Source organism: Liquorilactobacillus mali KCTC 3596 = DSM 20444 (assembly GCF_000260415.1).
GTDB lineage: Bacteria > Bacillota > Bacilli > Lactobacillales > Lactobacillaceae > Liquorilactobacillus > Liquorilactobacillus mali.
The window spans coordinates 57,672-110,985 of the sequence record NZ_BACP01000062.1 but is presented as its reverse complement, the minus strand read 5'-3'; the positions used below and the strand labels follow the sequence as shown (position 1 = coordinate 110,985).

Here is a 53,314-nt window from a genome sequence, read left to right as displayed (position 1 = left end):
GCATTTGATTGATTTTAAGACATCAAGTAAGACAACATTTACACCTAAAAATTTACCAAAGAAATCAATGCAGCTATTACTTTATGCAATAGCAGAACATCAGAGAACGGGCATACCTTACGACAAGATTAAGTGTAAGTTCGATATGCAAAAGTATTGTACCGTTCATTATCAATTGGAAAGTGGTAAATGGAAGACATCAGCACAAGAGCGTTCACAGTGGGTAACTAAGATGGCTAACAAACTCAAAACGAAGTTGCCAAAGGTTGACATTGATCCAATCACCGCAGAAGAAATGATTAAGACGGCCAGTGATTTCAACAACATGGATAATCTGCCAGAGTCAATTCAAAAGCAGTTCTTTATCACAAACTACTACATTGAAGTAAAAATCAGTGAAGAGACTTGTGATAAATTGGAAAAGAAGATTACTGGCTACTGCAACGATATCTATGACTTAGAAAGCAAGGAAGATATCAAGACTTATTTGGAGATAAATTATCCTTACGATCCCGATAATTTCTATTGCAAAAAGTTGTGTGCATATCATTCAAGCAGAGAATTTAAGGAAGAAAATGGCATGATTGAGCCAGAAGTAACGGAAAGTTTGGAAGTTAATGATATCTTTGGTGGCGAAGATGAAAGCAGCACAAATGATGATGATCTTTTAAATTTATTGTTGAACTAGTAGTAATATTAACATTTTAGGAGGAGTAAGTTATGAAGGTTTCTGTTAATACAATTCTAGCTAAGCATTTAGCTAATGACAAAATTTACATGTGGTATATTCCAAAAGGCGTTGGTCGGAGCAATGCGAAGATTGGTAAATTAGCAAGCGTAGCAACGGTACGTGGTGCTAAGACAGTCAAGATTATTGGGTTGGCTAGTGTCAAACATGCCAGTAAAAAGTTTAAGAATGTATTAGAGATACTAGATTAGGAGGGTGTTATGAAGAAATGGGTAAGTTTACATCAACATACCGATGAATCTAATGCTGGTGGATATTTTGAAGTGGTCACTCAATATGCAGATTACGTTAAATATGCCAAGGAACATGAACTACCAGCGGTATGTATTACAAATCACGGTAATGTTGCACGTTGGATGAAACACAAAATGGCTATAAATGATAGTGGTATGAAGTATATTCACGGAATTGAAGCATACGTGACCATGGATTTAGAAGAAAAAAATCGTGGTTATCATACAATCTTGATTGCTAAGAATTATGAAGGTGTAAAGGAAATAAACAAATTGTCTTCTGCATCTTTCAACAGAAAAGACGGGCATTTCTATTATAAACCACGAGTTCTGTTCAGTGATTTAGTCAAGACTAGTGACAATATCTTTGTTACAACAGCTTGTCTGGCTGGGGCATTGTGGCAAAACAGTCCTCATTATAACCACCAAAGCGACAAGAAGGTCGAGGGTAACAAAGAGTATTTCAATCAATGGATGGACTTTATCATAAATAATAAGGAACGTGTATATCTTGAAATACAACCTCACCTTGACGAAGATCAGAAAGAATACAACAAGTTGTTATTGAAACTTGCCGAAAAATATGACTTAAAGCTCATAGCATCTAATGATATTCATGCACTTAACCCAAGACATAATGACATTAGGTTAATGATTAAGAATGGTAAAGGGTCTTCATACGAGGGCGATGACAAGTTTGAGTTGTGGTGTAAAGACTATGACGAAATGAAGGAATCTTTCAGACAGCAAGGAATTGTTGACGAAGATATTGTTGAGCAAGCATTGGACGCAACAATGGAAATTGAGAGTCAAGTTGAAGATTTCGAGTTGGATAGAAGTCATAAATATCCACATCTTTTCAAAGACGAAGAGGGAAAGTTCAAAGAGTTAATTATTAAAGGTATGAAAGATAGGGGAATCTTGAAGTTCCCTAAAGAAAAACTAGAGAAATACATGAAACGTGTAAACCATGAATACAAGGTATATAAGCATAACGGAGCAATCAGTTATATGCTTGCAGATTGGTTAATGATTCAAGAGGCTAAGAAACAAGGAAGAAATGTCGGGTATAGCCGTGGTTCGGTAAGTGGCAGTCTTATAGCTTATCTACTGCATTCAACAGAAATGGATTCAATTAAACATGGACTCAACTTTGAGAGATTCATGAACCCTGAGCGAATCAGTCTCGCAGATATTGATCATGATTGGTCAGGAAAAGACAAAGTCGAAGTACAAAAGTGGCTATTAACTAACCCTAACTTGTATTGTGCCTCTATCATGACGGCTAACACTTATGGTCTAAAAGGAGCAATCAAGGTTATTGCAAAAGGAATGGACGGTTACAAAGATAAATCTCCATTTGAAATTCAGGGGATATGTAATCAGATAGATATTAAAGACAACTATCCAGATTCAATATATCAAGCTCATAAAGAATTGTTTGATACAGCCAAGGAGATAGTTGGTGTCATTGATTCATTTGGTAGACATGCTTGTGGAATTGTCGTTAGCACAGAACCTATTGATGATGTAATGGGAACTCAAACCGTTAGTGGTTGGGACTATCCAGTAACACAGGTGTACATGAAAGAAATTGATTATTGTAACTTTACGAAATTTGATGTTTTAGGTTTGGATAACTTAGGTCTGATTACAAAAACTTGTGAATTGGCTGGTTTACCATTCTTAACGCCTGATAGTTCAGAAGTTATTGATTTTCAAGATGAAAAAGTTTGGAAGTCAATGACAGAATCGAACATTGGTATCTTTCAATTTGAAGGAGAGCGTGCGGGTAGCATATTAAGACATTTGTTCTCTGATGAAACGATTGACAGAATTAAAGAAAAAGTACCCGATATCAAATTCATTGATCTGTTGAGTCTTGCTAATGCAGCGCAAAGACCTAGTGGGGCAAGTTACCTCGAATCTGTAACAGAAGGTCGATTTACAGATAATGGTCATAAAGCATTAAATGATTTCTTAGCTCCAACCCTAGGTAACTTAGTATATCAAGAACAATTAATTGAATTTCTGGTTAAGTTTTGTGGTTGGAATTATGGACAAGCAGATTTGATTAGACGTGGGATCGGTAAGAAACTCCAGTCGATTATGGACGAGGAAGTACCAAAGATTAAGCCTTCTTTTGTCAAAACAATGATTAAAGAATACGGCGATACTGAAGAACATGCAAATGAAGTTGCGGATAGATTTATACAGGTGTTTATGGATGCTGTTAATTATGGTTTTTCAGTTAATCATTCAATGGCATATTCATACATTGGATATATCGCAACGTGGTTAAGATATTATTATCCCCTTGAATTTTGTACCGCCGCTTTTGAAATATGGGGTGGCAATCAAGACAAGATCAATAAGGTTACAAGATATGCGGATGCACATGGTATTGATTTAAAACAAACTAAGTTTGGTAAATCTAAAGGTTTGTATTTCATGAATAGGGACGACAATTCTATATATAGTGGAACTGAGCCGATTAAGGGGAACAATGCTCAGGTTGGAGACGATTTATATGAGATATCTCAATTACAAGACTACAGTAGCTTTGTTGAATTGTTGTTGAAGATTAATGATAACTCATATATTACCTTAGAAAATGGTGACAACGTTGATATTGAGACAATTTACAGAACGAAGTCAGAAGAAGAATTAAAGGCAATGGACAAGCAATTAAAAGCCGAGGAGATATCGTTACATCAGAGCAAGTATGCAATTAATCGTACCAAGATAGAAAGTCTTATCAGATTAGATTATTTCGTTGATTTTGGGAAGTCTGAAAAGCTACAAAAGATATACGACTATTTCATGAAGAACTATAAGCCAAAGAATAAGACATTGTCTGGCAAGGCTAAGAAGTACCTCATGTGTGTTGAATACGAAGACAACTTAGAAGATAGCGATTATCCATTTATTACCAAGTTGGAATATGAATTGTTCTATACAGGTAAATGTAATTTAGTAAACGCAAGTCTACCAGCTAAGTATGCGTTTGTTGTTGATGCAGATGTGAGAAGGACTAGAACTAGAGCAATATTCTATTCTATTAAGACTGGTAGCGAAGTACAAGTGTTAATAGGTAGCAGAGCTTATAAGGAAGTACCGTTTAAGGCTGGAGATCTTATCGAGATACAACAGTATGAAGAGAAACCTAAATCAGTGTTGATTGACGGAGTGTGGACTAAACACCCAACAGACAAGGATATATGGTTGCAAAAGATTAAATTTATTAGAAAAGGTGAGGTTAAATGACAGTTTTAGATGATTTGACATTGAAGCCAATTAAATATTTGGATTTTAAGAAAAGCACAAACGAGAAACTGGTTGAAGTCATGAAAGGTATTAAGACAACACGTTTACTTTTATGCAAGAAACAGATTGCGTACAGCTCTTACAAGCAGACTTACAGTAACTTTGAGAGTGTCGCACAAGAAATCTGCAAAACCAATAAAATGGTTCTTTTCGGACTAGGCAAACAAGCAAGAAAAGACGCAGTCCTCTTCTTTGTTCTGGACTATAACTTTGATGGCGAACCTCTAGAACTAATGTACGGTGAATTGCAGAAACAAATTGTTTATGCGCAAACAATTAATGATTATGTAGAAAGCAAGAGGAAAGCCAAAGATGAGTAATAAATATGCCTTACAAAAGGGTGATTGTCTTGAAGTAATGCAGAAGATACCTAATGGAAGTATTGACATGATTCTATGTGATCTACCGTATGGTAAGGTTACTCATAATAAATGGGATAGCATTATTCCTTTTGATGAATTATGGAAAGAGTATAAAAGAGTCATTAAGGAAAATGGTGCTATCGTACTGTTTGGTCAGAACGCTTTCTCTGCTAAGTTAATCTTATCAAATGAGAGAATGTATAGATACACGTTGGTTTGGGACAAAGTTAGGACAACAGGTTTTCTTAATGCAAATCGAATGCCTTTGCGCAAACATGAGGATATTCTTGTGTTCTACAAAAAATTGCCAATCTATAATCCTCAAATGACAGAAGGTGGAGAGCCAAGTCATTCACGAGGTAAGAAATGGGAAAACAAAGGCAATAGTATGGACAATAGCAAAGTGTACGGAAGTTATGATCACAAGAATTATACAAAAGCTCAGGATAGCAATATGAAATATCCCACAAGTATAGTTACTGTATCTAACATTGTAAACAAGGATAGGCTGCATCCGACCCAAAAGCCCGTTGAATTACTTGAATATCTCATAAAAACTTATACAAATGAAAATGACCTAGTGTTAGATAACTGTATGGGTTCAGGTTCAACTGGTGTCGCCTGTTTAAATACTAGTCGTAGATTTTTGGGTATTGAAAAGGAAGATGATTATTTTTACATTGCTAAAGAGCGTATCAATAGTAGTAATATTGACATAAAGGCGAAGGGGGAGTTGGTTCATGAGTAAATATGCCTTGCAAAATGGCGATTGTCTTGTGGCAATGAAAAAGATACCCAATGAAAGCATTGACTTAGTTCTAACAGACCCTCCATATAATATTGCCAAAGATAACAACTTTGACACTATGGGTAGAAGTAGCATTGATTTTGGTACATGGGATCATGATGCAGACATTCTCACATGGATAAGTGATGCTGCTCGTACCCTTAAACGTGGTGGTACGTTGATCGTGTTTAATGATTGGAAAAATTTAGGGGATATCGCAAAAGAATTAGAAAAATCAGGATTGATAGTAAAAGACCTTATTAGATGGGAAAAGACCAATCCAATGCCAAGAAATAGAGATAGAAGATATATTGTTGATTATGAATTTGCAATAGTAGCTATTAAGAAGGGCAAATGGACTTTCAATAGACAATCAGATAAGTATGACCGTTCTGAATTAAGATATCCTATTGTATCTGGTAAGAATAAGTTTCATCCAACACAAAAGCCTGTAGAACTAATGGAAGAATTGATATTACGACACAGTAATGAGAATGACATAGTATTGGACTGTTTCATGGGTAGTGGGTCAACAGGCATAGCAGCCTTAAACCTAAAACGTAGATTTATTGGCATAGAGCTAAACGAAGAGTATTTTGACGTAGCTAAGACAAGAATTGAAAATAAATTTGACATAAAAAAGGAGAAATCACAATGCAAAACATTATCGAAATAGCAACTATCTTCCAGCGTATCTCTGAAACATCTTCAAAAAATGAAAAGGTATCTATCATTAAAGAAAATGAGGATAACATATTATTCAAAGAAGTCTTGAAATTTGTGTTTGACGATTTTATCCGTACAGGTATCAGTACAAAGAAAATGTCGGTAACTGATTTGGTTGAACCAGATCAAGATTTTAACAACATTCTTGAATTAATGGAATATGTTGAAGAAAACAATACTGGTAAATTACAAGTAGTATCGAACATTAAAAATTTCGCTAAGAAGTATTCAGAAAGCGTTGAACAATTTATCCTTAACATTTTTGCTAAGAATATCAAAGTTGGGATCACAGCTAAGTCGATTAACAAAGCATTGTGTAAAGGCTTTATCAAGGAGTTCAGTTGCCAGTTGGCTTATCCTATGAACAAATATCCAGACAGAGTTGAAAGTGGAAGAGATTTTAGTATCACACAAAAACTAGATGGACACCGTTGTGTTGCTATCTGTGATGGTGTCGAGGTCGCATTCTTCACACGACAAGGAATTAGATATGTTGGACTTGACCTATTGGGAAAACAAGTTGAGGTATTGGCAAATATTATCAATCAAGGTAAGCCAGTAGTATTAGATGGTGAACTAGTTCTGGATAATAAGGATAATCTCGAAACTAAAGACCTATTCAGAGCAACAGCAAAAGTATTGAAAAATGACAAAGCTGATAAAACTGGTATTTTATTTAATGTATTTGACTGGTTACCACTTGATGAATTTTTTGAGGGCGAATCTAAACTAGCTTATCTTGACAGAAAATCTAAGTTGGCTGAATCATATGTAACATTCACATCAAGTTATGATATGGTTGCCACAGATTTCAAATTAAAAATCGTTCCTACATTGTATTCTGGAAATGATACTAGCATTATTGCAAAACTGCAAGATGAGAAAGTTAAGAAGTTAGGTTGGGAAGGACTCATGCTCAACTTTAATGACAGCTTTTATAAGACAAAACGTACACCAGACCTATTGAAGATTAAGCAATTCTTTAATGCAGACGTACTCGTAAAAGACGTTTATGAGGGAACGGGAGCAAATAAGAATAAGCTAGGTGGAGTTATTATTCAATTCAAAGATTTTGAGGTTCAAGTTGGATCTGGTTTTACTGAAGATGATAGAGTTAAATACTGGAATAACCCTGAAGATATTATCGGTAAAATCATTGATGTTCAGTATTTTGAAGAGAGTGAAAATCAAAATGGTGGTAAGTCACTGAGATTCCCAACGTTCAAGAGTGTACGTTCGGATAAAAATATTGACGATATTAGCTATGAGTCTTGATTTTTAATAGTAGTAATATTATAATATAGTATATAAAATAAAGTTAGGGGTTTAGAAATGGAAGTCAAACATTCAGAACTGAAAGCTGTCAAGAAACTTGCAGCGAAGAACAACATTAAACACATTCACGACATACTGCCAGATGGTGAAGATAAGGAATTTACTTTTATGGATAGTAGGGACGCTTTGTATTTTGCTGATCTCAATAGCAAGACAATCGAACCAATTTAATAGTAGTAATATTGACATTTAGGAGGAAAGACATGATTATTGCAGTAGATTTTGATGGAACATTGTGTGAAGAAGCATACCCAGAAATAGGTGTTGCTAACAAGCCTTTGATTAAGGCACTTATCAAATTAAAGAATAAGGGTAATGAATTAATATTGTGGACTTGTCGCAATGGTTCTTTACTGAAAGATGCCGTTAAGTGGTGTAAACAACAAGGACTAAAGTTCGATAAAGTTAATGAAAATCTAACTAGAGTATTGAAGTTTTATAAAGGTGTAGATTCTCGTAAATTATCATATGACATTCTCATTGATGATAAGAATATCAATCCAGCAGAATTAGATTTTGTTCCTTCAAATGAAATTATTGAAAGAATCACAGGTGAGAATAATGAGCCTAGAATTATGATTCCACTATTAGGTTTGGTTAGTGACAATGGACAACAATATTTGACATTGGGTGTGGACAACAAATTTTTTGCTTGTTCATATCGTCCCGAAAACACAAGGTTGAAACAATCTTTTACTGCTAAAGAATTAGAAAATGTACCAAGTGTTTTCAAACAATTTATTCCAGCGCCAGTTTTCGAGGTGGAACGAATATGACAGTTAAGGAATTGAGGGACAAGCTAAGTGAACTAGTTAAAGATGGACTCGGAGACGAAAACGTTACCTATTTTGATTCTGGTGACGATGTCTATTTAAAAGTTAATCAAGTCCATGTTGACGTATACAAAGATGTAACACTTGAAAATTAGGAGGGAAATAAATGAAACAAAGTACAGAACAAGCAATCTCAATATTGGTTCATGAACTTGAACCAAAGACATTAAACGATATGGGTATCTTACTTTTATTCAATAAGCCAGCAGAATTAAAGTTTGCTAACAGCTTAATCGAAATAGGTGATGAATATTTGGAAAGCGCTCGTGACGGTTTCAAGAAACAATTGGAAAAACGTGACATGAGTGATGAATCTAGAGCAATTATTGAAGAGATGTTAGCAAGAGTTGAATCGAGATTGGAGAGTAATAAAAATGAGTAAAGGTAAATTATTTTGTTTAATTGGGACTTCTGGATCTGGTAAGACAACTATTGGTAGTAGTGTTTTCGGGAAAGAAAAGGAATTGGTTAGCACAACTACAAGAGACAAAAGAACGCATGAAAAAGATGGCGTTGATTATCATTTTGTTTCAAAACTGGTATTTCTTAATATGGCAAGAGCAGAGAAATTTGCTGAAGAAGATCGTTATGGAGATCATTACTATGGGTTAGAATTAAGTGAAATTGAAGAAAAAACAAAGGACAATAACGCCTATGCGGTTGTAACTTATCATGGGTATGAACAAATCAAAGAATTATATCCTGATACAGTTTCGGTATTTATCTATTCCCCATATAACGACAATAAAGACATGTTAATTAATCGTGGCGATTCAAGTTGGAATATCAATAAACGTTTAGGTCTTTATTATTCTGACATGAAAAATAAAGACAAGTGTGATTATGTCATTGAAAATGTCAAAGGACTATTGGACGAAAGCATTGAAATGTTAAATCAAATTGTAGAGAAAGAAGGAGAAGTATAAATGGTAAAGGTAAGCACAAAATATACTCGTGTCAAAGAGATTGTGAAAGAACCTTTTGAGGAAATTGATTCAAAGGGAATAAAAGTGGGTGTTCGTGAATTTGTAGTGCCTGTACCTCAAAAGACTTATTACCATGGAGCTGGCTGGTTCACTCTTAAGCAAGAAAAGGCATATGATGAATTTTCTAAAGCATTAGAAGATAATGCAACTTTGGATTCAGAAAATTCATATGTTCCTTTGAAACACCAGTACAAAGGTATTCGTGTAGATGAACATCCTGAATATCTTCATGATAAAGAATGGGCGATGGCAACATTCAACGGAGATCTTGTGGGAATTAAAACATCAGATATAGCTATGTTCTGTTACCTACCAACAGAAGAAGATATTGGATGTGGAATGGAAATTGGATATGCTAAGGCGCTTGGTAAATATGTTGTCTTAGTAATTCCAGATGAAGAATATGGAGAACCGATTAATTTAATGTCATTTGGTGGAGCAGACTTAGTTTTGAAAATGAGCGAACTAGCTAATTTCGATTTTAATAAACCAGAGTTTAACTTCTACAATGGCGCTATTTATTAAAATTGAAGAGGTGACTTATGGTATTAAATAAAAGCATGTTTACATCAGATAAGCAATATTGGGAAACGCCTAGGGACTTCTTTAACAAGATTAATAAGGTGTTTCACTTTAATTGGGACTTAGCATCAACAGATGATAATGCCCTGTGTACCAATCATTTAACAGAGAAAGATGACTCTTTATCAATTGATTGGGGGGGTCTTTCTGGAAATTTATTCCTCAATCCTCCATACGGCAGAGAGCTTAAATTATGGGTTAAAAAGGCGGCAGAGACAAAACTAAAGCATAATCAATATTTAGTATTGTTAATTCCATCAAGGACAGATACTAGTTATTGGCACGACTATATTTTTGGCAAAGCAGAGATCAAGTTTATACGTGGTAGGTTAAAATTTGCAATTGATGGAGAACAAAAAGATGCTGCACCTTTTCCATCAGCGTTAATTATATATAAAGGAGAATGAGTATGGAGATAAAAGACAATATTAGTGCCACTAATATTGAAACTAATAATATAGATTTCATTGTTGAGACACCCAAACTGTTTATAGCAGAGAATAGTGCCATACACATTAAGGCCGGCACGCAAATCACGTTGGGTGGTAAATCATATGTTTTTAGTGATGATGTCAAAATAGTAAGAGAATAGATAATGATTTTTTAAAAAGAGGTGACTGAATGACTGAAGCTGTGATTATTTTGCTTGCATTATTATTGCTATATGATATTGTACAGCACAAAAAACAAGCAAAAAATGAATTAAAAGATATATATAGTAGTTTGCGTGAGGTTTATAGAGTATCATATACTGATTATTCATTAATGATTGGTGATACAGATAAGAGAATTGTACATTGGTATTTATATGATACTAAAAATAAGAAAATTATTGAGACACATACTTTTGTATGGCATAAAAATGTTGCTGATTCTCAGATAGCGTTAGAATTGGTGGGGGAATTAATAACAGATCGTAGAAGAAAATTACAATTAATGTATAGGAAAAAGTAGAGGTGCTGTATGACAGAACAAGAAAATAGGTATCAGGCAACAGTTATATGGAAAGACAATTGCATAAAGTGCAAAATTACCATGGAACGTTTAAAACTACCATTTAAGCCAGTCAAACTTAGCAGTGATATCATTGATTGGCTTAAAAATGAAAAAGAAGTAAGAACTATGCCTTTTGTGCAAGTCTATGATCTTAAAAAAGATGAAATCGTAGATGAATGGAGTAATTTAAGACCAGACAAGATTACAGAGTGGAATAGAAAAGCTAAAGAATAATTTAATAGTAGTAATATTACAATAACCGTTGACATTTTGATGTTTAACGGTTATATTTATATATGTTGATAGTAGTAATATTACAATATTTAAAGAGATAAGGAGAAATTATGGCTGAATGTTATGTAAATATGAAGAAGTACCTTATTAAAGAGCTGGTATTAAGACATAGGTGGAGAGACTTAATCAAAGTCAAGACACATGAAATACATGGTCATGGACGTAACAAAGCTGGTGATATGGCCGTCTTTTATTTCGGAGACAAAATTAAGATAAATCTCGAACTACTTGATAGCAATAAATATCTGACTCCGCATGTATATAAGTTATTCTTTGATTATGGTGAACAAATTGATCTAAGCAAGAATGTAATCAATTGTACCTATCGTCATTACGTCAATATGGATGCAGACGTAGAAGTATATGACGTAGAGCAAGGCAGCCCCTTCAGATATAAAAAGAAATCAGACAAGGTAATAATAAATTACCTATCTGAACATTTCGGATATTACAACAGCAGCACTAGAGAAGTCAAATTTGAAACACTTGAACAGTTATACACTGACGTTGTCGAAAAAGAAAAGTACCCAATAATCAAGGTTCTTGAAGATACTGATAGAGAAAAATTGTACAAGCAGATGTTGACGGATATTGATTCAAAAACTAGTAAATTGGAGAGCAGAAAAACTGAAATCATGTCTATGTGGGAAGAGGGAGATTTCTTAAATGGATAGCAGCGAACGTTCTACAGTAATGAATGAGTACGCCAAGATACTGTGGAATAGTAAGAATGGCACTCGTAAAGAATGTGGCGTAAATGGAAAACTGTATCAATATATTATAGCAATAACCATTGATATATTGTTGGTCTTTATTTTGTTGATATTATTCGTTAGTTTTGTTGGCTGGTTAATTATAGCTTGTATAAACATTGACAACATTATTGATGCAAATCGTAATATGTGGTTTAAAAGAGGTATTTACTTAACAAAGTTTGATGGAATATACGCACAGCTCATAAAATTTAAACATGATCATTATGATCTGTCGTTTGTAACTGAAAATAAATACTTTATTCCATTGAATCTGCCAGAGTCACAATTGATAAGAATAGCACGTATCAAAAACAATTATTATGACTTAATTAATGATTTAAGTTTAACAAAGACACAACTTGAAGATTTAGAAAATTGGTTGAAGAATAATGAGATTCAAGATGACGTGCAATTGTTAAATACGATTCATGTAGACGAAGTTACAAATAGCACATTTTTTGAAAATGGACTGTCATTCACGATTAAAGATATTAATGATGATTTCTTTGAAACAGAATATGGTAGAAAACTAAAAGAGAAATACAACGTTAGCGTCTTTCTTGGATGGGGATTTAGAGAAGATAAGAAAACAACACTTGAACGATTGCGATGCGGAGAGATTATTAATTATGGTCGCAGAACATTGCGTACACGATTGAATTGGAGTGGTAATAATGCCTAAGATTAATTTAAAAAATTTATTTGATAATTATGGAGTAAAAGCAACAGATCAAGAAATTGAAGAGACCTTTAAGCGCTTAGGTTTTACTTTTATAAAGAAGGATGATGAAATGATAGAAGAAAATAAGTGTATGACATTTGATGAAATTTGTGATTTCTTACCAACACAAACTAGTGTTACAAAAGAATCATTGGAAGAAGTGTCTCGTTTAATATCCTCAGCTAAAGAGAGTAATAGTATTGCTTTAGGAATAATTGCTGAAGAGAATCCACATCTTAATAAGTTGAATGATAAGTCACTTAATACGATAGTAAAAGCATTAAAACATAATGGGTATCGTGCAAGTTTGATAAGACTCAATGTGTTGGGAGCAAAAAATATAATCATGGGTAAAACTGTTAGATCATTACACATTAATCTTGTAGGGAGTGAAGAAGATGAATAAGGTTCAAAATATTGTATTGAAATGGCTTAAAGGGTACAAAAATTACGTAGACCGAGACAAATCCTTAGAGCTAAGTCCAATAGGTGTTATAGGAACACTTCATAGGAGACATGTTGTAGGTAATTTAAATGTGGTTGTTGAAAACTCTTTTAAAAAATTAACATCGAAGCAAGAGCTTGAAGTATTGGCAGAGTTTGCAAAATGGGGGTTAGAAAATGAGACAAATTAACTTCAGAGCATGGCATGAAGATTTAGGGGAATATAAATACATGTCTATTGAAAGTTTTAACTTTGGTAGTTTTAGAGGACTAGTTGATGATTTAGTCGGAAATGATACCGCTACTTGGGAACAATATATAGGTCACAGAGATAAGAATGACAAAGAAATCTATGAAGGCGACATTATCAAATATGTTAATAGTACAGGTGATGTTGAATATCTAGTTGTCAAATGGTCGCAAGAAGATGCTAGTTTCGTAACAGGCTGGGTACGTGTTGATTATGCAGTTCGTAAGGGAGAAGTAGTGGGAAACATCCACCAGAACCCAGAACTCTTGGAGGTATCATGATGAACGAAAGAATGATTTTTAGAGCATTTAATAAAAGGTTGAATGTTAGATCGGACTATGTGACAGCAATCCAAAATAGGGACACAGATGGAACTCCTAGTTCGGTCTACGTGATTGTTAAAGGCAAAAATGAAACTTGGAATGTAAAAAATGATGATGTAATTCTTGAACAATATTCAGGACGAAAAGATATTGAAAGTGGCAAAAAGATTTATGAAGGAGATAATGTTGAATTTTGGTCTAACTTAACTCCTAAACTAATGGATCATAGAATCGGTAAAATTTGGTCAACAAAAACGTCTCTTATGCTTGGGAATTTACCTCTTAGTGAATATGGATGTTATGATTTAAAGATTGTCGAATAATTGGAGGAAAAAATGAATAAAACTCATGGGGCTTTTGGAAGATACACTGGAATCAAAGACAAAAATGGGAAGAAAATTTACGAAGGCGATCGTGTACAACCGTATAGAATAAATAACTTTGTCAATGTTCCAGATGTGAAAGTGGAAGAGAGTTTTCTTGTCAAAAATGATAATTATGTGTACGGAAAATGGATTGCAAGAGAGGTTGGCAAAGATAACTTTTCTGTTAATGGTTATCACTTTGGTAGAGAATTAGAAATTTTGTCAGTTTAATAAGAAAAGAGGAAGTATAAATGCGCAAGAGAGCTAGGAATCATGCTTTATTAATACAAGACAAGAAGATATTAAAATCAAGGTTTAATATTACGGGCAATAAATGGTATCTTAACTGTCCAGAAAATAATTATCACGGTTACAAGGGATATAAAGATTATAGTCCCCAAGGCAAACGTGAAGGAGGAAAATAGATGGCACAATTGTTTTTTAGATATGGAACTATGAACAGTGGTAAGAGTGTAGAGTTGCTGAAGGTTGCTCATAATTATCGTGAGAGTGGTAAGAAAGTTATTCTATTGACGAGTTCATTAGATACTAGGTCGGGTGTAGGTTGCATTAGCAGCCGCATTGGTATCTCTCATGAGGCAATACCCGTAAGCAATGAAACAAGCATTATGGGAGATATCATAGATGAAGATATGCTGAAAATTGATCCATCATGTATCTTGATTGACGAATCTCAATTCTTGACAAGTAAACAGGTTGAGGAACTAGCCAGCATTGTGGATTTGTTTGGTATACCAGTTATCTGTTATGGTCTGAAAAATGACTTTAGTAATAATCTATTTGAGGGTAGCAAAGCACTCTTGACACTTGCTGATAAGCTCGAAGAAATCAAAACTGTATGCAGATATTGTAATAAGAAAGCAACAATGAATTTACGAATGGTTAATGGTAAGCCAGTTTATGAAGGTGAACAAGTACAAATCGGAGATGAAGAGTATATCTCTGTTTGTCGTAGACATTGGCATTGTCCCACTAATGCTGGGGCACATAAATAGGAGGGGTAACATGAAAGTATCAGTACCGCAAAAGATTGTGAACGACATTAGAGAGAAGATACCTAATTTAGCTTTATTATATTTGACGGGGTCAAGATTAACTGGAACTAACAATCTTAATTCAGATTATGATTTTTATGCTTTCACTATTTCTAATAAGAAAGACTTTGTGCTGAGTGATAGGAATAAGGGTAAGACATATAGAGGTGAAAATTATGAAATTAAGTGTTTCGATATCACTCATTTATTTTCTTTATTGAAGAAGACTAACCCTAATTTTATTGAGATATTTTTCAATCGTCCAGTATTTATTGGCACATATTTCAGTACATTGGCTGAAATGCTCTATCAATATAGAGAACTACTATCTTCTATGGATTCAAAACATTTTGTTGGGTCATGTGTCGGAATGATTAAATCTAACCTGTCTAGGATGTCACCAGATAAGGTGTACCATGGCAGCGGTTCTTTTGGTAAAGAATTATTTAATCTAATTAAAGCGTATAGATATGGAATTTCTGTTTATAACAATACCTTCTTAGAAAACGAGGTTTACGTTTGTGAGAATACATTCTTAGAAGTCGAAATCTCTGGCATAGCTAGATATATGTATGTTAAAAACACTGATAGCTATGATAAAGATTTGTTACATTTTATAGACCCAGAGGGACTGTATAAAGCTCTAAAAGAAAAGTACGAGAGTATGGAGACCAAGACTGATTTCGAGTTAATGGACAAACTTATCTACAATACACCATTATTTATCGAACCTAGGTAGTATACATCTTACAATAAGGAAGTGTTATAGAATATGTGGTTGAGTTACAATAAAAAGTCTGAAAACTACGTGCTTAACATTAAGCATGAATATGATCTTTTGGACAATGTAGTAAAGGGAAAGAAATTCAACTTTGACAAATATCGAGAAGATTTAGAAAGTGGCAAAATTGAATTAGAAACCGTTTGGACTGATATGATCAAATACAATCTAGGTTTCACATATTCAGTTGAGCGATTTGAACGATTAAGTGAGGGTATTCATACTTTGACTTCAGAAGATATCCTTGCAGCTAAATTGATTGAGGAAGACTTCATGATAAGAGGAACTATCAGATTATAGAATTAAACAACATTTAAAGGAGGATAAATTATGAATTTAGAAGTAGGCGACAAAGTATTAATTTTAGAAGGTGTATTTAATGGTGATCAAGGAATCATTAGTGACAAAATCACAGGTGACAATAAGGTAATGGCGGTCACTGTCAAAGTATCGGCTGGTACATTTGTAAGTTTATCAGTAGATGAGGTGGAAAAGTTAGTGGAGGTGTAACAATTGGACAATAAATTAAATGTATTAGCTATGGAACTAATGAAAAAGACACCACAAGGGTATCATGAATTGGTTCATGAATACATGATGCAGTCATTTATAACGATTGCATTGTCTGTACTAGGTTTTATTGGTTTCACGATAGCTGGGTACTTTTTGTTTAGAAACATTAAAGAATGCTATGAAAACAAGACAAGGTGGGAAGATGATCCGATAGCTAGAATTTTAGTATTGATTGTATTGGTGATTTTTGACCTTGTATTCTTGATAGCAATTGTCATAACAACTAAGGGGTTGTTTACTCCTAACTTTAGTATGTTACAACAATTGCTTAATGGTGGTTTCTGCAAGTAGTAATCTTGACATTATAACAGGAGAGAAATATGGAAAAGAAGGTAGAAGTAACAGAATATATTATCGAGAGTTCTGAAAAACAAATTCAAATCAATACATTATTAGCGGTTCTAAGGCGTAGAAATTCAATCAGCCTAGAAAATGATATTACACTAAATAATATTTATAAATCATTAAGCCTACCAAATTATATCTGGGATAGAACTTGTGTAATATTTTTCAAATTAATGATTACATTACTTTTTTTATTCTGTTTATGTATTGTGGGGAGTGTATTTATAGAGTATCACATCATGGGTATAATTGTTTTTACCTTGCTTATATTAGAATTAGTGTCTCAAATCGTTAATATCATATACCACAAGCGTTTTATGACTTGGGAAGATGTACCCGATTATCAATTTGATGACTATTTCGGTAGTCGTTTTAATCTACCCACAAATGAAGAAACGTTTTCTAGAAACGAAATGCTGAAGGCAATTAAACAAATCAAGGATTATGACAAATTGTCCGATAAGCCCTATTTTCACGATGATATTTTTGATTATACCAAATCTCTTGCTATGGTTTGGGTCGTGTACAACAGGAAAAAGAAAAATGCTAATTTTATGCCAGACGTAATCCGCATTGACGATGAAGATTATTACGATTTGATTATACAAGTAAACAATAATAATCATATAATGTCATCAATCAAAGAGCATGATAGGCAGTTCTACAATTGGGTTGAACGTCAAGCTGAATTAATAGATAGATAGGAGAGATTATATGTTTTTAAAAGGTAAAAAGCCTCCCACCTTTTCAGAGGTTGCTAATGCTGTTCTTGAAATGGTAGAAGTGATTATATTTTTGGGTAGCTTGATAACAATGATTGGCTGTATTTTATATTTGATTTATTACTTTATATTTGTCAACCATTTCCATGTCTCATCAGATTTCTTGTTGGTTAGATGTTACGTTGGCATTGGTGTAGTTGGGTGTATTATATTTACATTTATTTTATGGCTTATCATGTTGGTGAAATTCAAGCTCAAAAACAGAAAGGATGACAAAAATGAAAACTAATTTTATTAAAGAGGGTAAAGACGTGGGAAAAGAACAAATAAACGTGGTTAAATTAAACGCAGTTATTAGTGATTTGTTTGATAGGGCAGAAAAACTAAAAGAAAAATTACCGTCAGATTTTGTCCAAAATGGTATATATAGTCATGAGAAAGATGTTTACTCTAAATTCAGAAAGTACCTCATTGAAAGTGGTGGTGATTTTATGGATTCATCTGCTGCATTTAAAACAGAGTTTGAAGATTGGGTAAAAGATGTCAGAGATTTAATTGCTTGGGTATCTAAACACGAGTCATTGAATAACCTCAAAGAAGAAATAAATTCTAAGAATTTTTTACTTCTAAGACCAAGTTACGGATATCTTAACGAGAGAATGGAATATTCGGCATTCAATTTAGAAGACGCTGCTCTCTTTAATGAAGAAAATATCCAACATTTCAATCAAGATTTTGTCGATACACTAATTAAAATACCCATGAATCCTATTGATATTGCAGAGCTTCCATTTGATCTACCAGTTTACCAGTCACGGAACTAGGAGGAATAAAATCATGAATATCGAGATTACTCATAATAACATTGTTGCACTTGAAGATAAAATGAAACTCTTAGATCAGCATATCGAAGATTTGTGTGAAGAATATGAAACAGTTTCAGAATCAGATGAAAAACGATTAAGTAGAAAAATATCCAGACTTATGGCACAGAAGAATAAATTATATTGGGAATGGAGTAGTGCGCAGAAACAACTTAGTTCGGGAGTTAATGAAATTATAGGTGCTATGTATTAAGGAGGAAACGTTATGAAGATTTTCCAAAATAAATCAAAACAAGTTACTCATATTGTATCGTCTCTACCCTTATCCAAATTTGGTATAAAGAGTTGTTGTCGCAATGCTACTGCTGATGCTGGAAGAATTAAAGAATACAACATTGATTATGATGAAGACAACTTGTGTTCTGCATGTGTCGGACAAGCCTATAAAGAAGGCTTAATTAAAGTAGAAACTAAATAAGGAGAAATGTTATGAGTCTTAGTTTAAGACCTGTGGGGTACAATCAGGAATATATGCGTCATAAATGGTTCGGTAAATGGTATGAAATTGGTGAGAGAGGACATTCTAAAAGGGAGTGCAAGAAGAGGGAAAAGTTCGAGTGGTTCAATGAAGACCTGTATTTTCAATTAGATATTACAAACTACAATGCAACTTATTATTTATTTGGTAGTCACAAGACCAAACCGAGATGGCGAAGGGTTTATCGTATTAGACGTAAATGTCTAAATGCCGAAGAATTGCATGACATTTACTATATGAACAAAGCAGACTACATTGAGAAACATGGTGCAAAGAAATACATTTAAGAAGAGGTGGCATATGAGTCTTAGTTTAAGAAGAGTAAGTTTAAAAATGGAATATCCACGGCACAAATGGTTCACTTATCAATATCATAAACATAGTGGTCAACCCATATGTCCTCGTAAAAATAGAATGAGCAAAAAGAAAAACAAATATGAATGGTTCAATGAAGACATGTTTGATGATGCACAGATACAATATTACGATGAAAATGTTTATAAGAAAAAATACTATCCTAACAAAGAAGAATTTCCAGACAACTTTTTCATTTCAAAAAGTGGAATGGATAAGCGGTGGAGGTTGGTTTACAGGATTAGGCTGCATAATCTTAATAAACACGAATTGTATGATATTTATAGGTTGTCCAGAACGGAGTTTATAGAAAAATATGGTGAAGAAAGATACATCTAAGGAGTGAAAGAAATTGGTAGCAAACAAGAATATGGAATATCCAGATCAAGAACTTTTTGATTATGTGATGATTGAATTGAAAAAGAAAAATATCACACCATTAACAATTGGTGAAGCTGTGTACGAAATGGAACATGAATACTTTCCAGAAAAGACCGTCAAAGATTTCGGGTGCGGCTTCTATCAACTGTTTAAGAAACGTGAAGTATTGAATATCGTAGCAACTGGATTAATGCTGGATAACCTAGCAACAGAGAAGAAATTGCCAGAACCAATGCAGACTATTATCGCAAATGATTTAGGCCAGTTTGGTATTGATGAGTTGTTGGCAATCGGCTTGGCTAATTTGTATGGTTCACTAGGTGTAACAAATTATGGTTATGGTGACAAGATGAAGATTGGATATGCTAAACAACTTGATAATGATGGTGACAAGATTAATACATTTAGTGATGATTTATTTACTGCATTAGCATCTGGCCTAGTTGGTCGATTGGGTCATGGCCGTCCATTAAAGATTGCCACGATAAATGTTGGTTAATAAAATGACGATTTTATCACTAAAAACAAGTATAATACACGAACAATAAACATATACTTATTCCATATTCAACATTAATGACGAACGACTTATGTAGGTATATGTTTATTGTTCGTTAAAAATAAATCACAATTATATGGAGGTAATCATGGGAGCATATTGGGATAGTTTAGATGAAATAAAAAATGAATTAAAAACCGCAAGTCAATCATTATTACCAGTTAGAAAGTTTGATGGCGTAATGTTTGCGCCAGATAAATACATGAGAACTGATGGTCTACCAGTTGATCGGTCCATTGCTGATTTAGAAGATGTGATTAGCAAACAAACAGATCCTAATGAGAAGAAAAATTTAGATGCTCTATTGCAACGTATGGAGAGTGTATCTGATTTAACAGAAAACTTATACGCTAGATTCAATCAGAACCCTAACACTTTCTCAAATTGGTTTCCACAGTTAGCACAAGCACACAAATTGGCAGAACAAAACGGCAATACATTTTTTAAAATTCCAGAAACAAAATGTTTTACTTTGCCAATGGAATTATCACAGTTCATGAGAATTGAATATCAAGACACAAATGATGTATCAAAGAATGCTTTCAATAAAATACTTCTTAAAAATTTAGATTTGGATAAAAACAAGCACTATTTTTTGAAAAATGGTGAATTCAGTGCAAAATTTCAATTTAGGAATTGTCACTTGATTCCTTCAGAACAAAAACAAGTCGGAGAATACTTTCAAGTAATCAATAATCATGCCATGTCTGTTGGTGCTGGTCGTACAAACGATATAGTTGTGAGAGAATACATTGATGAACCCGAAAATAGACCAACCATATATGATGGTATGCCGTTAAGAACTGAATTTAGATGTTTCATTGATTGTGATACCAAAGACTTAATTCAGACTGTTCCATATTGGAATCCACTTGTCATGAAGAACGTACTGCAATCACAAGGCTTAGTTGATGATAGGATTTATGAGTGGTATGAAACGTACAAAGCGTTTGAACCTGTTCTGAATCAAGATTTCAATGATAACGTTGGTAGGATTAATAACAACGTTCAATCTATCATAGACGTACTTTCATTGAAAGGATGTTGGTCATTAGACGTTATGAAATCTGGAAATGATTTCTATTTAATCGACATGGCTAAGATGGAATCGTCAGCATTAACGGAATTGATTAATCCGAAAAGATTACAACAGCTTAATATCAAATTGCAATGAAAGTAGTAATATTAACATATACAATAATAAAATAACATTAAATTAAGCATAAACATAATTAATTATAGGTAAAGTAGTTGTAAAACTCTATTATGTAGGTCTTTATCACTACTTTCGATAAAATACATTATGTAAAGTAGCTTATTTTATGTAAAAAAGGAGATATTAAATGTCGAAATATGAAGAACAATTTAAAAAGAAACTACTCACCTATTCTGGCGGTGCATATTCTTTAATTTCTAGCTACACTAAAAGTACAGAAATAGTGGAGTTGTTACATTCAATCTGTAATAATGTATGGAAGATTACTCCAGCATCATTATTTAAAAATAAATCAACATGTCCTTATTGCAAAGGATTTGTATGTGATAACGATACATTTAAATATAAAGTAAGGAATACAACAGGTAATGAGTATAGTTTCATAGAGCCTTATACCACATCTCTCACAGAAATAAAATGTAAACATAATAAATGTGGTAAAATATTTATCACAACTCCCAACAGATTCTTTGCTGGATCAAAATGCACAAAATGTGGTTCGGGACATAAGAAAACGACAGAAGAATTTGCAAAAGAATTATGTGATAAATATGATAAAGAATATATTGTTGTGAGTGAGTATCTTGGAGCAAGAGAACCTATAAGAATTAAACATGCTAATTGTAACTGGGTTTTTAAAACTACACCTAATGATATACTTAGCACACATAACAATGGTTGTCCAACATGCCATGCTATATCAAAGCACGAAAGATTTATACATCAATGGTTTGTAGATAATAATATTAAAGATATACCACAATATAAAGTAGAAGGATTAAAGGATAAGAAAGACCTACGCTTTGACTTTTATCTACCAGACTATAATATCATGATTGAGTATGATGGAAAACAACATTATAAAGCGGTTGATTTCTTTGGTGGGAAAGAATATAAAATGAAGCTCAACATCCACGATAGACAAAAAGATAAATATTGTAAAGACAACAATATCAAAATGATTAGATTGACATATAAATTTAATGAAGATGAGATACTAGATGTTCTTAATGAAACATTTTTACTGTCTGTCCTATCTTAATATTTCTATTTAAAAAGACTAGCCAAATTGGTTAGTCTTTTTCTTTTACTCTTTTTTTAATGTATGCTGACAGGCGCATTCTAAGACAATGTTCAAGGTATTACTTACATAATCATACAACTATAATTAATCAGCAGCGATATCAGGTTTGCGTTCTTCGCCTTGAAAACTTGCTCCATATTTTGTAGTTAGTTGTATGAATTTTTGTACCCAATCAATTTTTTGTTGATAAGTAATTGAACGTGAATCGCATGGTGCTGCTAACAATCTAAGTTGCAGAAAAGGTATCATCGTCATATTGTCTTTGTCATAAATATTGATATTAAGTTTTGTTAATCTTGATTTTTGAACACCTCTACCAGCGCCACCTACAATAGCTCCAGCAGTACCAAATAACAACTCTCCAGCTAAAGACTTACCAAAACTTCCGCCACCAACGTTCTTGTCTTCATATCTTTCGTCTAACCTAACAACCATTGATTTACATGCAATATAAGCCCAACCAGTTGTTCCGCCTGTAACACTACCCCAAAAGCCCGTTTTCTTTACAGCATTTTTAAACAACACAGGTGCTTCGTGATCAGATATAATTAAGTGATAACGTGTACCGAGTTTTAGGTACGTGCTTTCTGCTGCTAATGTTCTTAGATATTGTAATTTACGTTCCATTGTCATTGCCATAATAATATCCCCACTTATCATTTTCAATTTTATCTTTTTATATGATTAATTATATTATGAATGGTGTGAAAAAACAACCAAAAAATTAGAGGTAATAAAAAAATATGACTACTGTCATATTTCAATATTAATACTATCTGATTTCAGCTAACTTCGTTTCAATGTCTTTTAAAACTTTCTCAGCATCGTCTGGGTTTTCAACGAAATCATACTTGTCTCCGTCAATTTGAATTTTTGGACAAATATCAAAATCATTGTACCATCTATCATATCTCCGATTCAGTTCATTGTAATATTCATACAAGTCTGGATCATTCTCAATCTGTTCGTACTCACGTCCACGTTTAACAATACGTTTCATCATGGTATCGAATGATACTCTAATATGAACCAATAAGTCTGGAGCAGTATTAATATCTGATTTACTGATACGCTCCAACATATTGTCTAGCAGCTCGTCATAAACGTCTACTTCTTTCTGATTTGCACGACCTAAATCGGCATTGAGGTGGAATAATAGGCTATCCTCATAGATAGACCTGTCCAGAATGTTATTATCGTCCTTTAATGCAGCTTTAATTGATGCAAAACGTTTATTTAAAAAATAGATTTGCAATAAAAAAGCATACTTCTTTGGATCTGAATAGAATAGAGGTAACACTTCATTATCATCAACACTTTCATAGAATGCTGTAGTCCCTAATTTTTCTGCTAACATTCCTGTTAGACTTGATTTTCCCGCTCCAATAGTTCCACTTAATACAATCACAGCCATATACACGCCCCTTTTTTATTATTGTGTCAAAAAAAAACATAGTACCAGCAACTTTAAATGCTGATACTATGTAAAGATCATCATATACTATCACCTCTGTTCGGTTCTTATTTTTCGTTGAAGTTGAAGTGTAACAAATAAAAATACGAGACAAAGCATATTTTTATTTTCCATAGTAAGCTATGGAATAAGAATGAGGGAAAATTTGCATTTCCCATTAATGGCTTGTCCATTTTCATCCTAATCTTTTTTTGATTCAATATTTACAGTCTCACCATTGACATTAACTTGTGTAATATTTCCATTACGATCAGTAACATTAATGCGTGTTTTGCTCTTGTTCTTATTGGTATGGCTAAAATATTGTTTAACTAAGATATAAGCAATAGCCAATAAAATAATGATGATTAGTAATATGAGTATTTTAGTTACGAAAAATACCATGACTCACACCTACTTTGTTTGATCAGTGATAACAGAACCGTTACCTTGTGTAGTAACCCAACCATGTTTCAATCGAGCTTGTGCTTCCATGTACTGAATAGTCTTATCAGTAACAGAATTGTTGATCTTTTCATTGGCCTGAGCAGTAGCATCTGCTCTTGTCAATTTAGCTTTGGCTGCGGCCTCTGCTTTAATTTGCTTAGATTTTGCTTCAAGTTCAGCTCTTTTATTATCTTGTCCAGCTTTGATTAAATCATCAATTGATTTTTGTGTTTGTGCATCCACACTAGGGACACCAAACGATAAATCCTCAATGATAAAGCCTTGTTTCTCAACTGATTGCTGGAATGCGGTTAGAATACCGCCTTGAACCTTGGCTGAAGAAGAACCCATCACATCTAGCAATGTATATTCAGACATTGTATCTCGGCCAGCCTTTTGTAATTTTTGGGATAACCAACCTTTTTCTATACTTAAAATATCTGCTGATCCAAATTTCTTGTAGACATTAACTGCCTTAGTGGCATCTACATGATAAGCATATGAAATATTTACAACAGTCTTCTTACCATCTTTGGTTGCTAAACCGACTTCTTGATGAACAGTTTGTGTTCTGATTGGATATTGTGTGACATAATCAAATCCCACAAAATGAACACCTTGTCCAAGTGCCTTGTCCTTTACTCCACCATTCATAGAATAACGAATACCAACATTCCCATTATCAATTCTTTCAGTGAACCTGAATAATCCGATAATTAATGCCACTAAGATCACAAGACCTGAAACCAAACCAATTATTGCTTTTTTCAAAAACTATTCCCCCTAATATATTGTTTTTCATTAATGTCAATATTCATACTATTAACGAATGCCTAATAACAGAATCGAACTGTTGTCGTTGGATTACTAGACCAATGTTCTACCATTGAACTAATCAGGCACTATGAGCTGTTGGAACTCATACTTGTTGGGGTAAAAACGTGCATTATTACCAAAAACTCCATGATTTTTATTTTTGGTAATAGTTATGATCGGACTCGAACCGATAACCTACTGATTAGAAGTCAGTTGCTCTATCCAATTGAGCTACACAACTATGTTTGACAGACAAAAGAGTAAAATTCTGTCAATATTATCATCATTGAATTTTGGTATTGCCGCCTCACTCCGATAACATATTTTTCTCGCCATGCAAGGCAATTTGATGAACGCTCAACACTCGTACTCACTAAAGAATAGGTGTTAATGTGAATGGTGGGTGATGCTCCCACTGATATGCTCTAGAAACAAATCAATTCTATGACATTCACTGCCAGTCCCTTGGAAAAGGTACGGATGCTTAACAAAACCAAGCGACTTTGAAGAATACTAAATTCCTCATTTTATTTAGATAGTTGACAGCGACAAATACTATCGCCCTATCTCCCAATCCTTTATGTATCTGAGTCGTAATTCAGAATAACCCTATTGATGAGTAGGGAGTGTACAAGTTATCATCTTGTACAGTGGACATCTTCTACTAGCCTAGCCCGATGCCAGCCAAAGGTTTTTTGTACAATATTCGTCTTGGTCAGTATCATATTATGAGTAGACAAATATTGTACTCATTCTCTAGTTACTAGACCTCTTTGACGCTTTTTACGACTCAGATTTGTTAATGCAACAAGCTAGACTATCGAACTAATCAAAAGCCTATTTTTATGGATTCAAACCAAGGGGATATTGTTATCAACCTCAACCATGTTATTATTATATAACTCATTTGTATAAATGTCAATATTACTACTATTATTTCTGAAATAAATTTGTAAATACGTTTAACAGAATTATCACCAATAGCAATATTGTAATAGCTAACCTAATATATGGGTGGTCTACGAGATCGTAATTTCCAATTGAGAGGTGTGTCCCTTTACTATAAGTCATAATGACAAAGACAAAAAATACTGAAATTATGCCAGTACCTACTCCGTTCAAGAATTGTAAATAATCACCCCTTTCTGCTTTCGTCCATATCATGCAATGCGCCCAAATGAGCTACAATTGAATTAGAATATATCTTTAGAGCTTCTTCAAAATCCAATCCTGAATCGTCAACAAATTTGTTGAGCAATAGTTGCAAAGCTCTTATTACGACTACTTCACATTCATGTTGGTTTGCGTCTTTATCAAACTTTATCTTAAAAGTTTCATCTTTATTGTCATCAATCTGTATAACTGTTGCTGTAAGAATCTTCTTCTCCATGAGTTCAGCCTTCTTTCATAATTAATCTTGATTACTATTCTGTTCCATGACTTCACCCATGCAAGCGCCAAATGATGCAGCCTGTTCTCTAATCCAAGCTGGATCTTTCATTAGTTCCTCAATCTCTTCTTGTGTACCAATACGTTGAGCTGTCCAAGGGTTCTCAATATCAGATAACGGCATTGCGGTCTTCAAAGTATCATAATCAAGTGGCATACTATCAACTGTTACACATTTATGATAATCACTCCACATTAATTGTGTAGTTTTCTCACCTTCAAAGAATAGCTTTTCTGGATCTGGCTTTAATTCAGCTAGAAGACCAATAGCTTCATTGAAACTATATGTGTCTTCATCGTTGAGGATTCTTGCTATGAACTCTTCTCGTGGTATCAAAGTCTTTCGTATCATCTTATTTTCCTCCTAGCATTGCTTTCTCTTGGTTAATGATTCCTCTATTGGTAACTTCAAAGTCCTTGTCACTCCATACTTTATTAGGGAATTTTTCTCGGATATCTTTAACATACCCGTCATGAGTCATGATAGGGACACGATTGTCCCCAACTACGTTCTTGATTGTTTCAATTTTTGCATCATCAGAGACATCTTTTAGTCCAAGAATGCCCGCAATAATGTTTACTGTTTCTTTAGCTTTCACTTGTTAGTCCTCCTCAAAATCAACATCAATCTTTCTATTTTCAAATTTCTTATAGGCATCAAAATATAATTCCTTCCTATCTCCGTTGTAGGTTATTTCATAGTACATTTCATCAAGTAATCTCGTACTTAAACACGCCTTGCTATTTTGCAATGTTTTAGATGACCAAACAACGTACACATCTGATTCGCCAACTAAGGTCTGATTTGTAATGTCTAAATGTTCATTAGTATAACTTACCACCAACCTCTTACATGCCTTAATAAATTTTTGACTATCCACTCTGTTATCACGCCCCTTTATTTTTATCATAAATAACAATACTATAATTTAACTAATATGTCAATATTACTACTATTGTTCATATTTATCTAGAACGTTTCTGGGGAGCAACAATAGTCATAAAACAATATGGATGTTCTTTTTCATATTCTTGTATACTGTTTATCTTCTTAGGATAACCAATGTTTTCAGCACTGTATTCGTTCTCGTTGAGTTCCTCCTTGAATAGATTTACTAAGGAGTCATAACCCTTTTTGTAATCCTTGCTTTCCTTAGTTTCCTCAATGATCTCGTTGTAATCATCTTGATACCAAATCTTTTCCATTACATTGTCATTAACAGCACTTACTACCCATTGAGGATAAGTGTCTTCCTTAGATATGATATCCTGTGGCAATTCATTAATAATATCAGACAAACGATATCTTCTTTCAAAGCTCATATACAGTTCATTAACAACCTCTTCATCTGCATTATCTGAATGAATGTAGGATAATATACTCTTATCGTCAGAAAAATACCAATCTAATATTTGATTGCGCATGGTGATAAACTCGTCACCCTCTGGTAATTTTGTACCCGCTGTATCGAAAACCTTGTACTCATTGTTGTGTGACTTACGTCGGCACTAAAGTACCGAGCTTCTAGGAACAAGCATAACTTATCTCATACATTTCAGTATTCGACAGCGGTTTACTCTATTTACTAAGGTTTAGCCCAAACCAAGTTTTAATATATTTTTACTTGCGTTTACATCTCTATCTAGCTGTGTATGGCATTGAGGACAAGTCCAAGCACGAATATCTAGTTCGTGTTTACCATCATCATATCCACAATTAAAGCAGAGTTGACTAGTCTTGTATGGATTAACCACACTAAGGACTTTGCCATACCATTTGCACTTATATTCCAACATTAGTCTAAGCATTCTCCAAGATTGGTTAGCGATTGCTCTGGCTAATTTGTGATTCTTAATCATATTATTAGTTTTCAAATCTTCAATCACTATTTTGTCATAGTCTTTAACTAACCCAATTGTAATCTTATGAAGATAATCTTTCCTCTGGTTAGCTATCTTTTCACTATATTTAGCGACCATCTGTTTAGCCTTGGTATAGTTCTTAAAGTTGGCTAGTTCTCTAGGTTCAACGACTTTGTTGTGTTTATCCCAAGCTATTTCTTTTTGTGCTAATAGCCTTCTTCTAGCTAGTCGTTTTTCCCAATAGTGTTTCTTCTTAGCAAGAATCTGATCAAACCTAATTGTCGGATATTTAACAGCATCTGATGTAATTATTAAATCAGCTATCCCCATATCCAAACCGACAGTTTTATTTGTCTTACTAAATTGTGTTTGATTTTCACACTCAATTAGTAAAACGCAATAGAACTTGCCTGTTGGACTTAACTGGATAGTCGTTGACTTGATTTTGTCATCAGTGAATTTCCCTCTGTACTTCATAATGCCTAATTTAGGCAGCTTCAAATAATGATTATCAATCAATCTAACATTGTTATTTATACATTTAGATTTAAAACTTTGCTTTGGAAATTTTCGCGACTTAAATTTAGGATATCCCCCAAGCTTCTTAAAAAATCTTTGGAAAGCTACAGCTAGAGTTTCACAAGTGTCTTGTAGTGAGGTGCTCTCAGCTTGTTTTAACCATGGATATTCTGTTTTTAATTGCCTTAATAAGAAGTTCATTGCAAAACCATTTAAGAACTTAGAATCTTTATTATTTTTATAACGCTTGCTTTGCATATCCAACATCTGATTCCAAACAAATCTAGTTGCCCCAAAGTTCTCAACTATTTGTTTTTGTTGTTCTAAATTAGGATATATCCGTAGTTTAAGGCCTTGATACATTCAGGTTCACCTCCTTTGATGTCAAGCTTTTCTCCAAAATTTCAGCATATTGAGAACCAAGTAACAGAATACAATTCTGGTCGGTCAAGGCACTAATTCATCTTACGATTAAAAGCATAAGTTTTCTTAGTTACCGACCCTATAAATAAATAAATTCCATTCCTCATTCCTCCTAAAAAGTAAAGTCTGTATACCTCTCACAAAATGTAGCTTTATAGCCAGCTTTCTCCAATTCAAAAATAGCCACTTCAAGAGGACATTCAGTTGTATCATAGAAAAGACTAAATTTATTTGAACCAGTTTTTGCATGATTCTTTATTCTGTCGTTAATAAGTTCAATGTCTTTTTTTGTTAATTTTTCTAAACTATTGGCTTTATTAAGAATTTCTTTTGCTTTGTCTGCTGGAATTAAACCAGTTTTAACTTTAGGTTTCACTTCTTCCTTCTTTTTCTTAAAATTAAAAATACTCATTACGCTTTCTCTCCTTTCAATTCAATAGAATCTAGTATCAAATAAACGTTTTGGTTATCCAATAATTTTTCAAATATATCTTCAAACTTATTTAAATAACTATCAACTATTTTCTCATACTTTGCATCACTAGTGACAATCTTCTTAAACGATTTAGGTAAATCAGATATCTTCTGTACATAAGGACTTAATGAAATATCATTGCAATAATATCTACAATCAGTGTAATCTTCTTTGTGTTCAGCTAAGATATCCTGTCCCCTTTTGTACAATTTTGAAAGATTGCTGCTAGGGAACAGAAATGCGAAAATATTGAATCTAAATATTGCAAGAAATTTACTATAAAAAGGTATTTTGACTTGTTTAGCTATTGAGTAAAACTCTTTAGAATATCCCTTTGAACCTTGCAGCATTTTATTACTCCATCTCCATTTACTAAGAAGATTGAAATATGAATAGCTATGTCTTAGTTCGTCATATTTATCAAATATCTCTCGCTTTGTTTTTTCTTTATTGTCCTTGTCCCACTCAGATAAATTGACCACATTAAATATGGTTATTCTGTAATGCAGATCTTTGTTCCTATCCTTCGTTTTAACTGAAGGTTTGATAACAAAATATCCATATTCATCAAAATAATCTGAATCCGTGACAATTTTTATACCTATTCTCATTTCATATTTGATTGAATCTATCTCAACTTGTAACTTGAAACTATGTTCTCTGGCAATGTATTCTCTACTAATAACAATATCGGTAGACGCAACATAAGCTTGTTGGAGTGGTGGATAACCATCTTGCTCAAATAATTGCTTAACGTATCTTCCGATATTGTAATAATCACTTAGAGTTGGAGTAAAGTTTGGACTAAGTAAATTCTTAATCTGTTCTTTCTCTTGCTCTGTGTACTCGTTCTTATCTTTCATATACAAGAAATTGAACATTTTTGAAGGTGTCCATTCTCTTGAAGATAATAAATCATATGCAAGAGATACACTCTTAACATGTTTCTTCACTTTCTTTAATTCTAATTTTTCTACCATACCTTACCCCTTTTTTAATTATTCATTTCTATACATTCCTCAACCATTTTCCCAATTAGTACAGTTTCATCTCTATCAAGAAATTCAACTAAACCATATATTTCCAAACCACCATAAGATACAGTCATTAGCAATGTTAATGAGTCCCTAATTTGTACAGTATTCCCACGTCTATTAGCGGTTAGATAATAACCGTTGTCAGCATCATTACCACGTAAATTATTAAATTGTTCAATCAACTTGTCTAATTCGTCCATTTCGTCAACCCCTTTGTAATGCTATTATACTATGCACGCACTTAATCCAGCAGCGGTTTTCTTCATTCTAGATAAAATATGAGTTTTATCATTTGATAATTGCTATCTGTTTGACATAATCATTGTCAAGTCCATGATTGTGAATCTCATTTTGCGTAAACTCATATAGGCAATTTCTGAAACTATTTAACTCTGTCGCAATTACTTCTCCATCTGGTTGCAATGCGTAATACATGTCGTTGACGTGTGGAACTTTAAGAAGGAATGTGATCTCATTGTCTTCTTTCCTATTTGTCACGATTGGCTCTGGGTCATCATATGTGTATGCCATAATTCTAGAAAGTGGTGGCAACTTTTTGAAAAGTCTGTATAAAAGCTCGACTTCCATGAGATTAATTTCATCAATATAAATATCAATGTTTTCTATCCCAGACGGTACAACAGTTCCAACAAAATCATTTAGAGTTAAAATCTTATATTCGTGCCATTCATCATTAGAGGAGTTTATTCTTCTCTCTAATGAATCCGCCATAGGTCTGTCAGAAGTAAGAATGATGTAATTTAATCCTTCTTGCTTTACGTGTTTATTGACTAATTCAATCAATTTTGTAGTCTTGCCTGTACCACGCTTTCCTGTAATTGCCTGTGCTTTACCTAATACATTTTTGATATTCATATCTATACCTTCCTTTAATTTAATTTGATTACTTCGTTCGGAACTACATTACTGTCCACTATCTTAATTTTTCCAGAGACTAACATTAGTACATTGTCTCCATCCATTTTCATTGCTAAATATTGTGGATTCTCTTGGCTTCCATAAACATAAATATCACCAACGTCTGATTGGCTGTAAAAGATTAGTTGACCACCTTTGATGAATGAAGACAAGTTGAAGTTTCTATATCCTATTCGATTCATCATGTAACCAACCAGTCCCATATCGTCATTGCTCCAAGAGGAATGAAATCTTCGGTTTAGAGTATTCATGTCTAAATTTTCGACTTCATGAGCATATCTTAAAATTGACTCATCATGAGCATTTTTAATACTCTCTTCTCTTTCGATCTCTTCGTATCTCGCTTTATTGTTGCTAGACACTTTCGTGATATTTCTGTACTTTTTCTTGACAATTGTAATATTACTACTATCACTAATGATGTGCTGCTTTATTCCAATAAATGAAACACCGATTAACAATGTTATTGTAATGAATACAATAAACCTTTTCATGTTTCCCTCCTTTATTTTACTACTTTCAAAGTATAACTCGTCATCTTTTAAATGTCAAATTTACTACTATTAAAATTTGACAATAAAAAAACCATTGGCTGTTCAGACCAATGGTAGCAGTGTTCAAATAGATTTTATTTGAATGTATTTAGGATAACATGATTCAAATTTTACTACAAGATTATTTTTGCTTTTTACCATTCCATATTGCAAAGAATCTACCATATACCGCTGAAGCTGTATAGAATAATGTCATAGCCAACATTGGCAATGCTGCTTGTGAGTAACCGTCTTTCAAAGCGTAAAACCAAAGAGCTATATTAACAGCGTCAGACACTAACCATAAAGTATATGTTTGAGTATAACGTGTAAAGCATAATACAGAAGCAACTGCTCCAATTGCGAGTGCCAAAGAATCCCAATATACATTGTAATCATTCATAATTCGTAAATGTCCAATGTGATATAATGCAAACCACAACGCTAATACTGCAATAATAACTAGTAAATATTTCCAGAATGCCTTAAAAATATTTTTGATAATAGATAGAATCTTTTTACCAAATTTTGATTCTCCTGTTGAAAATGTGTTTTTAAGACTATCAACATCAATTAGATTTTTAATTTCTGAATTATCTCCACGACCCCATGTGCGCCATTTCAGCATTAGGGGAATATCAATTAAGAATAGGAAGAACAACTGGTCTAAAACGCTAAAGTAATGATGTGCTGGTAAATTTACAGTAATATATGCTATTACACTCACAGCACCCAGCATTCCGTTAATTGGGTGTCCAGAAGCCATACTACATACACATGCCATACCGAATAATGTCCCTAATAATGCCATAAATGTTATAAATTGAATTTGTCCAGTTAGAAAAAGGATGGTTTCCATTCCAGCTCCAAATCCCCACATTGTCCACATTGATTTTGGTACAGATACCAATTGTTCCTTAATCCATCCGAAATAATTTCCTTCAAAACGTCCTGTTAAATTTTCCATTAAATAAATATCTCCCTTAATTTTTATTAGCTATTTTAATTTGCTTATCCAGTCACACCCAATTTTCTGATGACATGACTTTCTTGATCCATATTTGAAAAGTCATTGATTAGGTGGGGCGTTCTGATTCTTTACTATGACCATTCACCTCCACAAAATTGTAATATTACTACTTTTAATTAAGGTTATTTCTAACCTCTGCCTCTACACTTTTTCTTGGAACATACCTGATATAAACTCTATTTATTTCAGGTATAGGGGTAACCTCAGCAACATTGCCATAAAACAGGTTGAAAAGACCTTTGTTCCCAAAAAGAAAATCACAAATTTCCTCGTCTTCCTTATTTTTATAATACGTAACACTTTTTTTGCCTTTTTTAAGATTAAAGTCCAGATCTTCCATGATAGTCTTTAATTCTTTATGATATTTTTTCTCGAACTCTTCCTTGGCTCTAATCAAGCCTTCAAAATATGATTCCCTAAGAGTATGTCCACAAAATAATTCATCTTTGCTTTCATTCATCCGTATGTTTACTCCAATCTTTTCTAAGAATTATTGCAATCTTATTAGCTTCATGTCCCCAAAATCTTAAAATCTCTTCTTCTTCAAGTTCATCGAAAGCTCTCAAAGCTCTTATTAAAGGAGAAGTAGGATAGTTACCAGATTCACCATATTTAATTCCATAAGTCATGACTAACTTAGACGTATTAAGAGGAATTAATCTACCACCAGTTTTCCTACTAATCTCTGCTGCCTTTTCTACATCCAATAACAATACTTTATTACGTGATAGAGCAGAACCCTCATCGGTGAGATAATAACCATCATCACTTGTTTCTATTGCATATTGCCCTCGTTTTGTAGCAAGAATATATTCTCCATTTTTAAATGTTACATAACCACTTTTCATATCTGTTCCTCCTTGATTATTATGAAATTAGTTCAAAAATCTTTAATGATGGATCTCCATTGTATCTAAAAGTTGGATAAGCCAAATTCTCAATTCGACCATAAGTCAATTTTCCTTGTTCAAGTGTAACAACGGTTCTTTCCTCAAAGTCGCTCCAATTATTGATTTCTGTTGGACGGTACTTGTTCCCCCAAGAAATAACTCGATCAACGATTTGTTCTTCAAGAAATTTCATTAACAACTCCCACTCTCTTTCGGTTTTAACTAAAAAATTGGCATTACCACTCTGCAATTGACGCATCTTCTTTCCCCCATATATTTTTGATTCGTTATCGCTATGAATAATAGTATACTGGAACACAAATAATATGTCAATATGTGTACTATCAAAATCTTTTCATATTACAAATTTTTCTTATAGAGCCTACTTCCGCAATGTGGACAGAATTTGAACCCTTGATAGTCCATAGTAGGGTAGCCATTCTTACAATGTTCACAATATGAACTAATTTGTTGCAAATCTAAATTTGAAGCAAGTCCACTAAGAATTTGCATAACAGTAAACCGTGAATCATTATTTTCAATAATCAGTCTGGCAGATAATCTAATCAGCTCTGCTAACTCATTATTCGACATTGAGACAGATAAAATCATCCGTTCTCTTTTGTCAAAGGTAATTGTACCACCATGTTTTACCATAATCAGTCATCTCTCTTTACAAATATTAAATTTTCTTCACCGTATATCCCTAAATGAAAACCGAATGATGTAGGAATCTTGACTTTATACTGAATATAATTATCGTCACTAGCCTTTATCCTTCTAATATCAACAATAGTTCCACTTAAATAATTCATCGGATCTTTGGCAGTTGTAGTAATTCTCACTAAATCACCAATATTGTATTTACGTTTCATAGTTCATACCCCTTTTATTTATTTAATAAATAACTATTATTATAAATATTACCCTTTACCATATGGTCAAAGCTCAACATATCTGAATCGGCTAATCCATGAACAATATCCCATACAGAAAAGAACAGTCCACTACTATATTTGACTCCATATTGTCCATTGATTAATTCAACAACGCCATATTCTCTTTTAGCACCATTCTCATCAGTAATTTTGACACCAAAAATATCATTAGCAAAGACTTGTATACCAACTCTATCATCAACTTTGGTGTACTCATCTGCTGCTTTGACTTTTACAGGATTGAGTTTAGCCCAAGGATATGACACTGCCTTAGATGAACCGAACTCACTAATAAACATAGTTCCAAAACTATTGAATAGTAATGCTCCGTAAATCATCTTGCCTTTACTTGTTAAACCTCTGAACTTGTTTTCCATTATTTATTCCTCCAATTAAGTGTTTCATATTATTAAAATATGTATACTATTAAATTAATAGTATTTTTAATTATCAATTTTCTCATTCTTTATCCAATCTGTTGCCGTGTTCCCCACCTCAACAATTCTGCGTCCATTCACATAATATTCGATAGCTTGCTCTATAAATGTGAAGGTAGAACCCTGTGCTTCTCGTGCTTTTTCAAAAGTTGGATAAATTCCAAGACAATCATGGAATTTACTCATTAATACATAAACACGTTTATGATCTTTTGTTCCAGTTGCCACAACCACTTAATATCTCACCACCATTCAAACTCAATGTTACTTTTCGCCAATTCCTTATCAACATAATCACGCATTTTTGAACTACCTCTTAGATTATTAACGGAGATCAATATACGACTATCGTAATCCGTGTTAGGCTCACCTATATCTGCTTGCGCTCCCGCATTAAGAACATCTGCAAGACCAACTCTCTTAATGTTAGTTCCCTTGTATGATAGGTGAGATTCCGCTGCAATAAGACACCACTGACACATCACCCATATGTCAATATTGATAATATTGTTCGAGTTTACTTGCGGTGTTTTCTTATCCCAAATCATCTAAAGACCCTCCTATAATTTAAAGAACAACTCAACGAATACATAAACAAATACGATTAATTCATATATTTCAAACAATATATATTGCAGCTTATATCTTTCTTTAAACAAATATTTTAGATATCCGTCCTTGTTGTCAACTCGATTCACGATACTAATTCTAATATTGCCCTCAATAAACTCACCTACAACAATGATTATCAATAAGAGAATGCTCACGTTGTCTCCAACACAAAATATTGCAATTAATAACGCTGGAATATACATGAGCATTCCAAAACAACCAGCCATACAGTCCATGGACTTGTAGTTGTCATCATTCAAATCTTTCAATCTACCCTTAATTTTTTCTTCACTTCTGAATAACCCACATATACCAGTAATGTTGGTATAAATTAGTATTCCCAATAAGATCAATGATATAATTACCATTTTTTACCTCTTTCTATTTAAAATATTTACCAATCTGTGATACTGTTGTTAAACTCTTATCACTATATCGCCTGTAATTATCCATCATAGTACGGAAAAGCGGTTGATTTTCCATGATTAAACTGTAAAGTGCATTACCAAGCGGATTAACCAATTCTTCATCACAAGAATAGTTTTCAAGACCAGCTTCATGTAATGTTGCATGAACTAGTTCGTGAACTAATACTTGTTCCATTTTTTGAGCAGATAAACTATTGTCTATCTTGATCTTGTTTTCCTTAAAGAGCGTCACGCCCCAACAAGGTTCTCCTCCGTCCCATAATTTTTTAGTCCTAGAAACCTTATATCTCACACTGTTAATGTTGATATTCATATTTCTAGTATTGATTTTGTTGTCCATTACTACCTATCCTCCTCTGTTTCAAATGCGTCTTCGACAATCTTATCAATCGCCTCTTCCGACTGTCCAAAGAACTTATTAAAGAAGTTCTTCTTATGTTTCAACTCGTCCAACTCTCTTAACTTGGTAGCAATCTTACTATCAAACAATTCATTCATTAGAGTAACGTCAATCTTCATTTCATCTGGACTAATTGGCATAATCTCGATCTCTTTTGTTTTAGAATTAATTGAAATAAAGGAAACGTCAATGCTACTTGAAAAATTACTATTACTAATCTGTGCAATTCTAACAGTAGGAAGAGACTTAAAGTTGAGGAAATCTACAATAATGCCGTCTGATATTTCTGGATTGCTGTAACGATTATCTAGAATCTTAACTGTATCTCCAATGCGATATTCTGTTACCTTTTTGATCTTTGTGTCTTCTACCTCAAACTTTGTTCCATTCAAATCTACGACTTTACTCATTCCAATTCCTCCATTTTTTGATTGTTTTTATTAATAAAACACGTCTTTTATTACCCACAACACTCGACAAATTGGACAACATAATCGTTGCATTGATCTTCTGCTGCCAAACTATCTCTTTCTTTCATAGCTTTTCCCATATCTGCATACAGACCAAGTAAGTAAAAATCTTCATATTCTTTTCTGTATAATAGCCACATACCTTCACCACCCGTTCAAGAATCTCCTTTATTAAACAGATATATTACTATTTCAGTAGCCAACATATCGAGAATGAGCATAATAACAACTACGACAAACGCCCAGAAAAGGAAATACGTTGAAGTAATTCCCAAGATTGTCAACGCAACAAATGTCAATATTCCTACTCCTAAAGTAGTTGAAACAACCATTGACAATTTAAGCAATGAAATGTATAAATTTGTCTTTCCCATTTTAATCCTCCAATTTATTCTTAGCTAAGAAGTCTTCTTTTTCTTCAATTGATAACTCTTTAACTTTTTTAAATAGTTCATCTAATTTCCAATTAACTTCTTTGTTATGTTGGTATTGTTCGCTCCATTCATCGGCTAGATCTGGATTGTCAGTGAGGTATTCCGTAAGTCCAAGCATTGAACCACCATCTGAAATTGGGAATGAACCACGCAGTTTAAACTTCTCTTCACGTGATTGACCAACAAATTTTACGTATATTGAGCTGGTGTTTATTCTCGTTACAGATATTTCCTCTTCTCTGTACGTTGTATCTTCTTTCCCAAAGAAATCAATATCTTCTATGACTACATACAACTTGTCCCCGACCTTATAGTCTCTAGGCTTCTTCTTTTTGACGTTCCCCATTCTGATCCTCCCAATCTATCGCATTCTCTTTTACAAGTTTCATCTTCTTATAAAATACTGACGAAACAAGTCCTGATTTGAATAATACCTTAAAACATTTACATACACCCGTACCAACGATAATTCCTAGTGCTTTAAAATCGTCCGTGTCTACGATCACTGAATTTCCAATTTTAAATTCATGTTCTACCTCAATCAATTCTGGGTGCTCAAGTGCTTTAACAAACTCAATTTGTTTTTTAATATTGCCGTTTTGAAGCTCTTGATAATACAACCTTTTATTTAAGGTGTCGTATTTTCGTGGTATAATCGTTGACATTATTTCTCCAATATCAAGGCGAGATTTGATACTACATAGATCATCAAACTCTTTCTTTTCTTCGACTGTCATTCTGATTTTTTCTGGTTTTGGTGTGAAATCTTCAACTTTACCTAAGATAGCCTCGTCACTAATAACAAGATCATCGCCAAACATATTGTAATCTTTTAATATTGCATAACTTGCTACATTACTGATTGAATCAATATCTCTCATGCCTTTAATCTCGACAACTACCTTATCGCCTATTTCATAGTGTTTCATCAACTATATCCTCCTAATCTATATAGTCTCCTAACAATTCTTTCAAGTCCTTGATCTCATTATTGATTTGTCTTGCTGAATATTCACAACGTCCCTTGACTGTGTCTTCGACATTATTTACCTCAGACATTAAATCATCAATAACTTTCAGCAGAGTCTTAATATTTTCACAACTGGCGCTGTCATAATCTGTTTCACCAACAAAATTAATGTGACCCACAAGTTTCATGATAATTTCTTTAATAGTCATTTCAGAACCTCTTAACTTATTCAAAGTATGCTACCTCTTCATATTCTCTAAAACCATGACCACAATGACATAAATGTTCAGCAGATTCTATATCTTGGCAAACTCCAAAAATTTTAGATATTCCCTCAAAAGATTCTGACTCATAAACAACGTAAACTGTTCTTGTACGCCTCATTTTCCTCCTCCTCCTCAATTTCCCAAGGTTCTCTTGTGTCAAAAACATCTTCTATCTCTAAGTTTTCTCTATACCTCTCCAGTGCCGACCAATCTGGTTCTTGCATTTCATATCAACTCCCATACGTTTAGAAATTATAGGTTTGATTAAATACTCGACCACTAAAGCAAATATCAAAATACCTAAGATTATTAAAAATGAATACATTGTTATTATACCTCCTAAATGTCAATATTACTACTATTAAATTATTTCTGTTGCAATTACAAATCCATACTTATCATACTTGCTAATAATGCCATTATCTATATTCCTAGTGACAAGAGTGTTATTTTCAATCCACATCTCATGACCATCATTGCGCATACGAACCTTTGTGTCCTTTAACTGATCGTACCATTTTCTAGCTCTCTTCTGACTCATATTCTTTTCCTCCTCTCAATAAGGAAAGTAAGTTGTTACTCCTTCTATCTCAGAATCAGTAAGTCCTTTTTTATTGCATTTCCTTATATACTTATTAAAGTCTCTAATATTTTTAAGAGTTATTCTAATATCCCCACATTGATTCAAATCAAAATCAGTATTTAATTCTTGTTGAAGTCCTACCATAACATCTTCATCAATATCTTTAGGATTACTTCCACATACTATGAATAATATCTTTTTTGATAATTCATCTCTATTTTTAAAGCTACCATATCTTTTAGTACGTTGAGTAAAGGTGGGTAACTTATCATCTACTACATCTAATTCTCCACCAAAATACATATTTACATATACTGGATAATGTAAAACACTTTTAGTCATTAAAATCCACTCCCTCTAATATAATCTTCATCAGCTCTACAAGTGTCTTGCGCATCAGAATATCCGTCATAAAAAATATCTTCTTCATCTTCTGATAGAGGACTGCCATTTAGAGTATTGTGTCGAGCAATAGCTTTGTCACAATCGTCAATACTTCTGCCATAGTCTTCTTCTCCATGGCCGTAACCAATTTCATATATATCTTTATTCATGAATATCTCTCCTTATCTTAAATACTCTTGATGTAGCATCGTTTCATTATCCATATCCAGAAGAGATTGTGGCTCTTTAAAAGCCCCTAAAATTGTACCATCACGTCTATCATAATAAATATATATTAGCATGAATGCCCTCCTATAATTTGTAATCAAACTCTCCAGCCTTGTGCAACCTTACAACTGTTTTTGGATGTTTTGTATCTTTGTTCAACCATTGAACTCTCGGCATTATGTTCTTATCGTCTTTGATCGCTACGCCGATTAACGCATCAATCATAATCTTAAAGAAATTATTGCAGTCTTGATTTTTTCTCTTCAGAACGAAACCACAATCTAGATACCAATATCCGTCTTTTGTCTCTTCCATATCAAACTTTTGCTTTCTGATTGCTCTCAATGCGTCAAGTCTGAACATTGTCTTCCAATCCTTTGACAGTTTTGTTTCATACATAACAGGGAACTTCTTTCTCCCGACTGTTTGTATTCTAGGCGCTAAATACTTATTCACTGATATAGGTAAATATTCCGCCTCTATTCTTAGTTCATTTTTCATAAACTATACACCGCCCTAATAAACTCATCTGTTGCTTTCCCTCCAGCAGCGTGTTCGTGTCCACCACCATTAAAGTATTCTTTAGCAACTTTTGATACGTCTATATTCAAGACACTTCTAAGTGATAATTGTCTGCCATTACTTCCATGTAACACTATTGAGAAATCTACATCTAACTCTCTGCACATTGCGTTACCAAGATTAGAGATATATTGTTCAGCATAAACTACTGCGATGTCGTATTCAGCAAATCTTATAATATTACTATTCTTGATTTTGCTTTCAATATACTCTGCTTCTCTTTCTTCCACTGCATAAATGAAATTCCTATTTTTATTCAATATCTCGTCAACACCAGCAGATGCTACGATTGATAATAAATTGAAACGTTGTGAAGGCGGGTAAAGATAGAATAAGTCATTCAATTTCTTAGCTTGTATTGCTAATTCACTAGCACTATTGAACCATTCCCAAGTATCATACAGTCTAACAACCTCTGCTAATTGTCCAATTTTTCTGAATTTTTCAATCTTCATTAATTCAATCGGTGTAGCATACTCTACAAATACTGTTGTTATTGAGGTTGCTGAATGCTCATGGTCTCCCATGTTTTGATAATTGTGAACATTGCTAGGATATTTTCCCATACTCCATACTGCTGTAGCATGATGGTCAAATACTTGCCACTTGAATCCATACTCCTCTGATTTTCGATCCAACAAATTAAGCACTTCTTCTGACGGTGTCAAATCCATAATGTAAACTTCATCAGTCAATTTTGCCTTGTCACTATTTAAGAAAACTATAATGTCGTCATCAATCGTTCCCTCTTTTCCAGTAGATGAAAATGTCGGAGGGTAGAAAGTAAGGTCACCCCTTTTCATAGTTAGCAATTGTCTTAAAATAACTGGAGACGCTACTCCGTCTAAGTCATTATGTGAAAACATTTTGATATATATTCCTTCTTTTGTCATGTGTAACTTCCCTTCTTAATACAAAAACCACATTTAAAATGTGGTTTTATTTCAATATAGAATTGTGAGTAATCTTGATCTTCTATTTAATTCATTCAGGTAGTATTCATATGTTGCACCTTTACGCACACCAACCTTAATTAGATAGTTTAACGCCTCGATTAACTCCCAAGTCTTTAACTTCCTAATATCCATATTATCTTCTCCGAAATTGATATTTCCCCGAACCAATTCCTCAATGATAGTATATCAATACTAGACCAAAATGTCAATATGTGTATTATTAATCTTTGAGTTTAAATTCATAACCCTTGTGTGTCTTCTGCTTACCCTCGATACAATTATCAACCATGACAGGGTTCAATTTATTCTCTTCTACAAATTTATCGAACTCTGCACTCGGATAATTGAATGTGGCTTGTGAGTCTTTGCTAGTTACTACTATTTGTTGACTAGGCTCTTTAACTTCTTCTTCAGCATATCCATCTTCTTTAGGTTTAACTTCTTCCACGGCTTCTTGAACTACTTCTTCAACCTTGGCTTGCTCTTTTTCTACTGGTTTTTCGTTCTTAGTCTTCTCACGAACAACCTTAACACCTCTGATCTGTTCTCCATTTGACAGTTTTACAAAATCGGCATAATTAACTCCTCCTACCTTATAAACTCTGACCAAATGTGCCTTTTCTCCCTTAATCTTAAATACCCTCATTCTTATTACTTCCTTTCTTTTTGTTCTTTTCTATAATTTTCATAGCTTGTAAACGAATTAATGCCCCTAGTTCATTATCATGTAACTTCTTACTTGATTTTCCAACTGTACTCTTCAATGTCTTAGGTGACGTGACGATATAGGCTAAATTAGATGCTCTAGTGATTGCTGTATATAACAGCTCTCGTGTATCTAACATATATTGGAATGGTAAAGATACGATTACACATTTAATTGTGCTACCTTGTGACTTATGAACTGTCATAGCATAAGACAAATTAATGTATTTTATATCCTTGCTCCCGATAATAACTCTGCCAATACCGTCAAAATTAACTGTCATCTTATCTAAATGACCCTCAGCATTAAGTACAATCTCTTCAACTCTTCCAGTATTACCATTGAAAATTGGCAAACTCTTTCCGTCAACATCTTGTGTCCTAGGATTATTACGTGTATTGATTACCCGATCGTTTTCTCTGATAATGAACTTCTCTCCACCACCTCTATTTAATTCAACCTCTAATAAATTGGGGTTAGGTGGGTTGACTAATTTCTGACACGTATCATTTAACATGTTACAGTTTGTAGTTCCAGAAGAGATTGTCGGAGTGATAATCTGTGTATCATCTACACCAAATTTCTTGACCAAAGTCTTATATATCCTCATTGTTTCAATCGGAATATTTGACTCATTTGAAGGAACAAAAGTATATCCTAAATCTTTCTTAAAACCATAAACTTTATACTTGTGTTTCGTAGATAACTCTGATGGATATTTACCTTTACGAAAGGCTATTGAATGAGTAATCATAGCGGAATCTTGCGCCTGTCTATGAATCTTCTTCAAAGTGAATGTCGGAATTGCCTTAGACTTAATTATCTCTTCCATGACACCCACACCAATTGAATCCAACTGTCCGCTATCACCAATCATAACTAACTTAGCTCCACTAGGAATAGCCTTTAACAATGCGTAAAAGATATCTATATCAACCATGGATATTTCATCTAAAATTACGGCATGAGTAGGTAGTTTCGTGTTTTCATTGTAAAAGAAACCTTCTTGTGTATATCCAAGCAATGAATGAATGGTACTTCCCATTTTACCTGTGATCCCAGCTAAATTTTGAGCAGCCTTACCAGACAATGCACATTGTTTATACTCATAATTATTCTGCTGTAATATTTGTAGGAAACCATTAACGACAGAACTTTTACCAGTACCAGCTAAACCTTGTAGAAGAAAGACGTTATATTTCGTCATCTGATCAATAACATTTCGCTGTTCATCAGAATATTCCCAACCTTGTTCTTCCTCGGTCTTTTTAACAATCTTATCCTGACCCTCAATTTTTAAGTGTTTCTTGCATAGCAATATTCTCAACAATTCTCTTGATATACCTTGTAATGTATTAAAAGTCATTTTGGTACTTATTCTTCGTTCGTTTTCATGAGTATATACAACATATTTATCACTTTCAGCTAAATATTTTGTTATATATTTCAAGTCACACTCAAAGATCTCATTCTTCAAATAAAGCAAAAACTTATTCAAATTGATATATGAGTTCCCGTCCATAGCAAGATTACTAAAGAAATTCTCAATGAACGCTCTAACACGTCTTTTATCGTTAGGTTTGATACCATGCTCTAAGGCTTTGTTATCTATCGTTTTAAAACCAACTCCCGATAATTCCATGAGGCTATATGGATTTTCTTTGAGTGCTTTGATTGCTAACTCAACTGAACCCTTTTTCTTAATAACCTTTCTTGTGAACTTAGGAGTGAAACCCCACTTACTAAACTCAATATATCCTTCGCTGTAATCTTTTTGGGATTCGTATGTCTCCAACAACTTATTAGCATAACTATCGCCAATACCTTTGATTGTCTTTAACGCTTCAATATCTCCATTCTTGAAAACTGCGATAGGATCTTCCAACGTTTCATAAATAGCCTTTGTTTTAATTCCACCTACTGCAATGTTTAGGAACTCTTTAAAATCTTCTTGACTAAGAGAGTCAATCGGTTTCTTACGTTTCATATACTGGATAGTATATTGCTTCCCGAACCGTGGGTGATTCTCAATTGAACAAGTAAACTCATAATCGGTATTAAACAGTATATCCGCATCACCTTTAAGAGTCCTTAACTGGCCGTCTTCACACGCAATATCCATTATTTTGAAGTCATTATCTTGTGACTCAAATTTAATTCTGTTCAACCTTCCTGTGATTTTAACACTTTCTGTATCTGCCATTAACAAGACACCACCATGTTCAATAGCGCAACTCCATCTTCAAAATTGTAGCAGTCCATTTTAAGCTCTGCTTCATATAAGACAACAACCGTCTTGCCGTTTTCAATTAATTTGTTAATCTCTTGTTCTTTCACAACTACATTACTATTAGTGTTAATTTGTTCAAAAGAATCTCCACCAACATGTGTGGTCTTGAACATATAATTTGGACGACATTTAATGAGAAATTTCGTCATTCCAAAATCTCTTTTAATTCTAAAAGTTAAATCTTCATTTCCTAAGATGCTCATACATTTCTTCCCCCTCTACCAACCATTGTCTTTGGTTAAATACTCTCCAGCGTTCATTAATTAAAACGCAATTTTTTGAATAATATCGAGTATTCCTTATGCTTATATCTAGAAAATCGGCAAGTTCACCAAAAGTCTTGAATCTATTGAGCTGTCCAGTCTTAACATCTAAGGCAAAGAATCTTCTAGCTTTTGAAATTATGTTTGTAATAGCCCACTCTGTCTTGCAATATTCTTTCGCAAGCTCTTTAATAGTCCAACCTTTGAGATAGTGTAATTCCATAATTTTCCTTGCATCTGAATTATTCTCACGATATTCTCTAACCTCTTCCTCACGTCTCTTGGCATATTCTTGAATGAATATAATTCGAGGATCTGTATCAGGAAGTCTATTAGCCCACATTTCAGTCCTATCAAGGTCTCGCAATACATCATAGAAGTCATCGCCAAAATATTTCAAACTATACCACCATCCTTAATTCAAACGGTGAGTTCTTGTAGAAATCATTTTTTGTTATCATATTCTTAATGATGTTCTCTTCTATACCTAAATCAAACGCTGCCTTGTTAATTGAACTCCATGTTTTCTTGCAAACATTATCCACGTAATAACCAATTGTCTTTGAGTTATTTGAATGTACAAGATTAAGTCTATTTATGTCAAAATTACTACTATCACGAACAACTTTCCAACCCTTATCTAGTTTCTCAATAAATGCCTCATAGATAACTTGATCTTTCTTTGTTGTTTGTCCACTCTTCTTAAAAGGATGTTTGAATGAAACTACTGCATTTTCGTCATTCTTATCACTAATGGCTAACCTCTTGAACAAAGCGTTGTACTTGTTCTTTTTGAAAACTTGTCCATCAAGTGTAATAATATAAAACCCTTCCCAACCTAATACCCAACGTGCATCTTGAATACCTGTTTCTTTCTTAAAATTATCTAAAATAATTCCATACCTTAAATTCATATATTCCTCCTAATGTCGAATTTACTACTATTAAATTTTAATACATTGAGAGCAATTAGTCAACACAAAAAGGACTGCTAAATGCAATCCTTTCTGAAGTTTAGTTATATTCTGGTGATATTCTTACTTTTCCAATGTCTTTAACAGTATTTCTACCACGATTAACTCGCAATACAACCTGTTCACTTGTTGAACCTTGTCTATTCTTATCCCAAAATACAACAAAGTAATCAAGATCTTCATTTAAAGTCATTCTTTTCCCAGACATTCCTTTAACCTTTAATGCGCCTTTTCCTTCTCCTTTTTCTGATTCTGAAATTAAACGAACTAGAATTAAAGAAGAAACAACATCGGCAACATTCTTTGACATACCTAAATCATTTTGACTAAGGTATTTACCTTTAGGGTTCTTTGACATCTGATAGGTTACCCACACATGGCAATTCTTATTTGTTGGTTTGACTACGTTATACAACTTAACCATGTTCTGTTGTAATAACAACCATGAATTATCAGACATATTTGCGTTCGCATCGTTATCCAGTTTCAATGTATCAATAATAAAATATTTGATACCTAAACCAGTAGCATACTTTTTAACTAATTTAATAGATTTGTTCATTGAGAAGTTATTCAAGTTCACAAATTGAATAAGTCCGCTATCCATTTTATTTTTCAACCATTCTGACGCTTTAGCTAGTGCTGCTTTCTCTTCCTTGTCAAACTTTCCTTGACTAAAACGTGTCTTATCAAAAGTAACGCCTTCTTGAAGATTGTTGATCTGCCAAGTCAATAAATCTCTTTGCCATTTTGCCTTGTCTTCCTCGTTGGCAATGATCATAAGTGGTTCTTCTAAGTCGATATGTGTCGGCAATAATTGGTTCAATGTTAAGAAGGTCTTACCAACACCAGAGTTGGCTGCTAACATTGTAATGTTTCCTAATGCCATACCGTTCTGAACACTGTTCATTAATGGAGATGCTAAAGGCAATCCTCTATCAACTCCTGAATCGGCTCTTTCAATCATTTCATCAATACCACTTACGATATTTTCTACTTTCTCGTCTCCAAAATCTGCATCTAAGAATATTGAACTTAATTGTCCTTCAAGATAATCGGACAAATCTTCCAACCTCATTTTGGAATATTTATTCCAATCGTTCTTGATAGGATATCCTTTTTCAACCAATTTCATTAAGATTTTGTATCGTTGAATTTCAGAATAGAAAACATCAACGTTTTCATCTTCAATCATTTGTGAACCACGAGATATCGTATCATAACCACCGTTTGCTGAATAATACTCTTGAAGTTTATCAGACTTAGATTGAATATATTCTTCAACAGCAATCATATCTACGACCTTTAATCTCTTTCTTGTTAATAGGTCGTTTAAGATTCCATAATAAAGTCTCCATGAAGCGTTCGAGATATCTGGACTTTTTAGGTCATACTCGAAAAAGAGATCTGGGTTTTTGTACAAAGAAAGTACAAATTGACTTTCTGCTATCTCTTTATGCTTCAAAAGCTCTTTATAAAACTCGGATTTTATCATACTATTTTTCTCGTTTTTCTTCTCGCTCAAAAAGAACCCTCCTATTTCTATACCACAATCTTTCCATCGTAAATTTTTCATCACGAATAAATTTGTCTATACTGTATCTGTCAAACTTTAAAAAGAATTTATCTTGAATATATTTCCTTTTCAATAAGTTATAAAAGTCATCCAGTATTCTTGATACATGTTCGCCACCAACTGCATTAATAACCTCTTGTATCAGCTCTGTCTTTACCTTAGACTTTGTAACAGAATCTTTGCCAAAAGAACTCAACAATATAACTTCATTCTGTTCAATTGTGTCATTGTAAAATTGTAAAATCTTATCGTCCATACATACCACCTAGACAAAGTCAAATTTGCGTTTGACTGTTCCCTTTTTAACATAATCAGCTACTTGTACCTTTTCTACCTTAATTTCCTCGGTCTTTTCGTTCATTTTGTTAATCTTGCGCAATCGCTTATCCATACTTGCAATATGTTTATTAATAATAAATATCGCAAAGTTTATTAGGTGTTGATCATCATTAAAATTCTGTTTCTTTAATGCTTGCTGTATTTCAATGTTCGCAACTTTCATGGTTGCTAATATCGTATCGAACGAATAACCTTTCTTAATCGTTCTTGTATTAGTTCCATTTGCCGTGAAATTACCAGTACGCAAACCTAGCAGCCTTTGTACTGCAAACTTTGGTAACGTATCAGAATCGTCTAAGCCAAGAATATCCGTTTTAAAATATTCTCCTACTTGCATCCATACGTTGTTCTCTTGCTTTCGTTTGTACATATCCTCATGTTCATTGACGAACTGCTTAACACAATCAACGTGAAAAGAACGATTATAGTTCCGAACTTTCCCATTCTTACATACTAAGGGGACTGGTTTCGTAACCAAATCTTTCTCTTCTAAATCTTTATTACAGTAATAGCATTTTTTTAATTTGCTAATTTCTGCCCCCATTTAGACACCTTCTATAATCCTATTTTTTTGATCTCATACTCGTCCTTCCCCACGATAACTACACCCTGAGAACGTGACGATTTTGAACCAATAGTGTCTACTGAATACTCATCGATTCCCTTAATACTCCCGAAAGTAACTTGATACTCATTCATGCCAACTTCTAGCATGGTAAAGTGGTGGATATGACCACCAATAACAGCCACGAAATGTTCTCCATACATTGAGCTTAACTCGGCTAACAACGTCTTCTTTTGTAGATTATTCAAGTCTCCATGAATAAAGCAGAAAACGTATTTGCCAACCTTGATCCAATGCACGTAATCTCTCTTAGCTTCTATATACTGAACTCTACTGTTTGAATATTTAGCATACGTCTGGACAATCTTATTACTTACTCTGATAGCATGATCTGCACTCAGATTTGACTTCTTATTCCCTTGCAATCTATCATGGTTACCCGCAATAGCTGAATATTTAACTGGAACATAAGAAGAAATTGTTTCAAGAAATTCTATGACTAACTCAGTAGCATTAACTATCTGTTCTGATAATGTTTCCTCTGCATTGTATAGATTTTGGTTTCTCATATATACGTTTTCAATCAAGTCACCTAAGTTCATAACATAGACAGATTTAACATTTTCCTTTTTGATATTCTTTATAACTTTTTGAGCATATTCATTTAATAACTCTCTGGCAATTTCAGTGTTGTACTTGTTCTCTGGGATATCTACTAAAGCGCCATAATGAAAATCTGATAAACAAACAATCATTTCCCTTTTTTCTTCTTTGGAATTGGCACGATACTTATTGAAAGAGCTAGGCTTAACAAAGTCTTTCTCTTTAATCGCTTCCTTAATTTCCTCTAAGAACAGAACGTCCTTATTGACCGCTCTGACAAGTTTTCTGATATTTCTTCCTTGTGCTTGTAGTTGTAGTTTTGAAGAGTACAACTCTCCGACTTCTTCCTTGATACTCTTTAACTTATTATCCGCAACTAAATCTACGTGCTTTACTGCGGTGGGTAGAGTCCCACGTTTTCTCTGTACAGCTTTAATCAGACAGCGATATCCTTCGTTTGTATCACTGTCATAGAAACCCTCTTTCCGCATCATACGTTTATGTGCAGCCCAAGATGTACGTCTTGTCGGAGATGTCTTTTGAAGTTCCTCTTTTATTCTGATAGCAACATCAAGATGCTTATCACTTACTACAACTTTATTACCTTTTCTGTTTATATAACTACGCATTTCTTCGCTCCCTTAGAATTGCGCAACACCTGTGTTATATTGATGATATCGAAAAAAGGGGTATTACAACCCCTTATCTTCCTTAAAATTTTTGATTAATTTCAAGACTTCAGCCAGTTCTTCGTCACTCATTTTGCTCAATGTCTTCTTAGATATCTTCGCTACTTCCGTGACAAATTCTTTCTTTAAATCTTCTTTATCCTTAATTGAAATAACAAACTTCTTAATCTGATCGGCTGGTGGTAAGGCTGCTTCCTCTTCACTTTCAAGTTCGTTCTCATACTTACGTTTAGACTCATCATTGTTACCAACGAAATCTTTCTTAACAACGTCTCCCTGATTTTTCTTGCCTTCGAGTCTTTCTTGCCAAATTTCATAGCTAGGGTTCTCGATGACCTGACCAAGAGTTGTTGTCTTTGTACGATCTTTTTCAATCTTTCCAAAGTATTTATCTTCATCGTCTTTAAACAACTTGATAACTACGTCATAATCATAGGTTGCTTTCTTCTTCATATCTGGTACTTCACCAACCTTGATACGTTTTGTTTCAGAAACGTCTTCCATAACATCTTTCATTTGTGCTACAGAAATAACATTGATACCACGAGATGCCAAGGCAATTTTTGCATTTTGTAAACGTGTTTCAAGTTGCTTAATCTTCCCATAAGATCTGATTGATAAGTTTGCGTCAAGAGTATTCTTACCCTTTTGTCTTGCACGTTTCTCATCAATATCGAGTAATGCTTGTTGGATGTCTTCATGAATCTTTGTTTCAGAATCAATGATAAATGTACCAACCTCTTCATCTTCCATAAGATCTTCAAGAACATCTTTCAAATCGTAGAAACTTTGAGTATCGTAAATCTCTAATAAGTTTCTGCCGTCCACTGGATCGTCTTCGTACCAGCTATAACCATCTTCTGAATCAATTGCCTTAATCTTTGGGAATGATAAACCAAACAGGGTTTTCCCTGTTCCAGTATCACCATAAACTAAAATTTTAATACCTTTTTTACGACTATTGGGTTTTCTTCCTTGCATTCTTCCACTCTCCTTAAAATGTCAATATTACTACTATTAATCGAACATAGCCTCAAATTTATCGTCACTTATTACACCTTTTGAACCATCGTCCCATGGATTGTCTTCGTCTTCATCTGTGTCCTTGATTACTTCTTCTTCGTCTTCATCAGCAACACTCAAAACACTAATGTCATAACGATCTCTGACAGCCATTTTAGCCTTATCTGTTTCCTTATCTTTGACAATCTTAATGCCATCAAAAATCAATTCACTAATTTTATTCCCACGAATCGTAAGTTCCTTCTTAACGTCTTCTTTGGTAGTGAACCCTAAATCAATTAACTCTTGCACTTCTGGTGTTAATTCAATGTCTCCAGTAGCTTGATCGTAGCCTTCATTTACTGCAATCTTCAATACGAGTTCTCGCACAACGTCACGACTTTTCATCTTGAATAGCTTATCCAAAATTTTCAAACGTACGTCAATATTATCTTCGTTTGCAGTAAAGACAATCTGTTGTGGCAATGCAAGTGTATCTTTAACTTCATGACCATTTTCCTTACTTACATATTGTGGCACGTAGGCATCAATAACTGTGCGTCCTTCTTCTTTTAATTCCTTAGCTGAACGGGAAGAAATTGAATCTTTTTCAATCAAATATGTTTGTTCAACATTAAATTCATGTTCATGTGCGGGTACTTCTTCGCCCTTACGTGTATAGCCTTCGTTCAATGAAATATTCTTAATGTTGAATCGTCTTTGAACTTCGTCATTGTAACGTGAATATTCTACTCGGCCACTTACAAATACTTCTTGACCATTTTCAAGGAATTTCTCCATGTATTCCGCTGCATCAATACCTGACAAGAATTGCTTATGGATTAATTTACCATTGTCGTCTTTCTCCAAACGAACATTAATGAAACTTTGTGGAGCAACATTTTCCAAAATATCTTTCTTGTTACGGAACTCCCACTTAATATCCATCATGCCTTCGTCAGCTTTCTTAGAGAATCGTTTAAGAATCGGCTTAGCTGGTTGATATCCGTCCATTAATTGAAGGTATACTTGCTTGCCATCACCTAATTTAAGTGGGAAATTAACGTTCACATACTTGTAACCAGTCTTTTCTGACGTTTGAACACCATTGAAAGTGTCGTCATTTATGCTGACTTCGCCCCAAGCTCTAAACATTGCAAAACCTTGCTTTAATTCTGTTTCCAATTTAGCTTTTGTCTTTGTCGCCATATTATTCCGCCTCCGTATTTTCTTTTTCAATAATTTTGAACTCATTCAATGCTAACTTACCTTTTACAATTGGTTTCCGATACTGATTAGATAAATTAAGAACTGCCTCGTGTGAGAGTTTATCTGACACCATAATTTTTTCTATCAAGATCCCCTTTGAAGATAATTCAAAAATGCTTTGTGCTATATTGTTTAGCAACTCGCTTTCTTGATCAGAAAGAACGAAATGTTCCTCTTTATTATCTCTTGTTTCGTCCTTAATGTCAATATTACTACTATCAGCAGTTTCTTGATTACCTTGGACACTTTGTTCTTGCCCCATATTCATTTGTTCCATTATCTTTTTCTGTCTTTCAACGTAAGAATCGTAACGTTCACAAGTAGCTCCAATTGGAACAAAAATGTTTCTGTTTAACACTTGTTGTATCTTACTTTCTTGTTCTTGCATAATTCTTTTCAAAATTTCATTCTCGTCATTAGTACCGTAAACCATTCTTAACCCACTAATATTTTCTTTTGAAAATAGCTTATCCATATTAATGATGTAAGAGAAATTTACTGCGTGTGTAGCAACTATTTGTCCTTGTTCAGCCAATTTCGTACCTCCCATTCTTCAACCTGTTTTTTTAAATTATCTAACCCACGAGTATTGTCAATTACATAAATATCACTGAATACACCTGAGTTGCATGTGACCTTTAAGCCACTTTTAGAAATAGTTTTTGTCGGCAGCTTCTCAATAAAAGACATCTGTTTTTCAATGTTAGTGTCTTCAATTGATTTCTTATCCGCATACCCATCTCTATTTTTGATTCTTTCTAGTGCTTTGTCTTTGTCTGTCTTAATATAGATTGCCTTAAGCCCATCTTCAACAAAGAAAGTTGAAAACTCAATTAGCTTACGAACGTCTGGTATCAAGACATAACCAAGATCACTTGAATAATATTCTTTTTTTAAATAATTTATCCAAATATTCTCACCAAAGATTCTTCTCATGCCCTCTCCAATTTCTTGCATTGCTTTTCTCATTGTAATAT

At 33.6% G+C, this 53,314-nt stretch carries 92 protein-coding genes and 2 tRNA genes (2 of these 94 only partly in view); 40 read left to right on the top strand and 54 right to left on the bottom strand.

The window, feature by feature from the left end:
• The 40 genes from GSM_RS11800 to GSM_RS14575 all read left to right on the top strand — a co-directional run.
• Positions 1-688, top strand: partial view of a PD-(D/E)XK nuclease family protein gene (locus tag GSM_RS11800; protein ID WP_010078341.1) — the 3' portion only. The gene continues 473 nt to the left of window position 1, outside the view; 688 of the gene's 1,161 nt are visible here — the last part of the coding sequence; its start codon lies beyond the left edge, outside the window; its stop codon occupies positions 686-688.
• Positions 689-720: 32 nt separating this feature from the next.
• Positions 721-939, top strand: a complete 219-nt coding sequence (locus tag GSM_RS11795) for a DUF5839 family protein (protein ID WP_010078340.1) — start codon at positions 721-723, stop codon at positions 937-939.
• 9 nt (positions 940-948) lie between these two features.
• On the top strand, positions 949-4,248 hold the full coding sequence (locus tag GSM_RS11790) for a PHP domain-containing protein (protein ID WP_010078339.1): 3,300 nt from the start codon (positions 949-951) through the stop codon (positions 4,246-4,248).
• Complete coding sequence (locus tag GSM_RS11785; RefSeq protein WP_010078338.1) at positions 4,245-4,628, top strand: hypothetical protein; 384 nt, start codon at positions 4,245-4,247, stop codon at positions 4,626-4,628. The genes GSM_RS11790 and GSM_RS11785 overlap by 4 nt, the downstream gene beginning before the upstream one ends.
• Positions 4,621-5,418, top strand: a complete 798-nt coding sequence (locus tag GSM_RS11780; RefSeq protein ID WP_010078337.1) for a DNA-methyltransferase — start codon at positions 4,621-4,623, stop codon at positions 5,416-5,418. The genes GSM_RS11785 and GSM_RS11780 overlap by 8 nt, the downstream gene beginning before the upstream one ends.
• Positions 5,411-6,133, top strand: coding sequence for a DNA-methyltransferase (locus GSM_RS11775; RefSeq protein WP_010078336.1), 723 nt, complete (start codon positions 5,411-5,413; stop codon positions 6,131-6,133). The genes GSM_RS11780 and GSM_RS11775 overlap by 8 nt, the downstream gene beginning before the upstream one ends.
• Positions 6,112-7,458 carry an ATP-dependent DNA ligase gene (locus tag GSM_RS11770; protein ID WP_010078335.1) on the top strand — a complete coding sequence of 449 codons (1,347 nt, stop codon included), beginning with the start codon at positions 6,112-6,114 and terminating at the stop codon, positions 7,456-7,458. The genes GSM_RS11775 and GSM_RS11770 overlap by 22 nt, the downstream gene beginning before the upstream one ends.
• A gap of 57 nt (positions 7,459-7,515) precedes the next feature.
• Positions 7,516-7,689: a hypothetical protein gene (locus GSM_RS15125; protein ID WP_155820763.1), complete on the top strand. Its 174-nt coding sequence runs from the start codon at positions 7,516-7,518 to the stop codon at positions 7,687-7,689.
• A gap of 32 nt (positions 7,690-7,721) precedes the next feature.
• The gene (locus tag GSM_RS15330) at positions 7,722-8,294 is read left to right on the top strand and encodes a hypothetical protein (RefSeq protein ID WP_010078334.1); all 573 of its coding nucleotides are present in this window, start codon (positions 7,722-7,724) and stop codon (positions 8,292-8,294) included.
• Positions 8,291-8,446 (top strand): hypothetical protein, encoded by a 156-nt coding sequence (locus GSM_RS15120; protein WP_155820761.1) that lies wholly within the window; start codon positions 8,291-8,293, stop codon positions 8,444-8,446. The genes GSM_RS15330 and GSM_RS15120 overlap by 4 nt, the downstream gene beginning before the upstream one ends.
• An 11-nt stretch (positions 8,447-8,457) precedes the next feature.
• Positions 8,458-8,733, top strand: coding sequence for a hypothetical protein (locus tag GSM_RS11750; RefSeq protein WP_010078333.1), 276 nt, complete (start codon positions 8,458-8,460; stop codon positions 8,731-8,733).
• The gene (locus tag GSM_RS14590; protein WP_010078332.1) at positions 8,726-9,277 is read left to right on the top strand and encodes a guanylate kinase; all 552 of its coding nucleotides are present in this window, start codon (positions 8,726-8,728) and stop codon (positions 9,275-9,277) included. The genes GSM_RS11750 and GSM_RS14590 overlap by 8 nt, the downstream gene beginning before the upstream one ends.
• Positions 9,278-9,862, top strand: a complete 585-nt coding sequence (locus GSM_RS11740) for a nucleoside 2-deoxyribosyltransferase (protein ID WP_010078331.1) — start codon at positions 9,278-9,280, stop codon at positions 9,860-9,862. It abuts the gene before it with no gap.
• Between the two features lie 17 nt (positions 9,863-9,879).
• A complete protein-coding gene (locus tag GSM_RS11735; protein WP_010078330.1) occupies positions 9,880-10,326 on the top strand; it encodes a DNA N-6-adenine-methyltransferase in 447 nt (148 codons plus the stop codon).
• A 2-nt stretch (positions 10,327-10,328) separates the two neighbouring features.
• Positions 10,329-10,511, top strand: coding sequence for a hypothetical protein (locus GSM_RS11730; RefSeq protein WP_010078329.1), 183 nt, complete (start codon positions 10,329-10,331; stop codon positions 10,509-10,511).
• A 29-nt stretch (positions 10,512-10,540) separates the two neighbouring features.
• Entirely contained in the window at positions 10,541-10,873 is a 333-nt protein-coding gene (locus GSM_RS11725; RefSeq protein ID WP_010078328.1) for a hypothetical protein, read from the top strand.
• A gap of 9 nt (positions 10,874-10,882) precedes the next feature.
• Positions 10,883-11,149 (top strand): hypothetical protein, encoded by a 267-nt coding sequence (locus GSM_RS11720; RefSeq protein WP_010078327.1) that lies wholly within the window; start codon positions 10,883-10,885, stop codon positions 11,147-11,149.
• A gap of 110 nt (positions 11,150-11,259) precedes the next feature.
• The gene (locus GSM_RS11715; protein ID WP_010078326.1) at positions 11,260-11,883 is read left to right on the top strand and encodes a hypothetical protein; all 624 of its coding nucleotides are present in this window, start codon (positions 11,260-11,262) and stop codon (positions 11,881-11,883) included.
• Positions 11,876-12,646: a hypothetical protein gene (locus tag GSM_RS11710; protein ID WP_010078325.1), complete on the top strand. Its 771-nt coding sequence runs from the start codon at positions 11,876-11,878 to the stop codon at positions 12,644-12,646. The genes GSM_RS11715 and GSM_RS11710 overlap by 8 nt, the downstream gene beginning before the upstream one ends.
• Positions 12,639-13,091: a hypothetical protein gene (locus GSM_RS11705; protein WP_010078324.1), complete on the top strand. Its 453-nt coding sequence runs from the start codon at positions 12,639-12,641 to the stop codon at positions 13,089-13,091. The genes GSM_RS11710 and GSM_RS11705 overlap by 8 nt, the downstream gene beginning before the upstream one ends.
• On the top strand, positions 13,084-13,320 hold the full coding sequence (locus GSM_RS11700) for a hypothetical protein (protein WP_010078323.1): 237 nt from the start codon (positions 13,084-13,086) through the stop codon (positions 13,318-13,320). Before GSM_RS11705 ends, GSM_RS11700 begins: the two co-directional genes overlap by 8 nt.
• Positions 13,307-13,660 carry a YopX family protein gene (locus GSM_RS14585; protein ID WP_010078322.1) on the top strand — a complete coding sequence of 118 codons (354 nt, stop codon included), beginning with the start codon at positions 13,307-13,309 and terminating at the stop codon, positions 13,658-13,660. Before GSM_RS11700 ends, GSM_RS14585 begins: the two co-directional genes overlap by 14 nt.
• Positions 13,657-14,025, top strand: coding sequence for a YopX family protein (locus GSM_RS14320; protein WP_081484439.1), 369 nt, complete (start codon positions 13,657-13,659; stop codon positions 14,023-14,025). The genes GSM_RS14585 and GSM_RS14320 overlap by 4 nt, the downstream gene beginning before the upstream one ends.
• A 12-nt stretch (positions 14,026-14,037) precedes the next feature.
• Positions 14,038-14,298 carry a YopX family protein gene (locus GSM_RS14315; protein WP_010078320.1) on the top strand — a complete coding sequence of 87 codons (261 nt, stop codon included), beginning with the start codon at positions 14,038-14,040 and terminating at the stop codon, positions 14,296-14,298.
• Positions 14,299-14,318: 20 nt separating this feature from the next.
• Positions 14,319-14,492, top strand: coding sequence for a hypothetical protein (locus GSM_RS15115; protein ID WP_155820759.1), 174 nt, complete (start codon positions 14,319-14,321; stop codon positions 14,490-14,492).
• A complete protein-coding gene (locus tag GSM_RS11670; RefSeq protein ID WP_010078319.1) occupies positions 14,493-15,083 on the top strand; it encodes a thymidine kinase in 591 nt (196 codons plus the stop codon).
• A 10-nt stretch (positions 15,084-15,093) separates the two neighbouring features.
• The gene (locus GSM_RS11665; RefSeq protein WP_010078318.1) at positions 15,094-15,861 is read left to right on the top strand and encodes a DNA polymerase beta superfamily protein; all 768 of its coding nucleotides are present in this window, start codon (positions 15,094-15,096) and stop codon (positions 15,859-15,861) included.
• A 33-nt stretch (positions 15,862-15,894) separates the two neighbouring features.
• Positions 15,895-16,203, top strand: coding sequence for a hypothetical protein (locus tag GSM_RS11660; protein WP_010078317.1), 309 nt, complete (start codon positions 15,895-15,897; stop codon positions 16,201-16,203).
• A gap of 30 nt (positions 16,204-16,233) precedes the next feature.
• Entirely contained in the window at positions 16,234-16,413 is a 180-nt protein-coding gene (locus GSM_RS11655) for a hypothetical protein (RefSeq protein WP_029327444.1), read from the top strand.
• A gap of 3 nt (positions 16,414-16,416) precedes the next feature.
• A complete protein-coding gene (locus GSM_RS11650) occupies positions 16,417-16,767 on the top strand; it encodes a hypothetical protein (RefSeq protein ID WP_010078316.1) in 351 nt (116 codons plus the stop codon).
• 29 nt (positions 16,768-16,796) lie between these two features.
• Positions 16,797-17,525: a hypothetical protein gene (locus GSM_RS11645; RefSeq protein WP_010078315.1), complete on the top strand. Its 729-nt coding sequence runs from the start codon at positions 16,797-16,799 to the stop codon at positions 17,523-17,525.
• A gap of 10 nt (positions 17,526-17,535) precedes the next feature.
• Entirely contained in the window at positions 17,536-17,832 is a 297-nt protein-coding gene (locus tag GSM_RS11640; RefSeq protein ID WP_010078314.1) for a hypothetical protein, read from the top strand.
• Positions 17,822-18,367, top strand: coding sequence for a hypothetical protein (locus tag GSM_RS11635; RefSeq protein WP_010078313.1), 546 nt, complete (start codon positions 17,822-17,824; stop codon positions 18,365-18,367). The genes GSM_RS11640 and GSM_RS11635 overlap by 11 nt, the downstream gene beginning before the upstream one ends.
• 13 nt (positions 18,368-18,380) lie before the next feature.
• On the top strand, positions 18,381-18,620 hold the full coding sequence (locus tag GSM_RS11630) for a hypothetical protein (protein WP_010078312.1): 240 nt from the start codon (positions 18,381-18,383) through the stop codon (positions 18,618-18,620).
• Positions 18,621-18,632: 12 nt separating this feature from the next.
• Positions 18,633-18,845, top strand: coding sequence for a hypothetical protein (locus GSM_RS11625; RefSeq protein ID WP_010078311.1), 213 nt, complete (start codon positions 18,633-18,635; stop codon positions 18,843-18,845).
• An 11-nt stretch (positions 18,846-18,856) separates the two neighbouring features.
• Complete coding sequence (locus GSM_RS11620) at positions 18,857-19,192, top strand: hypothetical protein (RefSeq protein ID WP_010078310.1); 336 nt, start codon at positions 18,857-18,859, stop codon at positions 19,190-19,192.
• A gap of 13 nt (positions 19,193-19,205) precedes the next feature.
• The gene (locus GSM_RS11615; protein WP_010078309.1) at positions 19,206-19,598 is read left to right on the top strand and encodes a hypothetical protein; all 393 of its coding nucleotides are present in this window, start codon (positions 19,206-19,208) and stop codon (positions 19,596-19,598) included.
• A gap of 13 nt (positions 19,599-19,611) precedes the next feature.
• Positions 19,612-20,139, top strand: a complete 528-nt coding sequence (locus GSM_RS11610; RefSeq protein ID WP_010078308.1) for a phosphatidylglycerophosphatase A — start codon at positions 19,612-19,614, stop codon at positions 20,137-20,139.
• Between the two features lie 148 nt (positions 20,140-20,287).
• Entirely contained in the window at positions 20,288-21,373 is a 1,086-nt protein-coding gene (locus tag GSM_RS14580) for a hypothetical protein (RefSeq protein ID WP_010078307.1), read from the top strand.
• Between the two features lie 169 nt (positions 21,374-21,542).
• Positions 21,543-22,457, top strand: coding sequence for a PDDEXK family nuclease (locus tag GSM_RS14575; RefSeq protein ID WP_010078306.1), 915 nt, complete (start codon positions 21,543-21,545; stop codon positions 22,455-22,457).
• Positions 22,458-22,583: 126 nt separating this feature from the next.
• Here GSM_RS14575 and GSM_RS11595 read toward each other — a convergent pair whose 3' ends face one another.
• The 54 genes from GSM_RS11595 to GSM_RS11320 all read right to left on the bottom strand — a co-directional run.
• Positions 22,584-23,138 carry a hypothetical protein gene (locus tag GSM_RS11595; protein ID WP_010078305.1) on the bottom strand — a complete coding sequence of 185 codons (555 nt, stop codon included), beginning with the start codon at positions 23,136-23,138 and terminating at the stop codon, positions 22,584-22,586.
• Positions 23,139-23,271: 133 nt separating this feature from the next.
• Positions 23,272-23,913: a deoxynucleoside kinase gene (locus GSM_RS11590; RefSeq protein ID WP_076621446.1), complete on the bottom strand. Its 642-nt coding sequence runs from the start codon at positions 23,911-23,913 to the stop codon at positions 23,272-23,274.
• Positions 23,914-24,153: 240 nt separating this feature from the next.
• Positions 24,154-24,357, bottom strand: a complete 204-nt coding sequence (locus tag GSM_RS11585) for a hypothetical protein (RefSeq protein WP_010078303.1) — start codon at positions 24,355-24,357, stop codon at positions 24,154-24,156.
• A 9-nt stretch (positions 24,358-24,366) separates the two neighbouring features.
• Positions 24,367-25,170 (bottom strand): SPFH domain-containing protein, encoded by an 804-nt coding sequence (locus GSM_RS11580; RefSeq protein ID WP_010078302.1) that lies wholly within the window; start codon positions 25,168-25,170, stop codon positions 24,367-24,369.
• A 59-nt stretch (positions 25,171-25,229) separates the two neighbouring features.
• Positions 25,230-25,300, bottom strand: a tRNA-Thr gene (locus GSM_RS11575).
• An 82-nt stretch (positions 25,301-25,382) separates the two neighbouring features.
• A tRNA-Arg gene (locus GSM_RS11570) sits at positions 25,383-25,456 on the bottom strand.
• 894 nt (positions 25,457-26,350) lie between these two features.
• Complete coding sequence (locus GSM_RS11565; RefSeq protein WP_010078301.1) at positions 26,351-26,605, bottom strand: hypothetical protein; 255 nt, start codon at positions 26,603-26,605, stop codon at positions 26,351-26,353.
• 21 nt (positions 26,606-26,626) lie between these two features.
• Entirely contained in the window at positions 26,627-27,016 is a 390-nt protein-coding gene (locus GSM_RS11560; protein ID WP_010078300.1) for a hypothetical protein, read from the bottom strand.
• 1 nt (position 27,017) lies between these two features.
• Complete coding sequence (locus tag GSM_RS11555; RefSeq protein ID WP_010078299.1) at positions 27,018-27,263, bottom strand: hypothetical protein; 246 nt, start codon at positions 27,261-27,263, stop codon at positions 27,018-27,020.
• Between the two features lie 3 nt (positions 27,264-27,266).
• Complete coding sequence (locus GSM_RS11550; protein WP_010078298.1) at positions 27,267-27,545, bottom strand: DUF6275 family protein; 279 nt, start codon at positions 27,543-27,545, stop codon at positions 27,267-27,269.
• Positions 27,546-27,630: 85 nt separating this feature from the next.
• Positions 27,631-28,089, bottom strand: a complete 459-nt coding sequence (locus GSM_RS11545; RefSeq protein WP_010078297.1) for a hypothetical protein — start codon at positions 28,087-28,089, stop codon at positions 27,631-27,633.
• Between the two features lie 168 nt (positions 28,090-28,257).
• Complete coding sequence (locus tag GSM_RS11540; protein ID WP_010078296.1) at positions 28,258-29,409, bottom strand: RNA-guided endonuclease TnpB family protein; 1,152 nt, start codon at positions 29,407-29,409, stop codon at positions 28,258-28,260.
• 172 nt (positions 29,410-29,581) lie between these two features.
• The gene (locus tag GSM_RS11535; protein WP_010078295.1) at positions 29,582-29,881 is read right to left on the bottom strand and encodes a hypothetical protein; all 300 of its coding nucleotides are present in this window, start codon (positions 29,879-29,881) and stop codon (positions 29,582-29,584) included.
• Positions 29,881-30,924, bottom strand: coding sequence for a hypothetical protein (locus GSM_RS11530; protein WP_010078294.1), 1,044 nt, complete (start codon positions 30,922-30,924; stop codon positions 29,881-29,883). Before GSM_RS11530 ends, GSM_RS11535 begins: the two co-directional genes overlap by 1 nt.
• A gap of 14 nt (positions 30,925-30,938) precedes the next feature.
• The gene (locus GSM_RS11525) at positions 30,939-31,181 is read right to left on the bottom strand and encodes a hypothetical protein (protein WP_010078293.1); all 243 of its coding nucleotides are present in this window, start codon (positions 31,179-31,181) and stop codon (positions 30,939-30,941) included.
• Positions 31,182-31,269: 88 nt separating this feature from the next.
• Entirely contained in the window at positions 31,270-31,857 is a 588-nt protein-coding gene (locus GSM_RS11520) for a hypothetical protein (protein ID WP_010078292.1), read from the bottom strand.
• A 14-nt stretch (positions 31,858-31,871) separates the two neighbouring features.
• Positions 31,872-32,414: a hypothetical protein gene (locus tag GSM_RS11515; protein WP_010078291.1), complete on the bottom strand. Its 543-nt coding sequence runs from the start codon at positions 32,412-32,414 to the stop codon at positions 31,872-31,874.
• A gap of 181 nt (positions 32,415-32,595) precedes the next feature.
• Entirely contained in the window at positions 32,596-33,420 is an 825-nt protein-coding gene (pnuC, locus tag GSM_RS11510; RefSeq protein ID WP_010078290.1) for a nicotinamide riboside transporter PnuC, read from the bottom strand.
• Between the two features lie 175 nt (positions 33,421-33,595).
• Positions 33,596-33,943: a hypothetical protein gene (locus tag GSM_RS11505; protein ID WP_010078289.1), complete on the bottom strand. Its 348-nt coding sequence runs from the start codon at positions 33,941-33,943 to the stop codon at positions 33,596-33,598.
• The gene (locus GSM_RS11500; protein ID WP_010078288.1) at positions 33,936-34,331 is read right to left on the bottom strand and encodes a hypothetical protein; all 396 of its coding nucleotides are present in this window, start codon (positions 34,329-34,331) and stop codon (positions 33,936-33,938) included. The genes GSM_RS11505 and GSM_RS11500 overlap by 8 nt, the downstream gene beginning before the upstream one ends.
• 19 nt (positions 34,332-34,350) lie before the next feature.
• On the bottom strand, positions 34,351-34,632 hold the full coding sequence (locus GSM_RS11495; RefSeq protein WP_010078287.1) for a hypothetical protein: 282 nt from the start codon (positions 34,630-34,632) through the stop codon (positions 34,351-34,353).
• A gap of 101 nt (positions 34,633-34,733) precedes the next feature.
• The gene (locus GSM_RS11490; RefSeq protein WP_010078286.1) at positions 34,734-35,030 is read right to left on the bottom strand and encodes a hypothetical protein; all 297 of its coding nucleotides are present in this window, start codon (positions 35,028-35,030) and stop codon (positions 34,734-34,736) included.
• A 2-nt stretch (positions 35,031-35,032) separates the two neighbouring features.
• On the bottom strand, positions 35,033-35,248 hold the full coding sequence (locus tag GSM_RS11485; RefSeq protein ID WP_010078285.1) for a hypothetical protein: 216 nt from the start codon (positions 35,246-35,248) through the stop codon (positions 35,033-35,035).
• Positions 35,249-35,262: 14 nt separating this feature from the next.
• Positions 35,263-35,688 carry a hypothetical protein gene (locus tag GSM_RS11480; protein ID WP_010078284.1) on the bottom strand — a complete coding sequence of 142 codons (426 nt, stop codon included), beginning with the start codon at positions 35,686-35,688 and terminating at the stop codon, positions 35,263-35,265.
• Between the two features lie 66 nt (positions 35,689-35,754).
• Positions 35,755-35,982: a hypothetical protein gene (locus tag GSM_RS11475; RefSeq protein ID WP_010078283.1), complete on the bottom strand. Its 228-nt coding sequence runs from the start codon at positions 35,980-35,982 to the stop codon at positions 35,755-35,757.
• 8 nt (positions 35,983-35,990) lie between these two features.
• Entirely contained in the window at positions 35,991-36,296 is a 306-nt protein-coding gene (locus GSM_RS11470; protein ID WP_010078282.1) for a hypothetical protein, read from the bottom strand.
• 12 nt (positions 36,297-36,308) lie between these two features.
• A complete protein-coding gene (locus tag GSM_RS11465; protein ID WP_010078281.1) occupies positions 36,309-36,728 on the bottom strand; it encodes a hypothetical protein in 420 nt (139 codons plus the stop codon).
• A gap of 13 nt (positions 36,729-36,741) precedes the next feature.
• On the bottom strand, positions 36,742-37,128 hold the full coding sequence (locus GSM_RS14305; RefSeq protein ID WP_010078280.1) for a hypothetical protein: 387 nt from the start codon (positions 37,126-37,128) through the stop codon (positions 36,742-36,744).
• A gap of 2 nt (positions 37,129-37,130) precedes the next feature.
• Positions 37,131-37,598 carry a hypothetical protein gene (locus GSM_RS11455; RefSeq protein ID WP_010078279.1) on the bottom strand — a complete coding sequence of 156 codons (468 nt, stop codon included), beginning with the start codon at positions 37,596-37,598 and terminating at the stop codon, positions 37,131-37,133.
• Between the two features lie 50 nt (positions 37,599-37,648).
• Complete coding sequence (locus GSM_RS15110) at positions 37,649-37,798, bottom strand: hypothetical protein (protein WP_155820755.1); 150 nt, start codon at positions 37,796-37,798, stop codon at positions 37,649-37,651.
• Positions 37,799-37,813: 15 nt separating this feature from the next.
• A complete protein-coding gene (locus GSM_RS11445; protein WP_010078278.1) occupies positions 37,814-38,032 on the bottom strand; it encodes a hypothetical protein in 219 nt (72 codons plus the stop codon).
• Position 38,033: 1 nt separating this feature from the next.
• Complete coding sequence (locus GSM_RS11440) at positions 38,034-38,438, bottom strand: beta barrel domain-containing protein (protein ID WP_010078277.1); 405 nt, start codon at positions 38,436-38,438, stop codon at positions 38,034-38,036.
• Entirely contained in the window at positions 38,410-39,021 is a 612-nt protein-coding gene (locus GSM_RS11435; protein ID WP_010078276.1) for a hypothetical protein, read from the bottom strand. Before GSM_RS11435 ends, GSM_RS11440 begins: the two co-directional genes overlap by 29 nt.
• A gap of 13 nt (positions 39,022-39,034) precedes the next feature.
• Positions 39,035-39,295, bottom strand: coding sequence for a hypothetical protein (locus tag GSM_RS11430; protein ID WP_010078275.1), 261 nt, complete (start codon positions 39,293-39,295; stop codon positions 39,035-39,037).
• Positions 39,288-39,446: a hypothetical protein gene (locus GSM_RS15105; RefSeq protein ID WP_155820753.1), complete on the bottom strand. Its 159-nt coding sequence runs from the start codon at positions 39,444-39,446 to the stop codon at positions 39,288-39,290. Before GSM_RS15105 ends, GSM_RS11430 begins: the two co-directional genes overlap by 8 nt.
• 243 nt (positions 39,447-39,689) lie before the next feature.
• A complete protein-coding gene (locus GSM_RS11415) occupies positions 39,690-39,869 on the bottom strand; it encodes a hypothetical protein (protein WP_029327441.1) in 180 nt (59 codons plus the stop codon).
• Positions 39,870-39,884: 15 nt separating this feature from the next.
• Positions 39,885-40,253, bottom strand: a complete 369-nt coding sequence (locus GSM_RS11410; RefSeq protein ID WP_010078274.1) for a hypothetical protein — start codon at positions 40,251-40,253, stop codon at positions 39,885-39,887.
• Positions 40,253-40,465 (bottom strand): hypothetical protein, encoded by a 213-nt coding sequence (locus tag GSM_RS11405; protein WP_010078273.1) that lies wholly within the window; start codon positions 40,463-40,465, stop codon positions 40,253-40,255. The genes GSM_RS11410 and GSM_RS11405 overlap by 1 nt, the downstream gene beginning before the upstream one ends.
• Positions 40,466-40,607: 142 nt before the next feature.
• The gene (locus GSM_RS14300) at positions 40,608-41,024 is read right to left on the bottom strand and encodes a RusA family crossover junction endodeoxyribonuclease (protein ID WP_010078272.1); all 417 of its coding nucleotides are present in this window, start codon (positions 41,022-41,024) and stop codon (positions 40,608-40,610) included.
• Positions 41,021-41,998 carry a DHH family phosphoesterase gene (locus GSM_RS11390; protein ID WP_010078271.1) on the bottom strand — a complete coding sequence of 326 codons (978 nt, stop codon included), beginning with the start codon at positions 41,996-41,998 and terminating at the stop codon, positions 41,021-41,023. The genes GSM_RS14300 and GSM_RS11390 overlap by 4 nt, the downstream gene beginning before the upstream one ends.
• A 51-nt stretch (positions 41,999-42,049) precedes the next feature.
• Positions 42,050-42,193, bottom strand: a complete 144-nt coding sequence (locus GSM_RS15100; RefSeq protein WP_155820751.1) for a hypothetical protein — start codon at positions 42,191-42,193, stop codon at positions 42,050-42,052.
• A gap of 88 nt (positions 42,194-42,281) precedes the next feature.
• On the bottom strand, positions 42,282-42,707 hold the full coding sequence (locus tag GSM_RS11380; RefSeq protein ID WP_010078270.1) for a hypothetical protein: 426 nt from the start codon (positions 42,705-42,707) through the stop codon (positions 42,282-42,284).
• On the bottom strand, positions 42,694-44,970 hold the full coding sequence (locus GSM_RS14295) for an AAA family ATPase (RefSeq protein WP_010078269.1): 2,277 nt from the start codon (positions 44,968-44,970) through the stop codon (positions 42,694-42,696). The genes GSM_RS11380 and GSM_RS14295 overlap by 14 nt, the downstream gene beginning before the upstream one ends.
• A complete protein-coding gene (locus GSM_RS11370; protein WP_010078268.1) occupies positions 44,970-45,260 on the bottom strand; it encodes a hypothetical protein in 291 nt (96 codons plus the stop codon). Before GSM_RS11370 ends, GSM_RS14295 begins: the two co-directional genes overlap by 1 nt.
• Positions 45,241-45,720, bottom strand: coding sequence for a sigma-70 RNA polymerase sigma factor region 4 domain-containing protein (locus tag GSM_RS11365; protein WP_010078267.1), 480 nt, complete (start codon positions 45,718-45,720; stop codon positions 45,241-45,243). The genes GSM_RS11370 and GSM_RS11365 overlap by 20 nt, the downstream gene beginning before the upstream one ends.
• A 1-nt stretch (position 45,721) precedes the next feature.
• Positions 45,722-46,234, bottom strand: coding sequence for a hypothetical protein (locus tag GSM_RS11360; protein WP_010078266.1), 513 nt, complete (start codon positions 46,232-46,234; stop codon positions 45,722-45,724).
• Between the two features lie 100 nt (positions 46,235-46,334).
• Positions 46,335-47,819: a DnaB-like helicase C-terminal domain-containing protein gene (locus tag GSM_RS11355; RefSeq protein WP_010078265.1), complete on the bottom strand. Its 1,485-nt coding sequence runs from the start codon at positions 47,817-47,819 to the stop codon at positions 46,335-46,337.
• Positions 47,791-48,126, bottom strand: a complete 336-nt coding sequence (locus tag GSM_RS11350) for a hypothetical protein (RefSeq protein WP_010078264.1) — start codon at positions 48,124-48,126, stop codon at positions 47,791-47,793. The genes GSM_RS11355 and GSM_RS11350 overlap by 29 nt, the downstream gene beginning before the upstream one ends.
• A 9-nt stretch (positions 48,127-48,135) precedes the next feature.
• Entirely contained in the window at positions 48,136-48,753 is a 618-nt protein-coding gene (locus tag GSM_RS11345; RefSeq protein WP_010078263.1) for a YorH family phage-derived protein, read from the bottom strand.
• Positions 48,754-48,764: 11 nt separating this feature from the next.
• Entirely contained in the window at positions 48,765-50,006 is a 1,242-nt protein-coding gene (locus GSM_RS11340; RefSeq protein WP_010078262.1) for a metallophosphoesterase, read from the bottom strand.
• Between the two features lie 63 nt (positions 50,007-50,069).
• Positions 50,070-51,047 carry an AAA family ATPase gene (locus GSM_RS11335; protein ID WP_010078261.1) on the bottom strand — a complete coding sequence of 326 codons (978 nt, stop codon included), beginning with the start codon at positions 51,045-51,047 and terminating at the stop codon, positions 50,070-50,072.
• A gap of 36 nt (positions 51,048-51,083) precedes the next feature.
• Complete coding sequence (locus GSM_RS11330; RefSeq protein ID WP_010078260.1) at positions 51,084-52,277, bottom strand: hypothetical protein; 1,194 nt, start codon at positions 52,275-52,277, stop codon at positions 51,084-51,086.
• 1 nt (position 52,278) lies between these two features.
• On the bottom strand, positions 52,279-52,872 hold the full coding sequence (locus GSM_RS11325) for a hypothetical protein (protein ID WP_010078259.1): 594 nt from the start codon (positions 52,870-52,872) through the stop codon (positions 52,279-52,281).
• Positions 52,851-53,314, bottom strand: the 3' portion of a protein-coding gene (locus GSM_RS11320) for a nucleoside/nucleotide kinase family protein (protein WP_010078258.1). Its footprint extends 169 nt past the window's final position; only the last 464 of its 633 coding nucleotides appear in the window; its start codon lies beyond the right edge, outside the window; its stop codon occupies positions 52,851-52,853. The genes GSM_RS11325 and GSM_RS11320 overlap by 22 nt, the downstream gene beginning before the upstream one ends.

Coding starts and splice junctions, on each gene's coding strand:
- GSM_RS11795 (WP_010078340.1), top strand. CDS start 721: ATGAAGGTTTCTGTTAATACAATTCTAGCTAAGCATTTAGCTAATGAC.
- GSM_RS11790 (WP_010078339.1), top strand. CDS start 949: ATGAAGAAATGGGTAAGTTTACATCAACATACCGATGAATCTAATGCT.
- GSM_RS11785 (WP_010078338.1), top strand. CDS start 4,245: ATGACAGTTTTAGATGATTTGACATTGAAGCCAATTAAATATTTGGAT.
- GSM_RS11780 (WP_010078337.1), top strand. CDS start 4,621: ATGAGTAATAAATATGCCTTACAAAAGGGTGATTGTCTTGAAGTAATG.
- GSM_RS11775 (WP_010078336.1), top strand. CDS start 5,411: ATGAGTAAATATGCCTTGCAAAATGGCGATTGTCTTGTGGCAATGAAA.
- GSM_RS11770 (WP_010078335.1), top strand. CDS start 6,112: ATGCAAAACATTATCGAAATAGCAACTATCTTCCAGCGTATCTCTGAA.
- GSM_RS15125 (WP_155820763.1), top strand. CDS start 7,516: ATGGAAGTCAAACATTCAGAACTGAAAGCTGTCAAGAAACTTGCAGCG.
- GSM_RS15330 (WP_010078334.1), top strand. CDS start 7,722: ATGATTATTGCAGTAGATTTTGATGGAACATTGTGTGAAGAAGCATAC.
- GSM_RS15120 (WP_155820761.1), top strand. CDS start 8,291: ATGACAGTTAAGGAATTGAGGGACAAGCTAAGTGAACTAGTTAAAGAT.
- GSM_RS11750 (WP_010078333.1), top strand. CDS start 8,458: ATGAAACAAAGTACAGAACAAGCAATCTCAATATTGGTTCATGAACTT.
- GSM_RS14590 (WP_010078332.1), top strand. CDS start 8,726: ATGAGTAAAGGTAAATTATTTTGTTTAATTGGGACTTCTGGATCTGGT.
- GSM_RS11740 (WP_010078331.1), top strand. CDS start 9,278: ATGGTAAAGGTAAGCACAAAATATACTCGTGTCAAAGAGATTGTGAAA.
- GSM_RS11735 (WP_010078330.1), top strand. CDS start 9,880: ATGGTATTAAATAAAAGCATGTTTACATCAGATAAGCAATATTGGGAA.
- GSM_RS11730 (WP_010078329.1), top strand. CDS start 10,329: ATGGAGATAAAAGACAATATTAGTGCCACTAATATTGAAACTAATAAT.
- GSM_RS11725 (WP_010078328.1), top strand. CDS start 10,541: ATGACTGAAGCTGTGATTATTTTGCTTGCATTATTATTGCTATATGAT.
- GSM_RS11720 (WP_010078327.1), top strand. CDS start 10,883: ATGACAGAACAAGAAAATAGGTATCAGGCAACAGTTATATGGAAAGAC.
- GSM_RS11715 (WP_010078326.1), top strand. CDS start 11,260: ATGGCTGAATGTTATGTAAATATGAAGAAGTACCTTATTAAAGAGCTG.
- GSM_RS11710 (WP_010078325.1), top strand. CDS start 11,876: ATGGATAGCAGCGAACGTTCTACAGTAATGAATGAGTACGCCAAGATA.
- GSM_RS11705 (WP_010078324.1), top strand. CDS start 12,639: ATGCCTAAGATTAATTTAAAAAATTTATTTGATAATTATGGAGTAAAA.
- GSM_RS11700 (WP_010078323.1), top strand. CDS start 13,084: ATGAATAAGGTTCAAAATATTGTATTGAAATGGCTTAAAGGGTACAAA.
- GSM_RS14585 (WP_010078322.1), top strand. CDS start 13,307: ATGAGACAAATTAACTTCAGAGCATGGCATGAAGATTTAGGGGAATAT.
- GSM_RS14320 (WP_081484439.1), top strand. CDS start 13,657: ATGATGAACGAAAGAATGATTTTTAGAGCATTTAATAAAAGGTTGAAT.
- GSM_RS14315 (WP_010078320.1), top strand. CDS start 14,038: ATGAATAAAACTCATGGGGCTTTTGGAAGATACACTGGAATCAAAGAC.
- GSM_RS15115 (WP_155820759.1), top strand. CDS start 14,319: ATGCGCAAGAGAGCTAGGAATCATGCTTTATTAATACAAGACAAGAAG.
- GSM_RS11670 (WP_010078319.1), top strand. CDS start 14,493: ATGGCACAATTGTTTTTTAGATATGGAACTATGAACAGTGGTAAGAGT.
- GSM_RS11665 (WP_010078318.1), top strand. CDS start 15,094: ATGAAAGTATCAGTACCGCAAAAGATTGTGAACGACATTAGAGAGAAG.
- GSM_RS11660 (WP_010078317.1), top strand. CDS start 15,895: ATGTGGTTGAGTTACAATAAAAAGTCTGAAAACTACGTGCTTAACATT.
- GSM_RS11655 (WP_029327444.1), top strand. CDS start 16,234: ATGAATTTAGAAGTAGGCGACAAAGTATTAATTTTAGAAGGTGTATTT.
- GSM_RS11645 (WP_010078315.1), top strand. CDS start 16,797: ATGGAAAAGAAGGTAGAAGTAACAGAATATATTATCGAGAGTTCTGAA.
- GSM_RS11640 (WP_010078314.1), top strand. CDS start 17,536: ATGTTTTTAAAAGGTAAAAAGCCTCCCACCTTTTCAGAGGTTGCTAAT.
- GSM_RS11635 (WP_010078313.1), top strand. CDS start 17,822: ATGAAAACTAATTTTATTAAAGAGGGTAAAGACGTGGGAAAAGAACAA.
- GSM_RS11630 (WP_010078312.1), top strand. CDS start 18,381: ATGAATATCGAGATTACTCATAATAACATTGTTGCACTTGAAGATAAA.
- GSM_RS11625 (WP_010078311.1), top strand. CDS start 18,633: ATGAAGATTTTCCAAAATAAATCAAAACAAGTTACTCATATTGTATCG.
- GSM_RS11620 (WP_010078310.1), top strand. CDS start 18,857: ATGAGTCTTAGTTTAAGACCTGTGGGGTACAATCAGGAATATATGCGT.
- GSM_RS11615 (WP_010078309.1), top strand. CDS start 19,206: ATGAGTCTTAGTTTAAGAAGAGTAAGTTTAAAAATGGAATATCCACGG.
- GSM_RS14580 (WP_010078307.1), top strand. CDS start 20,288: ATGGGAGCATATTGGGATAGTTTAGATGAAATAAAAAATGAATTAAAA.
- GSM_RS14575 (WP_010078306.1), top strand. CDS start 21,543: ATGTCGAAATATGAAGAACAATTTAAAAAGAAACTACTCACCTATTCT.
- GSM_RS11595 (WP_010078305.1), bottom strand. CDS start 23,138: ATGGCAATGACAATGGAACGTAAATTACAATATCTAAGAACATTAGCA.
- GSM_RS11590 (WP_076621446.1), bottom strand. CDS start 23,913: ATGGCTGTGATTGTATTAAGTGGAACTATTGGAGCGGGAAAATCAAGT.
- GSM_RS11585 (WP_010078303.1), bottom strand. CDS start 24,357: ATGGTATTTTTCGTAACTAAAATACTCATATTACTAATCATCATTATT.
- GSM_RS11565 (WP_010078301.1), bottom strand. CDS start 26,605: ATGGAGAAGAAGATTCTTACAGCAACAGTTATACAGATTGATGACAAT.
- GSM_RS11560 (WP_010078300.1), bottom strand. CDS start 27,016: ATGATACGAAAGACTTTGATACCACGAGAAGAGTTCATAGCAAGAATC.
- GSM_RS11545 (WP_010078297.1), bottom strand. CDS start 28,089: ATGCGCAATCAAATATTAGATTGGTATTTTTCTGACGATAAGAGTATA.
- GSM_RS11540 (WP_010078296.1), bottom strand. CDS start 29,409: ATGTATCAAGGCCTTAAACTACGGATATATCCTAATTTAGAACAACAA.
- GSM_RS11535 (WP_010078295.1), bottom strand. CDS start 29,881: ATGAGTATTTTTAATTTTAAGAAAAAGAAGGAAGAAGTGAAACCTAAA.
- GSM_RS11530 (WP_010078294.1), bottom strand. CDS start 30,924: ATGGTAGAAAAATTAGAATTAAAGAAAGTGAAGAAACATGTTAAGAGT.
- GSM_RS11525 (WP_010078293.1), bottom strand. CDS start 31,181: ATGGACGAATTAGACAAGTTGATTGAACAATTTAATAATTTACGTGGT.
- GSM_RS11520 (WP_010078292.1), bottom strand. CDS start 31,857: ATGAATATCAAAAATGTATTAGGTAAAGCACAGGCAATTACAGGAAAG.
- GSM_RS11515 (WP_010078291.1), bottom strand. CDS start 32,414: ATGAAAAGGTTTATTGTATTCATTACAATAACATTGTTAATCGGTGTT.
- pnuC (WP_010078290.1), bottom strand. CDS start 33,420: ATGGAAAATTTAACAGGACGTTTTGAAGGAAATTATTTCGGATGGATT.
- GSM_RS11505 (WP_010078289.1), bottom strand. CDS start 33,943: ATGAATGAAAGCAAAGATGAATTATTTTGTGGACATACTCTTAGGGAA.
- GSM_RS11500 (WP_010078288.1), bottom strand. CDS start 34,331: ATGAAAAGTGGTTATGTAACATTTAAAAATGGAGAATATATTCTTGCT.
- GSM_RS11495 (WP_010078287.1), bottom strand. CDS start 34,632: ATGCGTCAATTGCAGAGTGGTAATGCCAATTTTTTAGTTAAAACCGAA.
- GSM_RS11490 (WP_010078286.1), bottom strand. CDS start 35,030: ATGGTAAAACATGGTGGTACAATTACCTTTGACAAAAGAGAACGGATG.
- GSM_RS11485 (WP_010078285.1), bottom strand. CDS start 35,248: ATGAAACGTAAATACAATATTGGTGATTTAGTGAGAATTACTACAACT.
- GSM_RS11480 (WP_010078284.1), bottom strand. CDS start 35,688: ATGGAAAACAAGTTCAGAGGTTTAACAAGTAAAGGCAAGATGATTTAC.
- GSM_RS11470 (WP_010078282.1), bottom strand. CDS start 36,296: ATGATTTGGGATAAGAAAACACCGCAAGTAAACTCGAACAATATTATC.
- GSM_RS11465 (WP_010078281.1), bottom strand. CDS start 36,728: ATGGTAATTATATCATTGATCTTATTGGGAATACTAATTTATACCAAC.
- GSM_RS14305 (WP_010078280.1), bottom strand. CDS start 37,128: ATGGACAACAAAATCAATACTAGAAATATGAATATCAACATTAACAGT.
- GSM_RS11455 (WP_010078279.1), bottom strand. CDS start 37,598: ATGAGTAAAGTCGTAGATTTGAATGGAACAAAGTTTGAGGTAGAAGAC.
- GSM_RS15110 (WP_155820755.1), bottom strand. CDS start 37,798: ATGTGGCTATTATACAGAAAAGAATATGAAGATTTTTACTTACTTGGT.
- GSM_RS11445 (WP_010078278.1), bottom strand. CDS start 38,032: ATGGGAAAGACAAATTTATACATTTCATTGCTTAAATTGTCAATGGTT.
- GSM_RS11440 (WP_010078277.1), bottom strand. CDS start 38,438: ATGGGGAACGTCAAAAAGAAGAAGCCTAGAGACTATAAGGTCGGGGAC.
- GSM_RS11435 (WP_010078276.1), bottom strand. CDS start 39,021: ATGAAACACTATGAAATAGGCGATAAGGTAGTTGTCGAGATTAAAGGC.
- GSM_RS15105 (WP_155820753.1), bottom strand. CDS start 39,446: ATGAGGCGTACAAGAACAGTTTACGTTGTTTATGAGTCAGAATCTTTT.
- GSM_RS11415 (WP_029327441.1), bottom strand. CDS start 39,869: ATGAGTCAGAAGAGAGCTAGAAAATGGTACGATCAGTTAAAGGACACA.
- GSM_RS11410 (WP_010078274.1), bottom strand. CDS start 40,253: ATGACTAAAAGTGTTTTACATTATCCAGTATATGTAAATATGTATTTT.
- GSM_RS11405 (WP_010078273.1), bottom strand. CDS start 40,465: ATGAATAAAGATATATATGAAATTGGTTACGGCCATGGAGAAGAAGAC.
- GSM_RS14300 (WP_010078272.1), bottom strand. CDS start 41,024: ATGAAAAATGAACTAAGAATAGAGGCGGAATATTTACCTATATCAGTG.
- GSM_RS11390 (WP_010078271.1), bottom strand. CDS start 41,998: ATGACAAAAGAAGGAATATATATCAAAATGTTTTCACATAATGACTTA.
- GSM_RS15100 (WP_155820751.1), bottom strand. CDS start 42,193: ATGGATATTAGGAAGTTAAAGACTTGGGAGTTAATCGAGGCGTTAAAC.
- GSM_RS11380 (WP_010078270.1), bottom strand. CDS start 42,707: ATGAGGGTATTTAAGATTAAGGGAGAAAAGGCACATTTGGTCAGAGTT.
- GSM_RS14295 (WP_010078269.1), bottom strand. CDS start 44,970: ATGGCAGATACAGAAAGTGTTAAAATCACAGGAAGGTTGAACAGAATT.
- GSM_RS11370 (WP_010078268.1), bottom strand. CDS start 45,260: ATGAGCATCTTAGGAAATGAAGATTTAACTTTTAGAATTAAAAGAGAT.
- GSM_RS11360 (WP_010078266.1), bottom strand. CDS start 46,234: ATGAATTTAAGGTATGGAATTATTTTAGATAATTTTAAGAAAGAAACA.
- GSM_RS11350 (WP_010078264.1), bottom strand. CDS start 48,126: ATGGACGATAAGATTTTACAATTTTACAATGACACAATTGAACAGAAT.
- GSM_RS11345 (WP_010078263.1), bottom strand. CDS start 48,753: ATGGGGGCAGAAATTAGCAAATTAAAAAAATGCTATTACTGTAATAAA.
- GSM_RS11340 (WP_010078262.1), bottom strand. CDS start 50,006: ATGCGTAGTTATATAAACAGAAAAGGTAATAAAGTTGTAGTAAGTGAT.
- GSM_RS11335 (WP_010078261.1), bottom strand. CDS start 51,047: ATGCAAGGAAGAAAACCCAATAGTCGTAAAAAAGGTATTAAAATTTTA.
- GSM_RS11330 (WP_010078260.1), bottom strand. CDS start 52,277: ATGGCGACAAAGACAAAAGCTAAATTGGAAACAGAATTAAAGCAAGGT.